Source organism: Pseudomonas rustica, from assembly GCF_018336155.1.
GTDB lineage: Bacteria > Pseudomonadota > Gammaproteobacteria > Pseudomonadales > Pseudomonadaceae > Aquipseudomonas > Aquipseudomonas rustica.
This window is the reverse complement of the sequence record NZ_JAGYHF010000002.1, coordinates 510,560-560,790: the sequence shown is the minus strand read 5'-3', so window position 1 is coordinate 560,790 and position 50,231 is coordinate 510,560. Positions and strand designations below refer to the sequence as shown.

The following is a 50,231-nucleotide window of genomic DNA, read 5'->3' as shown; positions in this document are numbered from 1 at the left end:
TCCTACAGCATTCAACGGCGTCGTCCGGCTGTCACAACCTGCTGACAATGCTAAGGTTCTGCCCTGGCTTTCGCACTTTTCCAAGGAATTCTTTATGCCGGGCGCCCAGTCCCTCAACGCTGCATTCATGGTGGTTCAGAGCAATAGCCTGGACGAACTGCGCAGCCTGGTGATCAGCATAATGCGGCGCTATCCACTGGCACCCTTGGAAAACGAAATTGCCCTCGTACAAAGCAACGGCATCGCCCAGTGGCTCAAATTGGCCTTGGCTGAAGACCCTGAAGAAGACGACCTCGGTGGCTGCGGTATTGCCGCTGCTATCGATGTGCAGCTGCCCGGCAGCTTCATGTGGCAGCTGTACCGGATGGTGTTGGGCCGTGATGAAATCCCACCGAAATCCCTGCTCGATAAAGCCCCGCTGACCTGGCGCCTGATGCGCTTGCTACCTCAAGTGATCGATGGCCCGCATTTCGAGCCGCTGCAACGCTTCCTCACTCACGACACTGACTTGCGTAAGCGTTACCAGTTGTCCGAGCGACTGGCGGATCTCTTTGACCAGTACCAGGTCTATCGGGCCGACTGGCTCGAAGATTGGGCCGAAGGACTGCACCAACTCCGAAATGTCCGAGGTGAAATAAAGCCACTGGCGCCCGCGAGCTGCTGGCAGGCTGAACTGTGGCGTGCGCTGCTGGAGGATGTAGGTGAACAAGGCATGGCGCAAAGTCGCGCCGGTGTTCATCAACGATTTATCGAGCGCATCAACACCCTCAAAGAGGCACCCGCCGGCCTGCCCTCACGAGTGATCGTTTTCGGGATTTCTTCCCTGCCGGCTCAGGTGCTCGATGCTTTGGCCGGGCTCGCACGTTTCAGTCAGGTTCTGCTCTGTGTGCACAATCCATGTCGCCACCATTGGGCCGATATCGTTGCCGATAAGGATCTGCTGCGACACCAGTACAAACGCCAGGCACGCAAGAGCGGTATGCCCGTCGTACTCGATCCGGACGCATTGCACCAACACGCCCATCCGCTGCTAGCTGCATGGGGCAAGCAGGGCCGCGACTACATCAACCTGCTCGACAGCTACGACGATCCCAACAGTTATCGCGCGGCTTTCCGGGATGGTCGCATCGATCTGTTCAGCGACACTCAACCCGAGAACCTGCTCAATCAGCTGCAGAACGACATCCTTGAACTGCGCCCGCTCAACGAGACACGCGAGCTTTGGCCGGCCGTCGATTTGAAACACGACCAATCGATCCGTTTTCACATTGCACACAGCGCCCAGCGTGAAGTGGAAATCCTTCACGACCAACTCCTCGCACGCTTCAGTGCCAATCCCGATCTGCGTCCCCGTGATGTAATCGTGATGGTGCCGGACATCGACAGCTACGCGCCGCACATCCGCGCCGTATTCGGTCAGCTCGATCGCCATGATCCGCGATTCATTCCATTCACCTTGGCGGATCAGGGCCAACGCGGCCGTGACCCCTTGCTGATTGCAGTCGAGCATCTGCTAAAGCTGCCAGACAGCCGCTTCCCCGTCAGCGAAATCCTCGACCTGCTGGACGTTCCTGCACTGCGCGCTCGTTTCGGTGTGGAAGAGCGCGACTTACCAATGCTGCACCGCTGGATCGAAGGCGCTGGTGTGCGTTGGGGCATGAGCGCCGAACAACGTGCCGGCCTCGGTTTGCCGGATGAGCTGGAGCAGAACAGCTGGCACTTCGGCCTGCGCCGGATGCTGCTGGGTTACGCCGTCGGCAGTGCGAATGCCTGTGCCGGTATCGAACCCTATGATGAAATCGGCGGACTGGACGCCGCGTTGATCGGGCCATTGGTGGCACTGCTCGATGCCTTGGAACTCGCTCATCAGGAATTGATGCAACCGGCTCAACCCAAAGAGTGGGGCTACCGGTTGCAGGCGCTGATGCAATTGTTCTTCAAAGCCAGCAACGAGCATGACGACTATTTGCTTACCCAACTCGAAGAGCTGCGCGAAACCTGGCTGGAGACTTGCGAGGCCGTCGGTCTCGACGATGAGTTGCCGCTGACTGTCGTCCGTGAAGCCTGGCTCGCCGGTCTGGATCAGGGGCGTTTATCGCAGCGTTTCCTCGCCGGCGCGGTGAACTTTTGCACGCTGATGCCCATGCGTGCGATCCCGTTCAAACTGGTCTGCCTGCTGGGGATGAACGATGGCGATTATCCGCGTGCTCAACCGCCGCTCGACTTCGATTTGATGGGCAGCGATTACCGTCCCGGCGACCGTTCGCGGCGTGAGGATGACCGTTATCTGTTGCTCGAAGCATTGCTGTCCGCGCGCAATCAGCTCTACATCAGTTGGGTCGGCCGCAGCATTCGCGACAACAGCGAGCGGCCTGCTTCGGTGCTGATCGGCCAGTTACGCGATCACCTCGCCAGTGGCTGGCGATTGCTCGACGAGACCCAGGATATTTTGAGCGCCATGACTGAGGAGCATCCGTTGCAACCGTTCAGTGCGCGCTATTTTCATGAGGGCGATCAGCTCTTCAGCTATGCCAGCGAATGGCAGGTGCTGCACCAGCAGCACGGATCTCAAACCGCTGTGGAACTGCTTGCGCCCTATGTCCAAGAGGAACCATTGACCCTCGCCCTGTTACAGGACTTCCTGCGCAACCCGGTTCGACACTTTTTTACCCAGCGCCTCAAGGTCTATTTCGAAGCCGCCGAGGCGCCGCTCGCGGACGAAGAGCCGTTCGTGCTCGACGCTTTGCAGCGCTACACGCTCAGCGACAGTCTGCTCGAAGCCGCAATGAGGCAGCCGGACAATATCGATCAGGCCCTCGAATCTCAGGCCCGTCGCCTGCAAAACAGTGGTCTGCTGCCAATGGCTGGTTTTGGCGAATGCCTGCAACGCGAGCTGATCGAGCCGCTGCCGGACTTGCTGCAACGCTACCAACAACTGCTGACGTTGTGGCCGACCCCGCTGACCAGCGCAATTCCGATCAGCCTTGAATTGCAGGGCTTGCGCCTTGAAGGCTGGCTCTCGGGTTTGCATGAGCGCGCCGATGGTGGCCTGCTGTCGGTCACAACCATTCCCAACAGTATTGGCTCGATCAAAAGCCGCAAATGGCATCGGCTGACCAAGCCGTGGGTCAACCATCTGGTGGCCTGTGCCAGCGGACTTTCGTTAACCACAGCGCTGGTGGCCAGTGACGATTCACTGCTGTTGGAGCCCATGGAAAAAGACCGCGCGGTTCGCATCCTCAGCGATCTGCTGCTCGCCTGGCAGACCGGCATGCGCCAGCCACTGCCGATTGCAGTAAAAACGGCGTTCGCCTGGCTGTCCCAGACCGACCCACTCAAGGCCGAAGCCGCCGCGCGCAAAGCCTATGAAGGTGACGGCCAGACCAGTGAAGGTGAGCGCCGTGAAAGCCCGGCGTTGTCTCGACAATTTGCCGACTTCGATGCCTTGCTCGCCGATGAAACATTCTCCGGTTGGTGCGACGCGCTCTATCGGCCACTGCTGGAAGCGCCTTGGCGTTCGTTGTCCAGTGAAGGAGCGCGCGCATGAGCAGCAAAACTCCACTGGCACTGGCCTTCCCGCTGCACGGCAGCCAACTGATCGAAGCCAGCGCCGGCACCGGCAAGACGTTCACCATTTCTGCACTCTATCTGCGGCTGATCCTTGGTCACGGCGGCGACGTCAATGGCTTCGGTCGCGACCTGCTGCCACCACAAATTCTCGTGGTGACCTTCACGGACGCAGCGACCAAAGAACTGCGCGAGCGGATCCGCACGCGTCTGGCCGAAGCTGCGCGATTCTTCCGCGACGAGACGCCGGCGCCTGACGCGCTCATCGCCGAACTGCGCGAACAGTTCGAGCCACAACAATGGCCCGGCTGCGCTAATCGTCTCGACATCGCCGCACAGTGGATGGATGAAGCCGCCGTTTCGACGATTCACAGTTGGTGCCAGCGCATGTTGCGCGAGCACGCATTCGACAGTGGCAGCCTGTTTACTCAATCGCTGGAAACCGATCACAGCGATTTGCTCGGTGAAGTGCTGCGCGATTACTGGCGGCTGTTCTGCTACCCGATGCAGGGCGATGCGCTGAACTGGGTTCGCAACAATTGGGGGGGGCCGGCAGCGCTGTTGCCGCGTGTCCGTGGACTGTTCGCCAGCGAGCGCGACAGCAACGAAGGCAAGGCCCCCGCCGAGCTGATCGAGGAATGCTTGCTGGAGCGTCGCGCAGCATTGGTCGAGCTGAAAATGCCTTGGCGGCAGTGGGCCGATGAGTTGCTCGCCATCTGTCATCAAGGCGTTGCCAGCAAAACCGTCGACGGTCGCAAGATGCAGGCGCGCTACTTTGAACCTTGGTTCGAGAAGCTCAAAAGCTGGGCCGAAGATGAATCCATGGAGCAACTGGATATCGGCACCGGCTTCACCCGACTCACCCCCGACGGCATGGCCGAAGCGTGGAAAGGTCAGGCACCGAGTCATCCGGGGCTGGATGCCATGCCCGCACTCAAGTCGAGTCTGGATGGCTTGCCCACGCCAGACGCCGCCGTCCTGCAGCACGCCGCGAAATGGGTGGGCGCGCGCTTCGAAGAAGAGAAACGTCGCCGCGCCGAAATGGGCTTCGACGACATGCTGCTGCGCCTCGATGCCGCGCTGCAATCAGAAGGTGGCGAGCGTCTCGCAACGCTGATTCGCGAGCAGTTCCCGGTAGCGCTGATCGACGAATTCCAGGACACCGATCCAGTGCAGTACCGCATCTTCGAAAGCATCTATCGCATCGAGGAAAACAGTCCTGACACGGGCCTGTTTCTGATCGGCGATCCCAAGCAGGCGATCTACGCCTTCCGTGGTGCGGACATCTATACCTATCTGCGCGCGCGCAAGGCTACGACCGGCCGCTTGCATACCCTGGGCACCAACTTCCGTTCCAGCCACGGCATGGTCAAAGCGGTCAATCACGTATTCGAACGCGCCGAGTCCCGCGAGCTGGGACGCGGCGCGTTTTTGTTCCGCGAGAAAAGTGGCGAGAACCCGGTACCGTTTCAACCCGTCGACTCACAGGGCCGCAAAGAATACCTGCAAATTGCCGGGCAGGAAGTCGCGGCGCTGAACGTCTGGCAGTTGTCCAGCGATCAGCCGTTGTCCGGCGCGGTGTATCGCCAACAACTGGCTGCCGCCTGCGCCAGTGAAATCACCGCGTTGCTCAATGGCGGGCAAACCAGCAATGCTGGATTTGTGCGGGAGGGCAAAGACTTCAAAGGCCTGCGACCTTCCGACATCGCGATTCTGGTTCGCGACGGCAAAGAGGCGCAGGCCGTACGCGGTGAGCTGGCCGCTCGTGGCGTGCGCAGCGTTTATCTGTCCGACAAGGATTCCGTGTTTGCCGCGCAGGAGGCCCGAGACTTGCTGTCCTGGCTCAAGGCCTGCGCCGAGCCTGACGTTGAACGTTCTCTGAAAGCCGCGCTGGCCTGCATCACGCTGAACCTGCCGCTGGCCGAACTGGAGCGTCTGAATCAGGACGAACTGGTGTGGGAATCCCGCGTCATGCAGTTCCGTGGCTATCGCGAGTTGTGGCGCAAACAGGGCGTGCTGCCGATGCTGCGACGTCTGCTGCATGACTTCCATTTGCCGCAGACATTGATTGCCCGCAGTGATGGCGAGCGCGTGCTGACCAACCTGCTGCACTTGTCCGAATTAATGCAGCAAGCCGCTGCTGAACTCGACGGCGAACAAGCGCTGATCCGGCATCTGGCCGAGCTGTTGGCCTTGTCCGGGCAAGCCGGCGAAGAACAGATTCTGCGCCTCGAAAGTGATGAGCAATTGGTCAAAGTGGTGACCATCCACAAGTCGAAAGGCCTGGAATATCCTTTAGTGTTCCTGCCGTTCATCTGCTCGGCCAAACCGGTCGACGGTAGCCGCCTGCCGCTGCATTACCACGACGCCTCGGGCAACGCTCAATTGAGTCTGAAACCGACGCCTGAGCTGATTGCGTTGGCCGATGACGAGCGTCTGGCTGAAGACCTGCGTTTGCTCTACGTAGCGCTGACGCGTGCGCAACATGCCTGCTGGTTGGGCGTGACCGATCTCAAACGCGGCAATAACAACAGTTCGGTGCTGCACCTGTCGGCTTTGGGTTATCTGTTGGGCGGTGGTGCGTCGTTGGGTGAGTCCAGCGGTTTGAATAGCTGGCTGCGAGATTTGCAGCAGGATTGCCCGGCGATCAGCGTCGGTGAAATGCCGCCGGCCAGCGCCGAACATTACGAACCTGCGCGCAACGAAGCGGTTCTCAGCGCCACGCTTGTGCCCAAGCGCAAGGCCAGCGAGAACTGGTGGATCGCCTCGTACAGTGCGCTGCGCATCAGCGACGTTTTGAGCGTCGGCAGCGATGAGGCGCCGGACAGTCCGCAGGCGCAAAAGCTCTTTGACGACGAACGCCTCGATCCGGATGCACCACGCGAAATCATCGCCGGCGGTGCCGATATCCATCGCTTCCCGCGTGGCCCCAACCCCGGGACATTCCTTCACGGTTTGCTGGAGTGGGCAGGGGATGACGGTTTCGCCGTCACGCCCAAAGCCGTGGAAGACGCGATCGGCCGGCGTTGCAACCTGCGCGGCTGGGAAGGCTGGATCACCACGTTGAGCGACTGGTTGCAACACCTCCTCAAATCGCCGCTGCCGATCGGCGCCGGGCAACCGCCGGTGGTGCTTGAGCAGTTAACGCAGTATCGCGTCGAGATGGAATTCTGGTTCGCCAGCCATAAAGTCGATGTGCTCAAACTTGATGAGCTGGTACGTCAGCACACCCACAACGGCGTGGCGCGGGTGGCTGCCGAACCGGTGCAACTCAACGGCATGTTCAAGGGCTTTATCGACCTGACCTTCGAACACGATGGCCGTTACTACGTGGCCGACTACAAATCCAACTGGCTGGGCGTCGATGATTTTGCCTACACCGAGCAAGCCATGGAGCAGTCGATTCTCGACAACCGTTACGACCTGCAATACGTCTTGTACCTGTTGGCCTTGCACCGTCAGCTCAAGGCGCGGTTGCCCGACTATGACTACGACCGGCATGTCGGTGGTGCGCTTTATCTTTTCCTGCGTGGCACCCGCGCAGACAGTCGCGGGGTGTACTTCGCCCGGCCACCCCGTGAATTGATCGAACGTCTGGATCGGCTGTTTCAGGGCAAACCCGAGCCCAAGGCCGAACCCGCGTGGGAACAGGGAGTCTTGCTATGAGCCGCACCTTCGCCGATCTGCTGCCGACGCCTTTGGCCGCCGACAGCCTGTCGAGACTTTCGCCGCTGACCCGCGCCGAAGACTTGTTGCTCTTGCTCACCCGCTGGGTCGAGCGCGGCTGGCTGCGTGCACTGGACAAGGCATTCGTGGCGTTTCTGCATGAGCTCGAACCCGACACCGATCCGCTGGTGTTGCTCGCGGCCGCACTGACCAGCCATCAACTCGGCCATGGTCACGTTTGTCTGGATCTGTTCGAAACCCTCAAGGCGCCGGACTTTGCGCTGTCATTGCCGCCCGAAGGCGATGTGCAGGGTGGCGTCTTGCTGCTGCCTTCGCAATTGCTTGAGGCGCTCGACGGTGCTCATTGGTGCAAGGCTCTGGCGGGCAGTGCTCTGGTCGCCCTGGCTGCCGATACCAGTGAAGAAGCTCAGCAACGCCCGCTGGTGTTGTCCTCGAAGCGTCTGTACTTGCGGCGCTACTGGGCTTACGAGCGGCGTATCGATTCCGCGTTGCGCCAGCGTCTCGCCCAATCCGAAGCGACGCCGGCCGATCTGCCGCAGCGCCTAAATGAGCTGTTCGGTTCAGCCAAGTCCGGCGAGGTCATCGACTGGCAAAAGCTCGCTTGTGCGCTCGCCACGCGCGGTGCCTTCAGCATCGTCACCGGCGGCCCCGGTACCGGTAAAACCACCACGGTCGTGCGTTTGCTGGCGTTGCTGCAGGCGCCGGCGGTGGAGGCCGGTCATCCGTTGCGCATTCGCCTGGCAGCGCCCACCGGTAAAGCCGCCGCACGCTTGACCGAGTCGATCAGCCAGCAAGTGCAATCGCTGAAAGTCAGCGAAGACGTGCGGGCGAAAATTCCCTGTGACGTGACTACTGTGCATCGTTTGCTCGGCAGTCGTCCGGGCACCCGACATTTCCGCCATCACGCCGGTAATCGTCTACCGCTGGATGTGCTGGTGGTCGACGAAGCCTCGATGATCGACCTGGAAATGATGGCCAATCTGCTCGACGCCTTGCCGGCCCATGCGCGACTGGTGTTGCTCGGCGACAAGGATCAGTTGGCGTCCGTGGAGGCAGGTGCGGTGCTGGGTGATCTGTGCCGCGATGCCGAGGGCGGCTGGTACAACCGGCAAACCCGCCAATGGCTGGAGTCGGTCAGCGGTGAGTCGTTGCAGGACAGTGGTCTGCACGAAGATCTCGACGGCTCGCATCCGCTGGCTCAGCAAGTGGTGATGTTGCGTCACTCGCGGCGTTTCGGTGAAGGCAGCGGCATCGGTCAACTGGCGCGGCGGGTCAATCAGCAGCTTCCGGAAGAGGCGCGGCAATTGCTCGCGGCGGGGCACTATGACGATGTGTTTTCGCTGCCGCTCAAGGGCGAGCACGATCACAAACTCGAGCGGCTGCTGCTCGACGGTCATGGCGAGGGCCCGCAGGGGTATCGGCATTACCTGAGCGTGCTGCGCAATCAACGCCCTGCATCTGGCAAACCGCTGGAACATCCGGACTGGATTCTCTGGGCCCGCGACGTCTTGCAGGCGTTCGACACCTTCCAGTTGTTGTGCGCGGTACGCAAAGGCCCGTGGGGCGTTGAAGGTTTGAACCAGCGCATCACCGCCGCGTTGCTCAAGGCCCGGCTGATCGAGCACGACCAGCAATGGTACGAAGGCCGGCCGGTGTTGATGACCCGCAACGACTACGGTCTGGGCTTGATGAACGGCGACATCGGCATCGCCCTCAAACTGCCGGAACGTGAAGGGCCCGACGCCGGCAAACCGGTGCTGCGCGTGGCGTTTCCGCGCAATGACGGTCAGGGCGGCGTGCGTTTCGTCCTGCCGAGTCGGCTAAACGATGTGGAAACCGTGTACGCCATGACCGTACACAAATCCCAGGGCTCGGAATTTGCCCATACCGCGTTGATCTTGCCGGATGCCCTGAATCCGGTGCTGACCAAGGAGTTGATCTACACGGGGATCACCCGAGCCAAGCACTGGTTCACCCTGATCGAACCGCGTGCCGGGGTGTTCGAAGAGGCTGTACAACGCAAGGTCAAACGCCTCAGCGGACTAATGCTGGAACTGGAGGAGGGCGCCCAGTCTCCTGAATGATAACCGCGATGACGGCCAGCGGTTTCTGACCGACCAGTCAGAGGTCGCTGCCTCGCTGGCCATTCGCCGCTGTGCTATCGTTGCGGCATCATTTCGGTAAGATCCAAGAGAATCCCTGCATGAAGGTGTCTGTCTGGGCGGCAGAGCGCGTGGTTGGCTGCAAGCACGCGCTGCTTGTCGGCCTGCTCTGGTTGTTGACGAGCGTGGCCGTCGCACAACCGCAAGCGCCGACGGGCATGGCCGAACAACGCGCCAAATCTGTCACCCAAGTCGTGCTGGGCATCCTCAGTTATGCTCGCTGGCCGGTAGAGCCTGCGCAATTGCGTCTGTGCATCGTCGGCCCCACCGAATACACCGACGACCTGGTCAAAGGCACCACTCAAGCCACCGGCCGACCGGTTGTCGTGCGCCGCTTGCTGGCCGATAACCCGGCCATCGTCAGCGAATGCAATGCCGTGTACATCGGCAAGCTCACCGCCGATGAGCGCAGTCGCCTGTTCGCCGCATTGATCGGACACCCGGTGCTTAGCATCAGCGAAGCCGACGACCAATGCACGGTCGGCAGTCTGTTCTGCCTGCGTGTCGGTGACGAGCAGGTGTCCTTTGAAGTCAATCTCGACTCCGTTGCCCGCAGTGGCGTGCGCATTCACCCGAGCGTGCTGCAGTTGTCGCGCCGTAAATCGGCGGCCCCATGAAATTGTTCAGATCGAATAAGCGTCCCACGTTGGGCTCGGTACTGGGCCGTGGACATTTAACCGTGGCGTTGCTGGCGGTAGCGATGGCCAGTGTCTCGCTGACGCTGCTCGGAGTTCTGGCTTTGCGGGTTTATGCCGACCATAACTTGCATCTGATCGCCCGTTCGATCAGCTACACCGTGGAAGCCGCGGTGGTGTTCAACGACAAAGCGGCGGCGACGGAAGCGCTGGAAATGATCGCTTCGACCGAAGAAGTCGCCGACGCGCAAGTACTGGACGCTCAGGGGAAATTGCTGGCGCGCTGGCATCGCGCGGAAAACGGCCTGTTCTCCGATCTGGAAATGCAGATCACCCGCGCCCTTCTGGAAAAACCGATCAGCCTGCCGATCGTGCATCAAGAGCATGAAATCGGCCGAATCTTGCTCACCGGACACGGCGGCAGCCTGATGCGCTTTCTGCTGAGCGGTCTGGCGGGGATCATTCTTTGCACCGCGATCAGCGCTTTTGTGGCGATCTATCTGGCGCGCCGGCAACTGCGTGAAATCATCGGCCCGCTGCGCAGCCTCGCCACCGTGGCCCACGCCGCACGCAGCGAACGGGCGCTGGATCGCCGCGTGCCACCGGCGCAAATCGCCGAGCTGGACAACCTCGGCAACGACTTCAATGCCCTGCTCGACGAACTTGAATCCTGGCAGAGCAACCTGCAAAGCGAAAACGAAACCCTCGCGCACCAGGCCAGCCACGACAGCCTTACCGGTCTGCCCAACCGCGCCTTTTTTGAAGGCCGCTTGATGCGTGCCCTGCGTAACGCCAGCAAGCTCAACGAGCGCGTGGCGGTGCTGTTTCTCGACAGCGACCGTTTCAAAGGCATCAATGACAATTTCGGCCATGCCGCCGGCGACGCAGTGCTGGTGGCGATTGCCAATCGTGTCCGCGCACAGTTGCGTGAAGAAGATTTGGTCGCGCGATTGGGCGGTGACGAGTTCGCCGTGCTGCTCACGCCGTTGCACAAGATCGAAGATGCCGAACGCATTGCCGACAAGATTCTCGCCAGCATGGACACGCCCATCGCGTTGCCCGGCGACACCAGTGTCGTGACGTCGCTCAGTATCGGCATCGCGGTTTTCCCTGATCATGGCGCCACCCCCGGCGCCCTGCTCAACGCTGCCGACGCGGCGATGTATCAAGCCAAGCGCCTCTCCCGTGGCGCGCAATTCACGGCCGGGTCGGAGCACCCGGTCGATCCCGTTCAAACCAGGAGCTGATTCCCGTGTTCAAACTTCCATTTCGATTGTTCTCCGCCGTGCTGTTGATGGCCTTATTGGCCCTGACCGGTTGCCAGACCGCGCCGCAAAAAGGCCTGACCCCGGCGCAAGTCGCCGTGCTCAAACAACAAGGTTTCGAGCTGACCGATGAGGGCTGGGAATTTGGCCTGTCGGGCAAAGTGCTGTTTGGCAGCGACGTCGAAAGCCTGAACAATCAAAGCACCGAAATCGTCGAGCGCATCGGCAAAGCCTTGCTCGGTGTCGGCATTGAACGCGTGCGAGTCGATGGCCACACCGATGCATCGGGCAAAGAAACCTACAACCAGCAACTGTCGCTGCGCCGCGCGAAAAGTGTGGCCGCCGTGCTCAGTACCGTCGGCATGAAGCAAGAGAACATCCAGCTGCAAGGCCTGGGCAGCAAAGACCCGGTGGCCTCCAACAGCACCGCCGCCGGCCGCACGGAAAACCGCCGGGTGGCGATCGTGGTCAGCGCTGACTAATCGGCGAACTGCATCTCGCGGGTCTCGCCCATCAACAGACCCTGATTCTGTTCAGTCACCTCGCGGATGTAATCCCACAACAAAGTGATCCGCTTCAACTTCCGCAGATCCTCCCGGCAGTACATCCAGAACTGCCGGGTGATGTTGATTTCCTCCGGCAGCACCGGCAGCAAGCGCGGATCCTGCGCGGCGAGGAAGCACGGCAGAATCGCCAGTGAGCGGCCTTGCTGCGCTGCGACGAATTGCGCGATCACGCTGGTGCTGCGCAAATTTGCGTGGGCACCGGGCAGCACGTTGGCCAGGTAGAGCAGCTCCGAGCTGAACGCCAGATCGTCCACATAACTGATGAATTGATGCTTGCCCAAATCTGCCGGGCGGCGGATCGGTGGGTGTTTGTCCAGATAGTCCTGGGTTGCGTAGAGCTGCAAACGGTAGTCGCAGAGTTTGCAGCAGACGTACGGCCCGTGTTCCGGGCGTTCGAGGGCGATGACGATGTCGGCCTCGCGTTTGGACAGGCTGATGAAGTGCGGCAGCGGCAGGATGTCCACTGAGATCGCCGGGTAGGCGTCGACGAAATGGCTCAGTTGCGGGGTGATGAAAAAACTGCCGAAACCTTCGGTGCAGCCCATGCGCACGTGGCCGGACAAGGCGACGCCGGAGCCGGAGACCTGCTCGCAAGCCATGTGCAACGTGCTTTCAATCGACTCGGCATAACCGAGCAAACGCTGGCCTTCAGCGGTCAGGACGAAACCGCTGGTGCGCGACTTTTCAAACAGCAGCGTGCCGAGCGCCGCTTCCAGCGAACTGATCCGTCGCGACACCGTGGTGTAGTCGACGGCCAGGCGTTTGGCGGCGGTGCTGGCCTTGCGGGTGCGGGCGACTTCGAGGAAAAACTTGAGGTCGTCCCAGTTCAGCGAACCTAGAGAGGTGATGTTTTTTTGCATGATGGACGGGCTTTTATGTGCGTTCTTATTAGAAGTTTGCACATCTATACTCCAAAAACAGTCCGACAACCAATTCGTGACACACGCCTCATCTCAAGGCGAACCTTTCGCCTTGGCTCCTACGATAAAAACAAGTTTCGGAGACCAGCATGAACGCATCGCTTACGCCCAACGAAACCACGCTGCAGAAGGTCAAGCTGCTGATCGACGGCGAATGGGTCGAGTCGCAGACCACCGAATGGCAAGACATCATCAACCCGGCCACTCAACAAGTACTGGCCAGAGTCCCGTTCGCCACCGCCGCTGAAGTCGATGCCGCCGTCAGCGCCGCACAGCGTGCCTTTCAGACCTGGAAACTGACTCCGATCGGCGCGCGGATGCGCATCATGCTCAAGCTGCAAGCGCTGATCCGCGAACACTCCAAACGCATCGCCGTGGTGCTCAGCGCCGAGCAGGGCAAAACCATTGCCGACGCCGAGGGCGATATTTTCCGTGGCCTGGAAGTGGTCGAGCACGCCTGCTCCATTGGCACCCTGCAAATGGGCGAATTCGCCGAGAACGTCGCCGGCGGTGTTGATACCTACACCTTGCGCCAGCCAATCGGCGTTTGCGCCGGCATCACGCCGTTCAACTTCCCGGCGATGATTCCGCTGTGGATGTTCCCGATGGCCATCGCTTGCGGCAACACGTTTGTGTTGAAGCCTTCGGAGCAGGATCCGCTGTCGACCATGTTGCTGGTTGAGCTGGCGGTCGAGGCGGGCGTTCCGGCGGGCGTGTTGAATGTGGTTCATGGCGGTAAAGACGTGGTCGATGGCCTGTGCACGCACAAGGACATCAAAGCGGTGTCGTTCGTCGGTTCGACCGCTGTTGGCACTCACGTTTACGATTTGGCCGGTAAGCACGGCAAACGTGTGCAATCGATGATGGGCGCGAAAAACCACGCTGTGGTGCTGGCCGACGCCAATCGCGAGCAAGCGCTGAATGCCTTGGTCGGCGCCGGTTTCGGTGCGGCCGGGCAACGTTGCATGGCCACTTCGGTGGTGGTGCTGGTTGGTGCGGCGAAACAATGGTTGCCGGATCTGAAAGCGCTGGCGCAGAAACTCACCGTCAACGCCGGCAGCGAGCCGGGCACCGACGTTGGCCCGGTGATCTCGAAAAAAGCCAAGGCACGAATTCTCGACCTGATCGAAAGCGGCATCAAGGAAGGCGCCAAGCTGGAACTTGACGGGCGCGACGTCAAGGTGCCGGGTTACGAGCAAGGCAACTTTGTTGGCCCGACCCTGTTCTCGGGCGTGACCACCGACATGCAGATCTACACCCAGGAAATCTTCGGCCCGGTGCTGGTGGTGCTGGAAGTCGACACCCTTGATCAGGCGATTGCCCTGGTCAACGCCAATCCGTTCGGCAACGGCACCGGCCTGTTCACCCAGAGCGGCGCAGCGGCACGTAAATTCCAGACGGAAATCGACGTCGGTCAGGTCGGCATCAACATCCCGATTCCGGTGCCAGTGCCGTTTTTCAGTTTCACCGGTTCGCGCGGTTCGAAACTCGGCGACCTCGGCCCGTACGGCAAGCAAGTGGTGCAGTTCTACACGCAGACCAAAACGGTCACGGCGCGCTGGTTCGACGACGACAGCGTCAACGACGGCGTGAACACCACCATCAACCTGCGCTGAGGATCGGCCATGAAAATCGCATTTATCGGGCTGGGCAACATGGGCGCGCCGATGGCGCGCAACCTGATCAAGGCTGGCCACTCGCTGAACCTGGTCGACCTCAATAAAACCGTGTTGGCGGAACTGGAACAACTCGGCGGCAGCATTCGCGCTTCGGCGCGTGAGGCGGCCGAGGATGCTGAACTGGTGATCACCATGCTGCCGGCCGCTGTGCATGTGCGCAGTGTCTGGTTGGGTGAGGACGGCGTTTTGGCCGGAATTGGCAAAGGCGTGCCGGCAGTGGATTGCAGCACGATTGATCCGCAGACGGCGCGTGATGTGGCTGCCGCTGCCGCCAAACAAGGCGTGGCCATGGCGGATGCGCCGGTGTCTGGCGGTACGGGCGGCGCGACGGCCGGGACGTTGACCTTTATGGTCGGCGCCACGCCAGAACTGTTCGCCACACTGCAACCGGTGCTGGCGCAGATGGGCCGCAACATTGTGCATTGCGGTGAAGTCGGCACCGGGCAGATCGCCAAGATCTGCAACAACTTGCTGCTGGCGATTTCGATGGTTGGCGTCAGTGAAGCGATGGCGCTGGGCGATGCGTTGGGGATTGATACGTCGGTGCTGGCCGGGATCATCAACAGCTCGACCGGACGCTGCTGGAGTTCGGAGATGTACAACCCGTGGCCGGGGATTGTTGAAACGGCGCCGGCCTCGCGGGGGTACACCGGTGGGTTCGGTGCGGAATTGATGCTGAAGGATTTGGGCCTGGCGACGGAAGCAGCGCGTCAGGCGCATCAGCCGGTGGTGCTTGGCGCGGTGGCGCAGCAGTTGTATCAGGCGATGAGTCAGCGTGGGGATGGCGGGAAAGACTTCTCGGCGATTATCAACAGTTACCGGAAACCGCAGTAACAGTTCAAAAGTTTGAGGTGGAAGGGCTTATGTGGTGAGGGGATTTATCCCCGATGGGTCGCGAAGCGGCCCCCTGCATTTTTTCAGGTGAACCGAGAACTGAGGTTTTGCGACTGCTGCGCAGCCGATCGGGGATGAATCCCCTCGCCACAGGGATCTCTATTTCCATAGGGATCATTGGGGTGTGTTTAAAAATTTGCAGTAGGTGTTGCCGGGAAATCACGTCGGGTGATTTCCCGGCTTTTTTGTGCCAAAAAAAGATCGCAGCCTTCGGCAGATCCTACAGGGGATTGTGTTTTCTGTAGGAGCTGCCGAAGGCTGCGATCTTTTGCTTTATCAGGCAAACACGAAATACTTACGCACCGTCTCAACCACTTCCCACGTACCTTTCATCCCCGGCTCAATCACAAAGATGTCGCCAGCACGCAAGTGAATCGGCGCCATGCCGTCCGGGGTGATCACGCAGTAGCCTTCCTGGAAATGGCAGTATTCCCACTTCACGTATTCCACGCGCCACTTGCCCGGCGTGCAGATCCACGTGCCCATGATCTTGCTGCCGTCTTCGCTGGTGTAGGCGTTGAGGTTGACGGTGTGCGGGTCGCCCTCGAGTTTTTCCCATTTGCAGGCATCGAGTACCGGCAGCGGGTGGGTGTCGCGCAGAACGGTGATAGGGGCGGTCGCGGTCATGGGAGCTCCGGGCAGAAGGAATTGAAGTTGCACCGTATAGCGCCCGGGCGCTGCCCAGTTGTCTGGGGTCGACATCGAGCTGCTCAGAAACGCGCGCACGTTCAGAGTTTTTCCAGCGGCTGAATGAGTTTGGATGAAGTCTGCCCCTTAGGGGAGAGTCAAGGCGTGTAGCAGGGCTTTGGCGTAACCCGGCAGGGCGGTGAAGTCCTTGGCGCAGAGCATCAAGGTGCGGCGCGCCCACGGTTCGTTGAGCGCAACGCTTTTGAAGCTGCGTGGCGCCGCACGTTCGATGGCGGCCAGTGGCACGATGGCGAGCCCGGCGCCATGGCTGACCATGCGCATCACGCCGTCGAAACCGTCGGCGCGGATACGCACCTGCATGCGGGCGCCGCTGTGCAGGGCCTGTTCTTCGAGGTAGATCGCCAAAGCGCTGTTGGCGCTGAGTCCTACAAAATCATGGTGTAACGCATCGCTGAAACTGACCTCGTCGGCGTCAGACAACGGGTGATCGAGGGGCAGAATCAGTACCAGTGGATCATCGCGAAAGGGTTGGGTTTGTAGGTCGCGGGTGTCTACGGCGTCGGAAACAATCCCGAGATCGGCTGCGCCTTGGCGTAAGGCGTGGGTGATGCGCGCACTCGGCAATTCCTGCAAATCGATGTCGAGATTGGGGTGATTGCGCAGGAAATCGGCGAGCACTTCCGGCAGGTATTCGGTGATCGCCGTGGTGTTGCACAGCAGTCGCACCTGGCCTTTGACGCCTTGGGCGTAGTCGGCGAGATCCTGCTGCATACGTTCGGCTTGTTGCAGGAGGATGCGCGCGTGGTGGGCGAGGGCTTTGCCGGCGGGGGTCGGGGTGACGCCACGGCGACCGCGTTCGAGGAAGTCGGCGCCGAGCGAAGCTTCCATGGCGCGGATTCTGGCGCTGGCGGCGGCGAGGGATAAATGGCTGCGCGCGGCGCCGGCGGTGATATTGCCGGTGTCGAGGATGTGCAGGTAGAGGCGCAGGTCGGTGAGGTCGAAGTGCATGTCGGCAGCCGGTTTTTGTGGTGTTTAGGCCGGCCCCATCGCGAGCAGGCTCACTCCTACAGGTTTTGTGTTCGCCACCGATCTAATGTAGGAGTGAGCCTGCTCGCGATGAGGCCAGAAGCTTCAAAAAAATTTAAGCCTCTTGCTCTGGAAGAGGCACCCTCAGTATATGGCAGATTTTCAGTCAACCCCGACTGGCGCACAGTACCGCCATGAACACACTCACAGACTTCTACCAACACCTGGGCCTGACCCTGTCATTGCTGGTCGTCGCCACCTTTATCCTCGCCGGCCTGATCAAAGGCATCATCGGCCTCGGCTTGCCCACGGTCGCCATGGGCCTGCTCGGTCTGGCTATGGCGCCATCGCAGGCAGCCGCGTTGTTGATCATCCCGGCTACCCTGACCAACCTCTGGCAACTGGCATTCGGCGGGCATTTAAAAGGCCTGATCAAACGCCTCTGGCCGATGCTGTTGATGATCTTCCTCGGCACCGGCATCGGCACGTTGTGGATCGGCATGGCCGGGGAACATTGGGTGGTACGCGGGCTCGGCGCGGCGTTGCTGTTGTATGCGCTGAGCGGATTGTTCCTGCCGACGCTGAGCGTAAATCCCCGCCACGAACCCTGGCTCGGCCCGGCCTGCGGTTTAATCACCGGCGTCATCACTTCAGCCACTGGCGTGTTCGTGATTCCGGCGGTGCCCTACCTGCAGGCGCTGGGTTTGAACCGCGACGAGTTGGTGCAGGCACTCGGCCTGTCCTTCACCGTTTCGACTCTGGCGCTGGCCGGCGGTTTGCTCTGGCGCGGCGCACTCGGCGGCGGTGAATTGAGCGCCTCGCTGCTGGCGCTGATCCCCGCCGTGCTGGGCATGTTGCTCGGCCAATGGCTGCGGCAACGCATCAGCGCCGTACTATTCAAACGGGTTTTCTTCATCGGTCTGGGCGCGCTCGGCGCCCACTTATTGATCAGCGGTTAGCCGACGCTTCGCTGAGCATGTCGATGGCGCGAATGTCGAAATCGCGTTCCAGATAGTCCATGCGCTCGGCGAAAAACGCCTTCATGTGCGGCAGATTCGAGTGCACATCCAGGTGCGCCTGGCTCTCCCAGATCTCGTAGAAGATAAACAGCGACGGATCTTCCTTGTCGCGCAGCATGTGGTACTCGATGCAACCGGGCTCGGCGCGGCTCGGTGCAACATAAGCGCGGAACAGCGCCTCGAAGGCCTCGGCTTTTTCCGGGCGGGTCTTGGCGTGCAGGATAAAACCCTGGCGTTCACTCATCACAACGACTCCTCAAGTACAGATGGCCGAGCATGCTATTGCAACAATCTGTGTTCGATTCGTGCTTTTTGGTCAAATGTATTTTGCGCAATCACGGCTTATTCCGCGCGAGGCAGATGGTTAATCTGCCGCCATTCCAGTTTCCCTTCTCCACCCAGCCGGAATGGCTGCGCCGAGGCTTTCTCATGAAAAAAGTATTGTTGTTGAATGGCGGTAAAAAATTCGCCCACTCTGACGGTCGTTACAACGCCACTCTGCACGAAGCGGCGCTGAGCGTGCTGGATCGCGGCGGGCTCGACGTCAAAACTACCTTCATCGACGAGGGTTACGACGTCGCTGAAGAAGTGGCGAAATTCCTCTGGGCCGACGTGATCATTTATCAGATGCCGGGCTGGTGGATGGGCGCGCCGTGGACGGTGAAAAAGTACCTCGACGAAGTCTTCACCGAAGGCCACGGCAGCCTCTACGCCAGCGATGGCCGCACCCGCTCCGACGCCTCGCAGAAGTACGGCAGCGGCGGGCTGATTCAGGGCAAGCAATACATGCTGTCGCTGACCTGGAACGCACCGCAACAAGCGTTTGATGACCCGACCGATTTCTTTGAGGCCAAAGGTGTTGATGCGGTGTACTTCCCGTTCCACAAGGCCAATGAGTTTCTGGGCATGACCGCGTTGCCGACGTTCCTGTGTGTGGATGTGATGAAGCGTCCGAACATCGAAGGTGATGTAGCGCGTTATGAGCAGCATCTGACCGAGGTGTTTGGGCTTAAGGCTTGAGATGATTTCCTGTGGCGAGGGGATTTATCCCCGATGGGTCGCGAAGCGGCCCCGCTCTTGATCCTGTAACAGAGCGGGCCTGCTGCGCAGTCCATCGGGGATAAATCCCCTCGCCACAAGTAGATCTCTGTGAACAGAAAATTCCTCACCCGCCCAAGCCATTCTTTCACCACAATACAGGGGTGATGACCATCGTAAGGGACACCCGTGAAAGCCAGATCCGATGAGTTGCAGATTTTCGTCTGCGTGATCGAGTGCGGTTCCATCTCCGCCGCTGCCGAGCAGGTCGGGCAAACGCCTTCGGCCGTCAGCCGCACGCTGTCGAAGCTGGAAGCCAAACTCGACACCACGCTGATCAACCGCACCACGCGGCGCATGGATCTGACCGAAGAGGGCAAGTACTTTTTCGAGCACGCCAAGCTGATTCTCGATCAGATGGATCAACTCGAAGAACGCCTGTCCTCACGCCAGCAAACTCCGTCCGGGCGCTTGCGCATCAACGCGGCGTCGCCGTTCATGCTCCACGCCGTCGTCCCCTACATCGACGAATTCCGCCGGCTCTACCCAGACATTCAGCTCGAACTGAACAGCAATGACCTGATCATTGACCTGCTGGAACAAAGCACCGACATCGCCATCCGCATCGGCACCCTCGCCGATTCGACGCTGCACGCGCGTTCGCTCGGTTGCAGTCCGCTGCTGATCGTCGCCAGTCCTGCGTATCTGGAAAAACACGGCGCGCCGCAGCAAGTCGCTGATCTGAGCGAACACACTTTGCTCGGCTTCACTCAGAACGAAGGCCTCAACCAATGGCCGCTGCGTTACGTGCACGGCGATCGCTGGCCGATCACCCCGGCGATCAGCGCCTCCAGCGGCGAGACTGTGCGGCATCTGGCGCTGGAAGGGCAGGGCATCGCTTGCCTGTCGCACTTCATGACCATTGACGACATCCGCGCCGGCCGTTTGAAAGTCCTGCTCGGTGAATTCAACAGCGGTTATCGCCAGCCGATCAACGCGGTGTACTACCGTAACTCGCAACTGGCGCTGCGCATTCAGTGCTTCCTCGACTTTATCCAGAGCAAACTCGCCGCCTACGCCAGCGCCGATTTCAAGGGCTGATTCGTGACCTCTGCGCAAGAGTGAATTGGGCGGGAGCGGGTTTTTCCCCCGGGCTCACGGGCCGATACTCGTCCCATCACTTACTCACGCAGGGAGTTTCTCCATGAACGTATTCGTCACCGGCGCTGCCGGTTTTATCGGCGGCTCGATCGCTACCGGTCTGGTTCAGGCCGGGCACAACGTCACCGGCCTGGTGCGCAGCGCCGAACAGGCTAATGAGCTGAAAGCACTCGGTATCACCCCGGTTATCGGCACACTCGACGACCAAGCACTGCTCGCCGAACAGGCCCGCGCCGCCGACGCCGTGATCAACGCCGCCAGCAGCGACCATCGCGGCGCGGTGGAAGCGTTGCTCGATGCTTTGCGCGGTACCAACAAAGTGTTCCTGCACACCAGCGGTTCGAGCATCGTTGGCGATGCGTCGGGCGGCAAGTCCAGCGACGTCATCTACTACGAAGACAATCTGCCGGAGCCGACCGTCGATAAAGCCGCACGCGTGGCCATCGACAACTTGATCCTCGCAGCGGCGAAGGACGGCGTGAACTCCGCCGTCATCTGCAACACGCTGATCTACGGGCATAGCCTGGGCGTCAAACGTGACAGCGTGCAACTGCCGCGACTGCTCAAGCAAGCGCGTAAAAGCGGTGTCGTTCGTCACGTCGGTACTGGCCAGAACATCTGGTCCAACGTGCACATCGAAGACGTCGTCGCCCTGTACCTGCTGGCGCTGACCAAAAACGTTCCGGGCACTTTCTACTTTGTTGAAAGCGGCGAAGCGTCGTTTATCGACATGACCACCGCCATGGCCCAAGCGCTGAACCTGGGCCAACCGCAAGACTGGCCATTGAAAGACGCTGAAGCCGAATGGGGCTATGAAATGGCCAACTATGGCCTCGGCTCCAACAGTCGTGTGCGCGGCAAACATGCGCGCGAAATACTGGGCTGGACGCCGAAGCGCACGTCAGTGGTTGAATGGATTCGTAACGAAATGGAGTGAGTTCACGCAACACCGAGTGAAGCCATTCGCGAGCAAGCCCGCTCCCACAGTTTGACCGCATTCTCACTGAAGGAATGCACTCAAAACTGTGGGAGCGAGCTTGCTCGCGAATGCGGTATCCCTGGCAACACAGATATTGAATGTGCAACCGCCATCGCCAGCAGGCTGGCTCCTACAAGTTAACCGCGTTCTGACTGAAGGAATGCACTCAAACTGTAGGAGCAAAGCTTGCTCGCGAAAGCGCTGTGTCAGTCGATAGAAATGTCGAATGTGACACCGTCTTCGCGAGCAAGCTCGGCTCCTACAGATCTTGTGTGGGCATGAAAATTCGCTGGGTGGATTTTCATTAATCACGACAAAACATATCTGTTAGCGACACACCTTACCTCTCCACGAAAATTACTTTCATGTGGTTTGAAATCTCGATCTCGAAATGATTTATGAGTTTCACAACCCATTCGAACGTGACCCTTTCGAGGAGTACCGCATGACGCCTGACTTCGGCTATTGGCTGCTGGTTTATGCAGCCGTTGCCATCATTGCTTTGATCGTGTTGATCGCCCGTTACCGGCTCAATCCGTTCATTGTCATTACCTTGATTTCCATCGGCTTGGCGCTGGTGGCCGGGATGCCGGCCTCCGGGGTTGTCGGGGCGTATGAGGCCGGGGTGGGCAAGACGCTGGGGCATATTGCGCTGGTGGTCGCGCTGGGGACGATGCTTGGCAAGATGATGGCCGAGTCCGGCGGCGCCGAGCAGTTGGCGCGCACGTTGATCGATAAATTCGGCGAGAAGAACGCGCACTGGGCGATGGTCTGCATCGCGTTTCTGGTCGGTTTGCCGCTGTTCTTCGAGGTCGGTTTTGTCTTGCTGGTGCCGATTGCATTCACCGTGGCGCGCCGTGTGGGTGTGTCGATTCTGATGGTCGGTTTGCCGATGGTCGCCGGTCTGTCGGTGGTGCACGCGCTGGTGCCGCCGCACCCGGCGGCGATGCTGGCGGTGCAGGCCTATCAGGCGTCGGTCGGGCAGACCTTGCTCTACGCGATTGCCATCGGCATTCCGACGGCAATCATTGCCGGCCCGCTGTACGCCAAATTCATCGTGCCGCGCATTCATTTGCCGGCGGATAACCCGCTGGAAAGACAATTCCTCGATCGCGAACCGCGCGACAAGCTGCCGGGTTTCGGCATCACCATGGCGACCATTCTGTTGCCGGTGGTGTTGATGCTGATCGGTGGCTGGGCCAACCTGATTTCCACGCCGGGCAGCGGTTTCAACCAGTTCCTGCTGTTCATCGGCAACTCGGTGATCGCGCTGTTGCTGGCGACGTTGCTGAGTTTCTGGACGCTGGGTATCGCTCAGGGTTTCAGCCGTGAATCGATCCTCAAATTCACCAACGAATGCCTGGCGCCTACGGCCAGTATCACTTTGCTGGTCGGCGCTGGCGGCGGTTTGAACCGCATTCTGGTCGACGCGGGCGTCACCGATCAGATCGTCGGCCTCGCTCACGAATTTCACCTGTCGCCGCTGATCATGGGCTGGCTGTTTGCAGCGCTGATGCGCATCGCCACTGGCTCGGCGACCGTGGCTATGACCACCGCATCGGGTGTGGTCGCGCCGGTGGCCATTGGTCTGGGATATCCCCACCCTGAGCTGTTGGTGCTGGCGACCGGCGCCGGGTCGGTTATCTTTTCCCACGTCAACGACGGCGGCTTCTGGTTGATCAAGGAATACTTCAACATGACGGTCGCCCAGACTTTCAAGACCTGGACTGTATTGGAGACCCTGATTTCGGTGGTCGCTTTTGCAATGACCCTCGGTCTTTCTTACCTGCTGTAACCGGAGCCAGCCGTCATGGACATCCTCTATCAGATCCGCGCCCGTCAGGATTCCTTCAGCGCCGGCGAAGGCCGTATCGCCCGGCTGATGCTCGACGACGTCGGTTTCGCCGCGAGTGCCAGCCTCGAAGACCTCGCGCAACGCGCCGAAGTCAGCACCGCCACGCTGTCGCGGTTTGCGCGCACGGTTGGCTGTCGTGACCTGCGTGATCTGCGTCTTCAACTGGCCCAAGCCAGCGGGGTGGGCAGCCGTTTTCTCGACCCTGCCGGTACGCCTGAACAGTCAGCGTTCTACGGACAAATCGTCGGCGATATCGAGACCACCTTGCGTCAGCATCTGGCCGGTTTCGATGAATCACGTTTCGCCGATGCAGTGAGATTGCTCGGCCAGGCGCGGATGATTCACGCGTTCGGCATGGGCGGGTGCTCGACCCTGTGCAGCGATGAATTGCAGGTGCGGCTGGTGCGCCTCGGATATCCGGTGGCGGTGTGTCATGACGCGGTGATGATGCGCGTCACCGCCGCCAGCCTCAACGCCGAACAAGTGGTCATCGTCTGCTCGCTGACCGGCATCACCCCGGAGCTGTTGGAAACGGTGGAACTGGCGCGCAACTACGGCGCGCGCATTCTCGCCATCACCCGCGCCGACTCGCCGCTGGCCGAACTGGCCGACGTCGTGCTGCCGCTGCAGAGTGCGGAAACCTCGTTCATTTTCAAACCGACGGCGGCGCGCTACGGCATGCTTCTCGCCATCGACGTGCTCGCGACCGAGCTGGCGCTGGCCAATCCTGAAGACAATCAAGAACGTCTGCGGCGGATCAAACTGGCGCTCGACGAATACCGTGGCGGCGACGATCACCTGCCGCTGGGAGACTGACATGTTGTACGACACCCTGATTCGCAATGCCCTGATCATCGACGGCAGCAACACGCCCGGCTACCAGGCCGACGTGGCCATCCGCGATGGCCGTATCGAGCGCATCGGCGATATGTCCGATGCCACGGCGACCGAAGAAATCGACGCCGCCGGCCGCGTGCTGGCGCCGGGTTTTATCGACGTGCACACCCATGACGACACGGTGGTGATTCGTCAGCCAGAGATGCTGCCAAAACTCAGCCAAGGCGTGACCACGGTGATTGTCGGCAACTGCGGAATTAGCGCCTCGCCCGTGAGTTTGAAAGGCAATCCACCGGATCCGATGAACTTGCTCGGCACTGCGGCGGCGTTTGTTTATCCACGTTTTAGCGATTACCGCGCGGCGGTTGAAGCTGCGAATACCACGCTGAACGTCGCCGCACTGATTGGCCACACGGCGCTGCGCAGCAATCATCTGGATGACCTGTTGCGCACCGCGACTCCGGAAGAAATCACGGCGATGCGCGAGCAATTGCGTGAAAGCCTTGAGGACGGTGCGTTGGGTTTGTCCACAGGTCTGGCCTACGCCAGCGCCTACAACGCATCCACCGATGAAGTGATGCAACTGACCGAAGAACTCACGGCATTCGGCGCGGTGTACACCACCCATTTGCGCAGCGAATTCGCCCCGGTTCTGGAGGCGATGGATGAGGCGTTTCAGATCGGTCGTCACGCCAAATCGCCGGTGATTATTTCCCACCTCAAGTGTGCAGGGGTGGGTAACTGGGGGCGCAGCCCTGAGCTCCTCGCTTCATTGGAAGAGGCCGCGAAAACCCACCCGGTTGGCTGCGATTGCTATCCGTATGCGGCGAGTTCTTCGACGCTGGATTTGAAGCAAGTCACCGATGCGCATCGCATCACCATCACCTGGTCGACGCCGCACCCGGAAGTCAGCGGTCGCGACTTGATCGACATCGCTGCGGAATGGAATCTGCCGCTGCTTGATGCCGCGAAACGCTTGCAACCGGCGGGGGCTGTTTACTACGGCATGGACGAGGCGGATGTACGAAGAATCCTCGCGCATCCGTTGTCGATGGTCGGTTCTGACGGACTGCCGGAAGACCCGTTCCCGCATCCACGCCTGTGGGGCGCGTTCCCACGGGTGTTGGGCCATTTCAGTCGTGATGTCGGGCTGTTTCCGCTGCACACCGCTGTGCACAAGATGACCGGGTTGTCGGCGGCGCGGTTTGGTTTGAAGGCGCGCGGCGAGATTCGTGAAGGTTTTTGGGCGGATCTGGTGTTGTTCGATCCGGCGACGGTGCGTGATGTCGCGGATTTCAACGATCCGCAAAGAGCGGCGCAGGGCATTGACGGGGTTTGGGTTAATGGCGTGTTGAGTTACCGCGACGGGCAGGCAAATGGGCGCAGGGAAGGGCGGTTTCTGGCGCGCGAAGGTGATTTACGCAAAGGATTTCATCAGTCGAAATCCCCCCTGTAGGAACTGCCGAAGGCTGCGATCTTTTGATCTACGTCTCATAGTGGCAATCTGAGATTAAAGAAAGCCATCAACAAGCCGAATTCCTGACATCCACCCCGTCTACACTGTGGGGCCAACCAGTCAGGGAGCACCCCATGAGCTTCGGCAAAACCACCCCGATCCTGCGGATCTTCGATGAAGCCAAAGCGGTAGAGTTTTACGTCGATTTTCTCGGATTCAAGATCGACTGGCAGCATCGCTTTGAAGCGAACTTCCCGCTGTACCTGCAGGTGTCGCGTGGCGAGTGTGTGCTGCATTTGTCCGAGCACCATGGCGACGCGAGCCCGGGTTCGGCGCTGCGTATCGAGACGGATGAGCTGGAGGCGTTTCAGCAGCAATTGATCGCCAAGGACTACAAGTTCTCGCACCCGCAGATTCAGGCGATGCCGTGGGGGAGTCAGGACATGACGATTGCCGATCCGTTTGGTAATCGGTTGGTGTTTACCAACGCAATCAGCTCGTAAAAAACGCAGGAGCAAAGCTTGCTCGCGAAAGCATGGGTTCAGTCAGCACAGATGCTGAATGCCATGGCGCATTCGCGAGCAAGCTTTGCTCCTACAGGGGGGGCCGTTACTCGATTGGTACTAATTGGTCCAGCACGCGATTGACCGCCATTTCCGCCACCATCACCACTTGCGCAATGCCCTGCAAAGTCTTGCGATGTGTGCCTTCAACCTGCGCGGCATGGTTGTTGAGCATTACGGTGGCCGAGCCAAGGGTTTCGCTGGCGTCGGTCAGCAGGGATTCGGTGTTTGCTGCAGGGTTGGCCATGTATAGCGTGTTAGGCGAATAGGGCGTGGCCATGAGGTCGGCGTTCGTCGGGCCGAGGTAGTGGTCGAGCGCGCGCTCGGCGGCTTCGTGGAATTTTCTGGAGTCGGGGGATTCATAGGGGGATGCCGGGTCGGTGGCCGGCGGGTTTGGCGTTATCTTGAACATAGCTGTGTTCCCTTTGTTGAGCGGCAACCCTTTGGCTACTAAACGAAAGGGTGGCAGCTGTACGCAGGTTAGTAGACCGGGGAACTCAGCTAAGCCGGCGCGCCGAAGCGCCCTGCGTACAGCCACCATCAAGCTCAGGTATGCAAGCACCTGTGATGAATGTACGACCAGCCGAGTTACCACCGGGCTACTAAACCCGATCACTGGAAATCAGTGACGCAATCAAGTTACGCAGCATGCTCAGGGCGCACAAGCCGGCGGATTCTGGCGTAGGCGTAGGTTATGACGCAAGGATTTGTGGGCTGTTTCGCGTAACGCCGGGTGTCCTTAAACAGCTGCGCTGCAGGATGTTTAATGCGCTCAGGTATCGAAGATTTGCTTGTAGGAATTGTGGGCTGCAACTGACGCCATCGCTGGCAAGCCAGCTCCCACAGTGTTTTGTGTCGTGCATAAAATTTGTGATCACCGCTGAACCTGTGGGAGCTGGCTTGCCAGCGATGAGGCCGGAACAATCACCCCCGATGCATCTGCCGAAACTCCCCCGGCGGCATCCCGCGTCGGCTCTTGAACGTGCGGTGAAACGACCTCGGTTCGGTAAACCCCAGATACTGCGCGATGTCCTGAATCGGTAGCGTACTGTTGAGCAAATAATGCTCCGCCAACTCCTGGCGCAAATCATCGAGAATCTGCTGATACGACGTCCCCGCCTGATGCAACTGGCGCTGCAACGTACGCACCGACACCGCCAGATGCTCGGCCACCTGTTCCTTGCGCGGCAAGCCTTCCTTGAGCAACTGCCGCAGAATGTTCTTCACCTGCTGCTCCAGCGACGCATCCTCCAGCGTTGCCATCAACCCCAGCGCATGTTCCTCCAGTGTGCGCAGTAACTGCGCATCGGCCTGACGTAGCGGCAACTGCAAATACGCCAGCGGCACAACCAGCGCCGAATACGCCTGATCAAACACCACCGGGCAATCGAAAAACGCCTCGTACTGCGCAGGCGTCGCCTCGGCCGGGCATGAATGTTCGAGCCAGACTGCGGCCGGCGACATCTGCGTGTCGGCGATCCAGCGTGCATATTGCAGCCATGAACCGAGCACGTTTTCCACCAGATGTCGGCGAATCCGTGGGCGCTGATAACGGCATGTCCAGATCAAATGCACGTGGCCATCCAGCACCTCGGCACGGCTGACACCCATGTCGCCGACCAGTTTTTCGAACGGCATGATCCGGCTCATCGCATCGCCCAACGTCGCGCAGTTCATGGTGATGTAACCGAGCACACTCCACGAATTGGGCAGGACGAAATTCGCCGCGTTGAGCCCGAACAACGGATCCCCCGAGTGTTCGCAGAAATAATCCAGCAGCCGCTCATGCGCCTCACCGGGCAAACGCAGGGTGTTGTCGCTCAACTGCTGCGCCTGCAAACCCGCCGCCGCCAACGCCGGTTCGACGGCCATGCCCAGTTGTTCGGCATGGCGCAGGTATTTGAGCAGGGGCGGAACTGAGGTGAAGCCGAGCGATTGCATGATCCCTTCCTTTGATCGACGGCCGCGTGGGCGGATGAATGCCTGAAAGGTAATTTGAAACCACGACTAAAGTAAATGGCTGACGCTTGCGCGACGTTTGACTCAATTGGCTACACGAACTGGCCGGATGCGACCGTGACACTTTGCGGCCGCTGGCTAGTATGGGGGCCTGAAATATCACTGATCTGACGGCAAAAAAGGACACACGCATGCGACGCTGGAACGGCTGGGGAGATGCAACCACGGTGGTCGAACTGCCGGCCCAGGGCGCGGAGTTTCTTCATGAGCGACTGGGCGAGGGACGCGCGCTGCCCGATGCCACGCTTGAAGCGGCATTGGCGCGTGTGCCGGCCTCGCGGTTGTCGGCGCACACTTTGTACAGTATCGATGCTCATGATCGTTTGTTGCATGCGCGGGGCCAAAGTCTGCCGGACTGGCTGGCGTTGCGCGAAGGTGCGCTGGGCAAATATCCAGATGCAGTGGCGTTTCCCGAGACCGCTGAGCACATTCGCCAATTGCTGGCGCTCGCCCACGAGCAGGACTTGTGCCTGATCCCGTATGGCGGCGGCACCTCGGTGGCCGGGCACATCAATCCGCCGGATTCTGCGCGGCCAGTGGTGACGGTGTCGCTGGCGCGGATGAATCGGCTGATCGATCTCGACGAGCAAAGCCTGCTGGCGACGTTCGGCCCCGGTGCGAGTGGGCCGCAGGTGGAAAGTCAGTTGCGTGCGCGGGGCTACACGCTGGGGCATTTTCCGCAGTCGTGGGAGTTGTCGACGTTGGGCGGTTGGGTTGCCAGTCGTTCCAGTGGTCAGCAGTCGTTGCGCTATGGCCGGATCGAGCAACTGTTTGCGGGCGGAACGCTGGAAACCTTTGCCGGGCCGATGCACATTCCAACCTTTCCGGCTTCGGCTGCCGGGCCAGATTTGCGCGAAGTGGTGTTGGGTTGCGAGGGCCGTTTCGGGATCATTTCCGAGGTCAAGGTGCGGGTCAGCGCGCTGCCTGCCGATGAACGTTTCTACGGCGTTTTTCTCGCCGACTGGCCGCAGGCACTCAGAGCCATTCGCCAATTGGCCCAGGCACGCGTGCCGCTGTCGATGCTGCGTTTATCCAACGCCGTGGAAACCGAAACGCAACTGGCACTGGCCGGTCATCCGCAACAAATCGCCTGGCTGGAAAAGTATCTGAAGCTAAGGGGGGCAGCTGAGGGCAAATGCCTGCTGACCTTCGGCGTCACCGGCAATCGCCGACAAAACGCATTGTCGCTGACACAGGCGCGGCAACATCTGAAGGCGTTCGGCGGCGTGTTCACCGGCACCTTGCTCGGCAAGAAATGGGCGCAGAACCGCTTCCGTTTCCCCTACCTGCGCGAGAACCTGTGGAACGCCGGTTACGTGGTCGACACCCTCGAAACCGCCACCGACTGGAGCAACGTCGACAACCTGCTCAATCTCATCGAAAACAGCCTGCGCAAGGCCTTGGCCGCCGAGGACGAGCGCGTGCATGTCTTCACCCACTTGTCCCACGTCTACGGCGAAGGTTCGAGCATCTACACCACTTACGTGTTTCGCCCGGCGGCGGATTACCCCGCGACGCTGGCACGCTGGAAAGCACTCAAACACGCGGCAAGTCAGACCATCGTCGACAACCACGGCACCATCAGTCACCAACACGGCGTCGGCAAAGATCACGCGCCGTACCTGTTGCGCGAGAAGGGCGCACTGGCGATGGATACCTTGCAGGCGCTGAGCAAACACTTCGATCCGGCCGGGCGCCTCAACCCCGGCACGCTGTTGCCGGAGTGACGGCCATGAGTCAGGACTGGAACGCCGCATGGCGCCAGCAAACTCTGCCAACACTGGCGGATGAAACCTGGGATCTGATCGTCATAGGTGGCGGCATCAGCGGCGCCGGAATCCTGCGTGAAGCGGCACGCCGAGGCTGGCGCTGCCTGTTGCTGGAGCAACGTGATTTTGCCTGGGGCACGTCCAGTCGATCGTCGAAAATGGTTCATGGCGGTTTGCGTTACATCGCCAAGGGCCAGTGGCGCCTGACCCGCGATTCGGTGCGCGAACGTCAGCGCTTGCTCGACGAAGCGCCGGGGCTGGTCGAACCGATGAGTTTCATGATGCCGCACTATCGCGGCGGCTTTCCCGGGCCTCGGGTGCTGGGTGGTTTGTTGAGCGTCTACGATGCTTTGGCCGGACGGCGCAGCCATCGTTTTCATGATGCACAACAGCTGCGTTATCTGGCGCCGGGCGTGAAGGAAAGTGACTTGCTCGGCGGCACCAGTTTTGTCGATGCGCTGACCGACGATGCACGGCTGGTGATGCGCGTGTTGAGCGAGGCGCGAGCGGATGGCGCGGTCGTGGTCAATGGCGTTCGCGTCGAGCATTTGCTGCGAGAAAACGGGCGAGTGTGCGGCGTTCAGATCGAAGACTGCGAGGCCGGCGCGACCCTGCAATTGCGTTGTTGCATGCTTGCTGTGGCCACCGGTGCATGGGCTGAACGCTTGCGGCCGACTGAGGCGCCACGGCAATTACGGCCGTTGCGCGGCAGTCATTTGTTGCTGCCGGGTTGGCGTTTGCCGGTGGCGCAGGCGTTTACGTTTTTGCATGAACGCGACCGCCGTCCGGTGTTCGTTTTTCCGTGGGAAGGCGCGACGGTGGTCGGCACCACGGATCTCGATCATCGCGAAGATCTGGATCACAGCGCGAGCATCAGCGGCGAAGAACTCGACTATCTGCTGGCGGCCTGCACACAACAATTTCCCGGTGCTGAAGTGACGGCGAATGACGTGTTGTCGACATGGTCGGGCGTGCGTCCAGTGGTTGGCAGTGCGGCGGGTAATCTTCAAGACCAACCGTCGAACGAAACCCGTGAACATGTGCTGTGGCAGGAGCCCGGATGCGTGACGCTGGCCGGCGGCAAACTGACCACGTTTCGCCCGCAAGCCATCGAAGTGCTCAAGGCCTGCGCGGACATGCTCGAACGTCCCTTCGTCGATGACGCCGCGCCCGTGTTTGCCGCCGTTCCTGCGCTGGCGATTGCAGAATTGAGCAACCAGCAATGGCGACGACTGGCCGGAAGGCATGGCCGAAACCTGCTGAGGCTGGCGCAACTGATCAAGAATATCGGCCACGAAACGGTCGGCGCCACGTACACCTTGTGGGCGGAACTGGCCTTCGCTTGCGAAGCGGAAATGGTTCTGCACCTCGACGATCTGCTGTTGCGCCGCACGCGTCTCGGCCTTTTGCTGCCTCACGGTGGCGAAGACTATTTCACCGCCATCCGCCAAATCTGCCAGCCACGACTCGGCTGGAGCGACGCATACTGGCAGCAGGAAATTCAGCGTTATCGGGCGTTGTGGCAACGCCATCACGGTCTGCCGGATGCCACGCCTTGATGCCCCTTGAAGAGAGCTCCATGGATAACCACCCGAACAAGCGTTACCTGCTGGCGATCGACAACGGCACCCAGAGCGTGCGCGCGTTGCTCTTCGATTTGCAGGGCAATCTGCTCGGCAAAGGCAAGGTTGAATTGCAGGCGTATTACTCGACGCAACCGGGCTGGGCCGAGCAGGATCCTGAGTATTACTGGGCGAAACTCGGCGAGGCGTGTCAGCAAGTCTGGGCGCAAACCGGCATTGATCGTTCGCAGATTGCTGGCGTTTCCCTGACCACTCAGCGCGGTACGGTGATCAATGTTGATGCCGAGGGCAAACCGCTGCGTCCGGCAATTTTGTGGCTCGATCAGCGCCAGAGTGAAGTCGAGGGCGGGATCAAAGGGCCGTGGGGCTGGTTGTTCAAACTGGTCGGCGCGCAGGGTACGGTGGATTATTTTCGTGCCCAGGCTGAGGCGAACTGGATTGCGCAGCATCAGCCAGAGGTGTGGGCGGCGACGGACAAGTTTTTGTTGCTCTCGGGGTTTCTCACTCATCGACTGTGCGGGCGTTTTGTCGATTCGGTGGGTTGCTGCGTCGGCTATCTGCCGTTTGACTTCAAACGCCTGAAATGGGCCGCGCCGAGTGACTGGAAATGGCAGGCGCTGGCAGTGCGTCCCGAGCAATTGCCGACCCTGCACAAACCCGGTGAAACCCTCGGCTACATCACCGCTGAAGCGGCTCGCCACACCGGCATTCCCGAAGGCTTGCCGCTGATTGCGGCAGGTGCCGACAAGGCGTGTGAAGTGGTCGGTGCCGGCGTGGTCGACGCGGGCACGGTGTGCCTGTCTTACGGCACCACGGCGACGATCACCAGCACCCGTTCGCGCTATCTGGAAATCGTCCCGTTGATTCCGCCGTACCCGTCGGCGGTGCCGGATCAGTTCAACTGCGAGGTGATGATTTATCGCGGTTACTGGATGGTCAGCTGGTTCAAGAACGAGTTCGGCTTGCGCGAGATGCAGCAGGCCAAAGAGCAGGGCATCGAGCCGGAGCAGTTGTTCGATGCGCTGGTCGATGCAGTGCCGCCAGGCTCGATGGGTTTGATGCTGCAACCGTACTGGTCGCCGGGGATTCGTGAGCCGGGCGTGGAAGCGAAGGGCGCGATGATCGGCTTCGGCGATGTGCACACCCGCGCGCATATTTACCGGGCGATTCTTGAGGGGCTGGCGTATGCCTTGCGCCAAGGCATGGAGAACATCGAGCGGCGTTCAAAGGTGTCGATAAAGCGCCTGCGCGTGGCCGGTGGCGGTTCGCAGAGCGATGCGGCGATGCAGCTTACGGCGAATATTTTCGGCCTGCCGGCAGAGCGTCCGCATGTGTACGAAGCATCTGGCTTGGGGGCGGCGATCTGCTGTGCAGTGGGGCTCGGATTGCACGCAGATTTCCCCACGGCCATCGCCGCGATGACCCGCGTCGGCCAGGTCTTCACCCCACAACCCGAAGCGCAGAAAATCTACGAGCAACTGTACAAAGAGGTCTACCTGCGCATGTACCGCCAGCTCAAACCGCTGTACCAGAGCATCCGCAAAATCACCGGCTACCCCGCCTAAAAGCACACCACAATTCCCCCTGTAGGAGCTGCCGAAGGCTGCGATCTTTTGATCTTGTTTTTTAAGATCAACATCAAAAGATCGCAGCCTTCGGCAGCTCCTACAGGGATCGTATCGTCACCTGAAATGGCGTACCGCCAGCTCAAACCGCTCTACCAAAGCATCCGCAAAATCACCGGCTACCCCGCCTGAAAAGCACACCACAATTCCCCCTGTAGGAGCTGCCGAAGGCTGCGATCTTTTGATCTTGTTTTTTAAGATCAACATCAAAAGATCGCAGCCTTCGGCAGCTCCTACAGGGATCGTATCGTCACCTGAAATGGCGTACCGCCAGCTCAAACCGCTGTACCAGAGCATCCGCAAAATCACCGGCTACCCCGCCTGAAAAGCACACCACAATTCCCCCTGTAGGAGCTGCCGAAGGCTGCGATCTTTTGATCTTGTTTTTTAAGATCAACATCAAAAGATCGCAGCCATCGGCAGCTCCTACAGGGATCGTGTTGAGATTTGAATTGGCGCCATCGGAGACTTTTTCTGGTGAGATCGGACAGTGTCAGCGGCGGGGGCGGTTGTTAGGCTCATTCCCCACGGCACCTCCAATAAGAACCCGGCAATGAAGCTGACATTCCTCCTGTTGCTGCTTTGTGCAACGGCCCCAAGTGCTTGGGGCTGGTCGAACCATACGGTGGGCAGCTACCTGGCGTTGCAGGATCTGCCGGGGTTGCGCGATGCGCCACTGGTGGAAGTCGAGCCGCTGGAAAACTTCCTCACGCAGCAATACCAGGCCGTCAGCACATTGCTGGAAGAGCAGGAAACCTTCGCCCGCGAACACTTCGCTCAATACCCGCCACGCCCCGATGCGCTGAAATTACCGGCCAAACCGAGTGACAATCTGCGCCACGACTTTTTCACCGCGCTGCGCATCAACCCGCAGATTCATCTGGCGATGGTCATCCAGCCATTGCCCGGCAAAGACCTGCCCGAGCGCGAGCATCTGCAAGCCAATCAAGTCATGGTCGAACAAACCCTGTCACCGTGGAATCGCCAGCGCTTTATCGTCGTCGCCAACCACGAAAAAGTCGCGCCACTCGCGGTGCTGGCCAGCGCCGCCGACGAGCCGGATTACGGCCACGACATCAACCTGTTCAGCGACAACCCCGGCGACGCTGGCGCGCGCTACGGCTTCGGCCCGCAACCCTTTGGTGACGAGCGTTTCCAGTACAGCTCGCAAGCGCCGTTCCACATGGGCTTCTTCCACGAAAGCCCGGTGGTCTATGCCGCTGCCGGATTCCTCGAACGCAGTTGGCCGGACTGGCGCGCGTATCAATACATGGGCCTGGCGCGACTGGCATTTGCCAGCGGCCATCCGTATTGGGGTTATCGCTTTCTCGGCTGGGGCCTGCACCACGTTCAGGATCTGACTCAGCCGTATCACGCCAAGCCATTGCCGGGTGTCGACCTCGCCAGTCTTTTGCTGCTGGAAGGCAAGGCGCTGGCTGGTTTCGCCGCCGACAAACAAGCCTCCATCGAACGCGTTGCGACCCGGCACATGGAAGTCGAAAAGTATCAATCCACCTGGTTGCGGCGTTTGCTGCGTGCCGGCAATCCGCATCCGATGCTCGACGCTTACACCGATGTCGCCCAAGACAAATCCTATCCGCCGTACTCGGTCGACTACCTGCGCGAAGTGGTCAGCGCTGAGTCGGTCGATGACTCCGCCGCCTTCGACGAAGCGATCGGGCAGTGGCTGGAAACGGCGCCAGCGACCAGCGATTTCAGCAGCGGCAATCAGCTGCAACGCGAAGATTTCGACCATCCGGCACTCAATCAACAGCTGTTCAAACTGCTCGGCCATTTCGGCGCGCACAGCCGGATTTACGTCAGCGCGGGATTGGCGCCCTAGCCACCGCGACAGGACAAAAAACAATAAAAAACAGGGAAGGAGGAACACATGATCAACACTCGATTGCGCCTGACGGGCGCGGCGCTCCCCGGTGTCGGCCTGGCAGGGCTGCTGCAACTGTGCGCAGTCGATGCGGCGCACGCGGTGGAGTTCAGCTTCATGGACAAACAGGTCACCGGTTCGATCGACACGACGTTGTCGTACGGTCGTATGTGGCGGGTGCAGGGCCGCGACAAATCCAACGATGACGTCAACACCAACGACGGCAATCGCAACTTCGACACCGGGCTGGTTTCCGAGGTGTACAAGATCACTTCCGAGCTTGAAGCCAACTATCAGAACTACGGTTTGTTCATGCGCGGCACGGGGTTTTACGACACGCAGCTGATGGACAAGCGCAACAACTACTACGACAACAACAGTCCCTCGCAACCGAGCCAGAGCTACCCGCAGGACGACCGTTTCACCAGCCAGACCCGCGATATTGCCGGCAGCCGCATCGAGATGCTCGACGCGTATGTGCACGGCAGTTGGGACGTCGCGCAGATGCCGGTGACCGCCCGAGTCGGGCGACAAGTGTTCAACTGGGGCGAGGGGATTTTCTATCGCGGCGGGATCAACACCACCAACCCGGTGGACGCGGCCAAGTACCGTTTGCCCGGCGCCGAAGTTAAGGAAGTGCTGGTGCCGGTAGAGGCGCTGAGCTTCAACGTCGGCCTCACCGATTCGCTGACCATGGAGAGTTTCTATCAGACCAACTGGAAAGAAACCCGCATCGATCCGGTCGGCACCTTCTATTCGCAGACCGACCTGTTCGCCGATGGCGGCAACACCGGTTACAACAACTTCAGCGGCACCGCGCTCGACACGCCGGTGCCGGGGTTTGGCAACGTGATCGGCTTGTACAGCGCTCTGGGTAACAACCCGTTGCTGAGTTCAGCCCTGCAAACCACCGGGCTGTACGCCAACGGTGTGACGCCTGCGTACGGCAACACGCTGAAAGTGGCGTCGATCGGCAAGGACTACAACGCGCGCAACGACGGGCAGTTCGGTTTCGCTTTCCGCTACATCGCCGAGCAGCTCAACAGCACCGAGTTCGGGTTGTACATGGTCAACTACCACGCTAAGGAACCGACCATCGCGGCGGATCTGGGCGGGTACAAGGGCATCGACATGGATGCGCTGACCAATCTGTTGTCCGGCGTCGCAGGCGATCAGGCCGGAGCGCTCGCCGGTGGTCTGGCCACGGCCGATGTGATGGGCAACATTCAGGCGCATCGTCGTTACGCCGAAGACATCCGCATGTACGGTTTCAGCTTCAACACCACGCTGGGCGAGGCCTCGGTGTTTGGCGAAATCGCTTATCGGCCGAACCTGCCGATTGGCGTCGCGGCCACTAACGATTTGATCGGCGACCTGGCCAACGGTGCGGCGGTGGCGGTGACGGGCCGGTCGATCAACGTCGGCGGACAGATGGTCAATCTCAACAGCGAGATCAATAACGCCGAGCGCGTCGAAGCGTTCAACACCTCGCTGGGCACCATCTACAACTTTGGCCCGACGGCCTCGTTCGACTCGCTGTTCGGCATCTTCGAACTGGCCTCGGAACATCTGCGCGGCAGCAGTTTGCAATACACCGCTTATGACGGCAGCACGCGTTATTACGCGGGGACTGGTAACTATTCCTATGTGTCCGGTGGTGATCGCGACGATCAGGTCAACCGTGATTCCTACAGCTACACGGCGATGCTCAACGGCACGTGGAACGACGTGTACGTCGGGGTCAACGTCTCGCCTTACATCGTTTACAAAGACGACTTTCAGGGCAACAGCTACCAGGCCGGCAACACCATCGAAGGTCGCAAGGCCTACACGCTGGGGATCAAGGCCAACTACCAGAACAAGCTCGAAGCCGAATTGCAGTACACCGAGTTCTACGGCGGCGGACAAAACAACGGCATCCGCGACCGCGACAACGTCGGGTTCAACCTCAAGTATTTCCTTTAAAGACCACACAGATCCCCTGTGGGAGCGGGCTTGCTCGCGAAGGCGGTGTGTCATTCAAGTAGTTGGCGACTGACACGCCGCTTTCGCGAGCAAGCCCGCTCCCACAGGAGAGACCTCACTCCCATTTCGGAGATTGATCATGTTTCACACTTCACGATTGACCAAAACCACGCTGGCGCTTGTCATGAGCCTGGCCGCCGGCAGCGTTTTCGCCGCCATCACCCCGCAACAAGCCGAACAACTGAAAACCACCTTGACCCCCATGGGCGCCGAGCGGGCCGGCAACGCCGCCGGCACCATCCCGGCCTGGACGGGCGGCATCACCCAAGCCCTGGCCGGCTACAAACCGGGTCAGCATCACCCCGATCCATACGCGGCGGACAAACCGCTGTTCACCATCACCAAAGCCAATCTCGACCAATACAAAGCCCACCTCAGCCCCGGCCAGATCGCGCTGTTCAACAGCTACCCCGACACCTTTCAGATGCCGATCTACCCGTCCCGTCGCTCCGGCTCGGCACCGCAGTGGCTGTACGACAACACCTTGAAAAACGCGACCTCGGCGAAACTGCTCGAAGGCGGCAGCGGCTTCTCCGACGCTTACGGCGGTGTACCGTTTCCAGTGCCGAAGGACGGCGTCGAAGTGCTGTGGAACCACATCACCCGCTATCGCGGCATCTACGTCGTGCGCCGCGCCTCCGAAGCGCCAGTGCAGCGCAACGGCAGCTTCGCGTTGGTGACCTCGCAGCAGGAAGCGCTGTTCAACTACTACCGCCCGAACGGCCAGTTCGCCGATCTGAAAAACATCCTGTTCTACTACCTCGCCTTCGTAAAAAGCCCGGCGCGACTGGCCGGTGGTGCAGCCCTCGTTCACGAAACCCTCGACCAACTCAAAGACCCACGCCAGGCCTGGGTCTACGACGCCGGCCAACGCCGCGTACGCCGCGCGCCCAATCTCGCCTACGACACGCCGATCTCATCTTCCGATGGCCTGCGCACCGCCGACGACACCGACCTGTTCAACGGCTCGCCGGATCGCTACGAGTGGAAGCTCAAGGGCAAACAGGAAATCTACATTCCCTACAACAACTACAAAGTCTCCAGCCCCGACGTGAAGTACGCGCAACTGCTCACCCCGGGCCACCTCAACCCGCAATACACCCGCTACGAGTTGCACCGGGTCTGGGTGGTGGAAGGCAACCTCAAACCAGGTTCGCGACACATCTATTCCAAACGCGTGCTGTTCCTCGATGAAGACAGCTGGGGCGCTGCGCTGGTCGATCAATACGACGGGCGAGGGGAGCTGTGGCGCGTGTCGATGGCCTACCTGAAAAACTTCTACGACCTGCCCACCACGTGGAGCGCGCTGGACGTTTTCCATGATTTGCAGGCCCGTCGTTACTACGTGCAAAACCTCGACAACGAAGAAGCCGAGACCGTGGATTTCGCCCAGCCGGTACCCGAGGATGCGTACTTTATGCCGTCGGCGTTGCGCCAGCGCGGCACGCGATAACCGACTTGGTGAGCCAGGCCATGCCTCGTGCAGGGCATGACCTGGGCCAACTCGATCAAGGCAGAACGCTTAATCAGAACCGCTTGAAGTAGTTCGCGGGGAACATGTTGCCTATGTCATCAGCCAGCCGGGTTTCAATCTCAATCTGGTTGAGATGCCCCACGGGGACTTCAGCGAAATTGAAGAAATTGAAGCCGTCGCTGATGTTGATGTCGGTGGACTGCTGTTGGGAAGTCAGTTGATGCCATATCCAGGTACTTGAAGCCCCGGTTGAATAGGCCTGCACCAACTGGTCGTTAACCAGCGTCGGATTTTGTTGCGGCTGTTGCGCATACAGCGGCGCGAGCGCAGCGACGTCAGCCATGGCAATTTCATACGCAGGATCCTGCGGCATCCGCGGAGTGACGTTGAGGCTTGAAGCTACTTGGGGGTAGCGACTCTCCGAAAGCAAGTGCGGCATCGGATAAATCACCCAAGGATCAATGACCAGCGGATCCAGGCCAGGGTCTCCCAGTAACGTGAATCTGTGTCCGGGAATTTCCGAGAGGTGAACGGGAAGTAGCTGGCTGTTGCGTGCTGAGGATGAGAGCAGGCTGGAACTGACGACAGCGTATTCATCGCAATTGCCGGTCGCAGCGGCCACTGCGTGTTGTGCCCAGGGCTGCACGGCTGATGGTTGCCCGACGTTGGCGCGCAGGGCATTGGTCATTGTCGAGGACAGCTCCAGACTATTGGAAATGGCACCGATCTGATTGCCTGGGCCGTTTGAAAGTAATGAGCGTGTCGTCCAGATCGTGTCATAGGCCAGTCTGTAACGCTCAAGATCGCCAGGTGGTTGCGGTTATTCCACTCCAGCGGCTGGCCCGGTTGCAGGGCGAGCTGGTTGCCATTGGCGTCGAAGCCGTTGTCGAGATCGGGTGGGACATCGCCCTTTTTCCTGCGCAGGGCGCGGTTACTGCCGACGGCGACTTGCAGGGCGCGGGTGTAGTTGTTGCCTTCAGATTGATGCCGCAACGTTATGAGGTTGCCGCGCGCGTCGTAGCTGTATCGCTGAGTGAAATTGACCAAACGACTGAGGTCACCGGACGCAGGGAGCCAGGCAGGGAGCGACGCTTGCACGCGCGCGCCTTTTATCTCCCGTCCTGTCGCCTGGATCAGTTGATAAAGGCTGTCGTACTCATAAGTACTGACGGGGAGGATGCGCTGGTTGGTGTGGTGTTGCTCGGCCTTGCTGCTATCCGTAACGCTCACGATATTGCCGACCCGATCGTAGTCGACGTGCATTGATTGCAGGATTCGACCATCGGCCGTGGCCACCTTGCGTTCCTTCACCCAGCCATTGGCGGGCTGGTAAGACGTCTGCTGGGTGATTTTGCCACCGACATTCTGCGAAGTGATTTGCCCCTGCTCGTTGTAGGTCACCTGGTCGAGAATCAGCGTTTGCCCGCTGTCATCGTGCTTTTGCAACGTGATTTTCTTCAGCTGGCCCGCCACATCGAATTCACGACGCTGGATATGCCCGCTGGCGTCTTTTTGCATTCGCAGCTCACCCGTCACAGCGTACTCCCAGGCTGTCGAGAAGCCGGGATCACTTTCCAGCAGGGTTTCCCGCTCTTCAGGGATTTTTGGCCAGCCCCCCGTGAGCGGCTGTTTCAGCAAACGCCGGGTTTCGCCAATCAGGTTGCCATCCAGATCGTACTCCGCCAACGCTCGACTGCCCGCGCTATCGTCATGACGAACCAGACGGCCGCACAGGTTATAGCGCGCATTGTCGGCCGTGCCGTCGGCGTAGGCCAAGCGCTCCATGGCTTGTTGTGTGCCTGCGTTGTGTTGCTCGAGGATCACTACCGGACGCATCAGGCTATCGTGTTCGAACTGCCAGTGACTGCCGCGCGCATCCCACTTTTCCTCAAGTTGCCCAGCCTCCCCGAACAGGCTGACGCACCAGCCGGCATCAGCGCTTCGGGTCAACAGGATTGCACCGGACAGGCTGGTGATTTCGCTGAAATCTGTGATGGAGGGACTGGCATCGACCGTGGGTGAATGGTGCTCGACGGACTGCCGGTAGATGTCGTGCAGGCTTCTGCTGATGCGTGCCTGCGGACGGCTGAAAGGGTCATTGCACAAGTACCTGACCTGGCGGATTTGAACTCCGCGGCTATCGACGACGTTCAGGGTCGGCGTATGGCGATGAAGAGCGCTCATGATGCGTCTCCCGGCTCAAGCGAAAGCGTGTTCTCGAAAGGCTTGTCGGCGTGGGTATCGTTTTCGTCCTCGCTCAGGGTGTACCAAGGGTGATAGGCATATCGGCGCTCATCACCGCTGGCATTGATGACCCTGATCAATCGCCCTGCGGGATCGTAGAATTGTTGATCGCAAAAGCCCGATGTACGCTTTATCGCGTCGTGGCTGTAGCGGTAATCGTCACTGAACCATGGCCGGTAGAGGCGGATGACTCGACCCTTGTTGTCGTATTCCACCGGTGCACTGACCCGCCAGCGTGCATCGACTTTCTGTTTGTTTTGCAGAGGCCGGCCAAAGCCGTCCTGACTGGCGATCATGATGCCGATCTGTTGCCCGGCAGCGTCCGGGTAGCGATCAGCCTGCAATGCAACACTGTGCACCGGTTCACGCACGGCGTTGCTTGTCTTACGCCGCAAGTAGCGTTGCGCCGGTGTCAGGGTTGCGAGATGCTGCAAGCGTTTGCGGGTGCTGGCGCGAATGAACCCGCCCGGGAGCAATTCGCCGGACGCAATCGCCTGATTGCGCCATTGCGACTCTTGTTCAGTATCGACAGGTGCCACCGTTCCCATCCAGCTCAGAGGGGCATAGAAAAATGCGCTGGCCGCTTGTTGCAAGGACTGCTGAGGCGACTCGATGGCAGCGACAGTTGACGTGTTCAACTGATGAGCGTCGAGCGGTTTGAAACCCTGTTGCTTGTCGACGGTTTTTTTATACTGGCTGAGTACGCGTACGTTTCCAAAGCCATCGTAACGCGCTTCTCGGATGATGCCGTTGGGGTCGATCAGTTGGGTGGCGCTCAGGGTTCGATAGTCAATGGCGCGTGTTTGCGTGGTGCATTGATCCGGCAGCGTGATCGAAGTAATCAGGCAATGGTAACGGTCATAGCCGATCGTAGTCGGCGCCTGTTGTCTGCTGGCGCTGAACGTTTTGGGTCTGAAAAAACCGTCCGCGCCCTGGTAAGTGGTGTAATCGCGTCGCACCGACCAGAGGTCTGCGGCAATCGCCCAAGTGTCTTGCAGTGGCGGCGCGATGGTCATATTCCGGTAGCCGCTGGCTTGTAGTTTTTCGCGGATATCAACAGCACGGGGCGCGGTCTGGAGTGTGGCGAAGGCTTTCAGTGCCAAGTCGTTGATCTCGGCAGTTTCGCGATGATCCATCAGCGCTTCGATACTTGCCTGGCCAACGGCCAATGTTTCATCAGTCTTGCTGTCGCGGTAGCGCAGCACTGACAGAGCGGTCAAGACGCGCAAGGTTTTCCAGCGAGCGGTGGCGCTCAGTTTCAGCATGCTTTCATGGTTGATGCCGGCGGGGTCGAGTCCGTCGGGCAGCGGCGACTTGGGCAATCTCAAGGCATGGGCGCATTGTAGATACGGCAATCCCAGGCGATGGTTCTGTCCTGCATCCAGATGAATGAAGCGTTCTCGGTTTTCCTGCACGTAGTAAAACTGCTGTTGATCGTCATGCGCATCACGCCACCATTGTTGTTGCCACTCATCAGTGAAGGGACTGGCATCAGTGGCCTGTTTACGTCGGGCATAACGGATCTCTATGGAGTGGGTGGTAAACCCGTACTGATCCCATTGCAGATTGAGTGTATGGCGGCATTGCGGATCATCGGCGATCCGCTCGTATTCAAGGCGCACCGTTTCGGCAAGTACGGGGTGCACGATGGAACACGGACTGTGCTTGCCGCGTCCCCGGAGTTCGTTCAGTTGATAACGATACGTCTGCACTGAATAAGGAACCACTGATCGGGCATCGGCATCGCGGGCGTAAGTTTCTTCACGGAGGACGCTGCCCGCCAACGCGATGGCCATCTCACGCTGACGGGATTTCCAGTGGGCTGTCGCCGCCTTGCGTTTGTGGGTGTCGGGAGACCAGCTTTCGCCTATGTTCTGAATGGCGGGTTTCAAGGCGACCGCGTCTTTGTCACGCCAGTCCGAAGCCGGCAACAGTGGATCAATGGTGTCACCGCTGTGGAACCAGGTTTTACTGAGCATTGGCGGGGTATGAGCGCTGTAGGGGCTGGATCCGCTCTCGAGGCTGTCTGTCTGTTCAAGTAATCCGAAACCGCGGAACTCACGCTCTTTGCTGTCGTAGGCTGCGCGTCGGTAAGTGAAATGGCGAGTTAATCGATTGTCGGTAATTTCGTCGTGCACGGTCTGCTCCTTGACCACGGGTAACGGAAACGGCAATCGACAGAGCGTTTTTTTGTTCTTCGCCAGTAACTGTTTTTTCTCATCCAGCCACTCTTGGGCAGAACTGCGATAGCGGATGCTGTGAATGGCGCCCATGTTGTTGTCGGTTGTTCCGAGCAAGTACGGTTTACCGTTGACGAAGTCATAGCGCCAATACCTCGTCGCGCTGCCCGGTATCCCGATCACCAGGCTGGAGCAACCGATACCCTGCAGGTCGGCTGCCCTGACCTGACAGAAACGATCCAGGTGCAGGCCATTGGGCCAAGGCAATTTGATCGGTGCCGCCAGTCCGTTGCCAAAGCAGTTCATGAAAATACGGGCACCATCGGCTTGCAGATAAATCAGGTCGGTGGCGCCACTGCCATCCAGGTCAGCCAGCAAAATGCGCGATGCGTCGAAGGATTCGTAGGCAAAATCAAGTGGGGCAATGACCCGGCCTGTGCCGAATCGGCCTCGTCCAAGATTCGGCCAGCACTTCATTTCGTTGTGACGAATGCGCACCAGATGTTGCTGGCCGCTGCCCAGCACATCGCTGAAGGCCACCAGTTCGCTGGCGGAGTGGTTGTCACTGGGCAAGTCATCGTCATCAGGCATGCGCAGTATGTCGGTTGCCATTTTGAACCCTGCCTTGCCCAGGCTGGCATTCAGCCTCACGCTGCGGGGGCCGATGATGGCCAGATCGCCGAGGCCCGTCCCCATCAGATCGACCAACTGTCCGTTGGCCTGGAAAAACTCTGTGGGGAATGCCTCAAAGGGCGTGAATCCCGACCATTTGCCTAAAGCATCAAGGGTGAAAAAGCCGCTGATGCCCGGTTGGAGCATTAGCCAGTCCGGCCGGTCATTGCCGGTGAAATGGCCAAGGATTTGCCGGACAGATTTGCCGCTGTCAGCGACGGGGATGTGTGGCAGTAATTGCGCAGGCAGATAGTCCACACGATCGCCGCCGTCCTCATGACGTTTGGGGGCACAGTAACGCCATGCTTTTTCAGTCTGCTGAAGAATCCCCGGCAGACCCTCGCCGTACAGGTCGACAAACTGAAACAAGGGCGGATGTTGCAGCGTGTTCAGCACTTCGAAGGGCTGGAACCGGTTTGTCTCGGGTTGCCAGTCAAACGGGGTGTAGGAGAACTCGAGCGGAGGCAGGTAATCGGTATTGCCGTCACTGCCATAGGCCTGATTGAACACGGCGGTCAGCAAACTACAGGACAGGGGCGAGGTCTGGTACTCGAACAAAGCGCGGCGTACCAGTATCGGGCCGCTGGTCATTTTTTCTTCATCGGGGAAATGGTGAAACATCAGCACCTGCCGGCACAGGCGCGTGGTGCGCAACTCGAAACCATAGCGAAAGTCCGAGAACGGATCTGGACGCTCCTCTACGATGGCTCGCCCCGCGACGTCAGGTTTGTCCTCCAGCGTGGCCGCACGTTCGCCGTAGTCGAAACATAACTCGAAATGGCAGCGTCGATCAGTGGCGGATGGATGGGTGAATGCGTAAAGCTGTGGAGCGCCAGTGACGTTGCCATAGCGCACACGGGTCAAGTAACACTGGATGCCTGTAGCGAGGGGCTCGGTGCTGTACTCGTAAAGGATGTGTTCACCGTGGGCATTCATGCTTTCTTCAAGCAACCATTCCGCGACGTGGTCAGGGTGGGCCGGATCAGCGCGGCGTGCCGACGGTGTTTTGCCATAGACGTGCTGGTGGCCATCCGCGCTGCGTACCAGCCAGAACCCGACCGGGTTATCAGCGCTCGCCCAGTGTTCGATGCGATCGAAGCCGCGCTCGACCCGGGGGCGGTAGCGCACCACGCTATGAACGGGGTTTGTCGAATCGTCAGCGTAGTGTTTCCGGGTGGATTCGATCGCACCGCTGTCCTTGTTCCGGTCAGGCATCCAGACCGTGCCTTCGGGGCCGACGAACAAATCCTCATCGTTGTATGCCGGTACGCCCAGGCTGGTGCGCCGGGATATGGTCGGCACTGGCAGGTACCAACCCAGACCGAATACCCCATTGCCGTGGCTGGAGCTGTAGCGTAAGGACAGTGCTGGCGCATAACCGCGACCTGCCGAGATCGGCAAGGCGATTTCGCAGGTGGCCGCGCCGCTGGAACCGACCGTGCCGATGTTCGCTCCGAGCGTTTGAATCGCACCGCCTCCCTTGGGTAGCGACTGCGGGGTTGCTATGAGTTGAGGGTCTTGGGTCATGGCGTGAGCCCTCCGACCCTGGCGGTGTAGCGCAGGTGAACGATGACATCGGTGAGCGATTCGAGCATGGCTCTTTGCGAGCGGTGATTGGGAAAGGACAACTTCCATTTCGAGACCGCACCGGTGTATTCGAATGGCAAGAAGCGCTCATCCTGAAAGCTCAGCATGAACAGGCCGCTGTCATCGACGCCCGTCGACAATGCGATTTGCTGATTCAATCTTGCCTGTTTGAGGACAGTCTTGCCGTCGCCGGGCAAGACCACTTCACTCGCGGTTTGGGTCAGCGTGGCGCGGATATCTTCATAAGGGCCGACGATGGCCGGCAGCGAAACACTGATGCTTTTGATCCGGCGCAGACAGTGCCCGGGATAGGCATGGTCGAAGAGCGATTGGCTCAACTCGAACTCGCAGGATCCATGGTTCACCAGCTCGAATTTGATGCCTTGCATCGCCGGGTTGCCGCCAGCCCCGGGGACGATGTCATCCCAAGACTTGTTGATGGATTTCGCCCCGCCTGGCATATCGTCCTCTTTCTGCTTGAGTCGTCGCAGCGACACGGTCTTGCGAATCTCCAGTTCGCGGTCATGGCACAGCAGGTAGGCATCGTTCATCTTCAGCAACCCAAGCTTCATTCGCTCACCCGGGCCCAGACCCCGATAGGTGGTATTCCACGCCAGATGCTCAAAGAAGGGCGGGGTTGAATCGTCGGCCAACTCATAGCGCCAACACTGTTCCGTCAGTCGGCACAGGGCGAGTGTCGAGTCATACACCTGGTAGTAGAAGCTCGAAAGCTGATTGGTGAACCACTGATAAAGCTGTGAGTTGGTAAAACGCTTGCTGAGAAAGTTGTAGGCGTTGCGGGCTTGGTTCAGTGCCGTCCGGGTTTGTCGTAATAGCAGTTGCGAGGCGGCTTCCTTTTCGGCCTCCAGCGCCAGTTGGGCATCGATCTGGGCAATTTCCAGGGTGACCTGGTCGCGGGCGAATATCCATTCCTGATGGCGGCGACGGTATTGGGCGGCGCGTTCGAGCGCTTCGCCGGTTCCGTGGGCGGCAGTGGCTGCACCCATTGCCGCTGCTGCCACAGCCATAGGGCCGCCTTCCAGACGAAATCCACCGTCGGCCAGGCCGAAAATATTCGGTACGAGCTTCAATCCATGGCCGACGGCCTGTGCCGCATGCGCGCCAGCCTCGGCAATGCGCCCGGTCAGATGGGCAACGGCGGCGCCGACTTCTTCAGGATTGAGGACTTCATCAACCAGCTTGCTGTAGTAGTCCCGGCGTCCCTCCAGGATGGCTCTACCGGCAAGCAATGCCTCGCGGGACTTGCGGTCGATTGTCAGGGAATGCGTCTGCAGTTCGACGGCCATGTTGGCGATGTCCCAGACATGGTGTTGTTGCAGCTCCAGATAGCTGGCCTGCTCGCTACGTTCGATAAAGGACAGCAGCGTCGCGCCGAACTGGATGACACTTTCCACCGCCGTCATGGCTTGGGCGTGCATTGCGCGGAAGCGGTAGGGTGGAATCACCAGACCGGAGCGCTGGACGTTGCCGGGCTCCGCCGCTTTTGGCGGATTGGTGCTCAATGGATCGCCCGAGTCCGGAGTTGAACCGAAGATTGGAGGGTTTAAGGGCCGGCCGACGATATCGAGATTGTGCCGGAGGTTGTGCAAGCGACTTTCCAGTCTGTCCCAGTGCGCGATCAATATCGGATTGAAAGGCAACCGCAGGTGCGGGGTATCGATGGTATGGATCGACGGTGGATGGGCGTAAGGTCGCACGCACACCTCAGGTGCCAGATTTTCCTGTGCCGATATGTCTTTGTTTTCGGTGCTCAGTTTTTTTTCAAAACTGCGCAGATCCGCGTTGATCTCGCTGCTGAAGTCGCCGAGGGTTATCGCGTTCCAGATGTCGGTCTGGCGGATATCCGGGCGCGGCCCGAGCAAATCCGCTGCCCGGACATACCATAGCTTTGCCTGCGATAAACCGTCCGGGGTCAACCGGCGATAGGCGGCATCGGCGCGATTGAGCAAGATGTCGATATGGAGCATGTACAAGGCTTTTCGAAAGTGAACCGGGTGACTCAGTGCGATTTGATGCGGATCCTGCGGGCCCTGAATGGCATGGCTGAGTTGCCCTGGCGCCGGAGTGCTGGAAGTCAGCGGTACTGAGTTCCAGTAATCAGGGCTGCCGCCCGCGATTTTTTTACGACCGGGATTGAACAGGTACTGCAACCAGTTTTCGGCGTGAGCGTATTGCCGCTCCTGATTGAAACGATGGGCCACCAGCCACGGCAAATAGAGAAATAGCTCGAAGAAATAACGACCGTAGGCACCATGGAAATCCATTACCCCGGCATCGCCGCCCGCCTCGAAGGGCGGCTCGGGCAAGTGCTGTGAACTCCAGCTCAGCAAATCATCCATGCTGGCTTCGGCACGTTCGATCAGGTGCCTGGCGAACGTGATGTTCATTCGGATGGGCGAGCGTTTTTGCTTTTCAGTGACTGTGCTGCCGGATTCCGTGAACTCGATCTCGGATCCGGCGAAGTCGATGAACTCAGTGGTTCCTGTCTTCGCATCGAAGTGAGTGTTGATGCTGGGGGCGATGCGCTCGTTCTGAAGCGCTTCATGGAGAAATTGCAGTTGTCGTTGCTCACCCGGCGGAAAGTGCTCGGCAAGATTTCTCAGAGGAACGTCTGTGTCAGCCTCTAGCAGACCGCTTGCACGAATGTCGGATCTGGAGATGGCATCCTTGTCGATCTGCGCCGACATCCAGAGCAAATGTTTCGCAGCCTTTTTGACGTATGGCACGTCAGTGACATACAGCGCGACCAACAGGCACGCATCATTCTGATCGTAGACAGCGATAGTCTGTGTGCCCTTCAGCACTTGCTCCACGCTCAGCGTGTGCATCTCTGTATGTAGCCCATAGGCTTGCACGCAGCTTGTGGGCGTACTCCAGCTTCCATCGTATTTCTTGAAACACATATTCAGACGGAATAAAGGGTTGGTCTTGGGCTTCGCTGGATCGCTGTTGCTTGAGGCCTTGTCTTGAAAGATGCATTCGGCCCAGATCACATACAGGCGCTTGTTGAACATCACGGGACGGACAGTGTGCTCAATGGCGCTTTCGGAAAAGGGCAGATCGAAGCGGTTCCAGTCCGACCAGGCCTGGGGTTCGGGCGCATCGTATTGGCTGGTCAGTGACTCAGGGACGCTAGGTCTTTTCGTCATGTCCAGTGAGCGCCAGTACCAGGTGTTCGCCGTTCTGGATCGGGCAACAAAGTAATAAGTACTGGCGCTGAAAACGCTGCCGTCGATGTAACCGTTGACGGTTTTCAGGTTTGCCACTTCTTCCAGCCTGCTCAGATAAGCCAGTACCGTGGTTTGTACAGACTCAATGCTTAACTGGTTCTGGTTGAGGTCGTTTTCCAGTTTCTTGAAGCTCTCGGTGCTGTTCTGGCGCAACGTTGGATCAAGATAGGCCGCCGGGAAATAGTGCAGGCGTTCGTTAGTTGCCCAGCCTTGGTATTCATGCATCGCCGTGCGCCAGGTTTCAATCTGGTCGGGTGCAACGACTGCCGTGTGATACCCCTGCTCCATGCTATCCAGAATGCTGTTGATGTATTGCTGCAGGCTGGCGATAGCGCAAGCCACCGGGCTGGTCGGCACGTCCTGGCTGACCAGTACGTCCAGCAGCAAGTGGTGGTAGAGGTCATTGGCGGTCTTGAGCTGCGTTTTAATGTCGCCGCTGTTTGAAACGTCCGAATTGATCAAGGACAGATAGAGCCCGAGCAGCGCGTCACGCAGGCTTTCTTCAAGTTGTTTTTCGATCAGTGCTTTCATGTTCGTTCCTTGAGCATGAGATGGGATCAGTTTCCGCTGGCCATTACCGCCTCACCGACGGATTTCCAGTGCTCTTCAGGGCTGTCGTTCTGCAGTCTGGTCGCGTCAAGCAAGGCCGCCGCGCCCAGGCCGGTTTTTGCGCAGGTGTCGTGACAGCGCACAAGCCAGTCAATGTCCTCCATGGTGCTGGCCCGTGAGCGGGGTAATCTGGCGGTCAACAGACTGACTTGCGCCGGCGTCCAGTTCAGCAGTCGCGCCAGATGAAGGTTGCTGGCGTCCGCGGATGAGCCGGGTTCGTTGGCCAGCTCCAGATAATTCAACAGGCTTTCTTCATCATGCTGATGGGTCGTCATGCAATGGACTATCCGGTCGAGCAGGTAGAGGGTCTCGAGTGTCAGCGCCAATGCCGAATTCGAGCGTTGCAGCCAATCAGGATGGTTCTGAAAAACCTGTAACGCCCTGTTGCTCATTTGCAGCTGAACGGCCGCCCGGGCATGGCGCAGGACGGGTTCGAGGGTCGATGCGAGAGCGTTCAAGCGTTCCGAGGACAATGCGGCAAGCAGGATTCGGTGAATCGAGGACTTCGCCCAGGTCACTACGCCCTTTGCACACGTCATGGGAAGCCAGCAGGTTTCCTGAAGAAACGTCTCGATCAGATGTTGCTGTCGATCATGGGCTGGCAGGAGCAGGTCTTTGAGTTTTTGTCGGGCGTTTTTCTTTAGTCTCTGACTTTCCGCGTCGTCGTCGACGTGAATCAACAGCGCGGGTAATTTCTCGAGGGCCGCGTCCATCTTTTCAGAGGCGTCGTCCGTTGCCAGCGGCGCGAAATTTTTCACCAGACCCTTTTCATCGAGCAAGTCGATCGCCAACTCTGCGCGCAAATTCGCACTGTCGGGCAATGACAAGGCTGCCAACTCGGGCGTCGTCACCACGGCTTTTCGTGTTGCAACCTGCAGACTGGTGAAGTGTTGCAGCAACTTCCCCAGCATTTGCTCGCTGCTGCTTGCCGGCTCGAGGAGCTGCTGAAGTCCCGGGATGTCAAAGACGGACTGCTTGATCCAGCGGCTGCTCCAGTCCATTTGCATCAGGACATCAAGCATGTCGAGATCCCGTGGCGGGCTCTCGGCGCTGGTCAGTGTGACCTTTACGTAGGTTTCAAACAGTGCCCGGTTTGCGCCCTGCCTGGTTAGCGTTACGAAAGGGCTTTGCAACTGCAGCAGTTCATCGAGAGTGCCACCGTAGGTGGACACAGTCCCCGCTAAGGGCGTGACGGTATTCGCCGCGACCTCATGAGGCATCTTGAAATAGAGTTCAGGCATCTCCCCGGATAAATTACGGGGATAGCGGACAGTGATCACGTTGTCGATCGAGTCGGAAAAAAAAGCCGTTCCTATCTCGATGCTGGAGCCTGGAAGCAAGTGCCAGTGCT

34 protein-coding genes (1 of these 34 cut by a window edge) are annotated in these 50,231 nt (G+C 59.6%); 22 read left to right on the top strand and 12 right to left on the bottom strand.

Annotated elements, in window-relative coordinates; all coding sequences use genetic code 11:
- The first annotated feature begins 94 nt into the window (after positions 1-94).
- The 6 genes from recC to yfiB all read left to right on the top strand — a co-directional run bounded on the left by recC (position 95) and on the right by yfiB (position 11,798).
- Positions 95-3,547: an exodeoxyribonuclease V subunit gamma gene (gene recC / locus KFS80_RS05610; protein ID WP_212544195.1), complete on the top strand. Its 3,453-nt coding sequence runs from the start codon at positions 95-97 to the stop codon at positions 3,545-3,547.
- The gene (gene recB / locus KFS80_RS05605; RefSeq protein WP_212544194.1) at positions 3,544-7,233 is read left to right on the top strand and encodes an exodeoxyribonuclease V subunit beta; all 3,690 of its coding nucleotides are present in this window, start codon (positions 3,544-3,546) and stop codon (positions 7,231-7,233) included. Before recC ends, recB begins: the two co-directional genes overlap by 4 nt.
- On the top strand, positions 7,230-9,338 hold the full coding sequence (gene recD, locus KFS80_RS05600) for an exodeoxyribonuclease V subunit alpha (RefSeq protein ID WP_212544193.1): 2,109 nt from the start codon (positions 7,230-7,232) through the stop codon (positions 9,336-9,338). The genes recB and recD overlap by 4 nt, the downstream gene beginning before the upstream one ends.
- 119 nt (positions 9,339-9,457) lie before the next feature.
- The gene (gene yfiR, locus KFS80_RS05595; RefSeq protein WP_159812829.1) at positions 9,458-10,033 is read left to right on the top strand and encodes a regulatory sequestration protein YfiR; all 576 of its coding nucleotides are present in this window, start codon (positions 9,458-9,460) and stop codon (positions 10,031-10,033) included.
- Complete coding sequence (gene dgcN / locus KFS80_RS05590) at positions 10,030-11,298, top strand: diguanylate cyclase DgcN/YfiN (RefSeq protein ID WP_053116970.1); 1,269 nt, start codon at positions 10,030-10,032, stop codon at positions 11,296-11,298. Before yfiR ends, dgcN begins: the two co-directional genes overlap by 4 nt.
- A 5-nt stretch (positions 11,299-11,303) precedes the next feature.
- Entirely contained in the window at positions 11,304-11,798 is a 495-nt protein-coding gene (gene yfiB, locus KFS80_RS05585; RefSeq protein WP_476748420.1) for an outer membrane lipoprotein YfiB, read from the top strand.
- Here yfiB and KFS80_RS05580 read toward each other — a convergent pair.
- Positions 11,795-12,742, bottom strand: a complete 948-nt coding sequence (locus KFS80_RS05580) for a LysR family transcriptional regulator (protein ID WP_053116972.1) — start codon at positions 12,740-12,742, stop codon at positions 11,795-11,797. The genes yfiB and KFS80_RS05580 overlap by 4 nt on opposite strands.
- Before the next feature lie 149 nt (positions 12,743-12,891).
- On the opposite strand from KFS80_RS05580, the gene KFS80_RS05575 reads away from it, so the two are divergent.
- Positions 12,892-14,418, top strand: coding sequence for a CoA-acylating methylmalonate-semialdehyde dehydrogenase (locus KFS80_RS05575; protein WP_212544192.1), 1,527 nt, complete (start codon positions 12,892-12,894; stop codon positions 14,416-14,418).
- 9 nt (positions 14,419-14,427) lie between these two features.
- A complete protein-coding gene (gene mmsB / locus KFS80_RS05570; RefSeq protein ID WP_212544191.1) occupies positions 14,428-15,315 on the top strand; it encodes a 3-hydroxyisobutyrate dehydrogenase in 888 nt (295 codons plus the stop codon).
- A 336-nt stretch (positions 15,316-15,651) separates the two neighbouring features.
- Here the strand turns inward: mmsB and KFS80_RS05565 are convergent, their stop codons facing one another.
- The gene (locus tag KFS80_RS05565) at positions 15,652-16,002 is read right to left on the bottom strand and encodes a cupin domain-containing protein (RefSeq protein ID WP_103303269.1); all 351 of its coding nucleotides are present in this window, start codon (positions 16,000-16,002) and stop codon (positions 15,652-15,654) included.
- A gap of 147 nt (positions 16,003-16,149) precedes the next feature.
- The gene (locus tag KFS80_RS05560) at positions 16,150-17,031 is read right to left on the bottom strand and encodes a LysR family transcriptional regulator (protein WP_212544190.1); all 882 of its coding nucleotides are present in this window, start codon (positions 17,029-17,031) and stop codon (positions 16,150-16,152) included.
- A gap of 212 nt (positions 17,032-17,243) precedes the next feature.
- Here KFS80_RS05560 and KFS80_RS05555 point away from each other — a divergent pair, with 212 nt between their 5' ends.
- Positions 17,244-18,008 (top strand): sulfite exporter TauE/SafE family protein, encoded by a 765-nt coding sequence (locus tag KFS80_RS05555; protein ID WP_212544189.1) that lies wholly within the window; start codon positions 17,244-17,246, stop codon positions 18,006-18,008.
- On the opposite strand, the gene KFS80_RS05550 is transcribed toward KFS80_RS05555, so the two are convergent.
- Positions 17,998-18,312, bottom strand: a complete 315-nt coding sequence (locus KFS80_RS05550) for a putative quinol monooxygenase (RefSeq protein WP_212544188.1) — start codon at positions 18,310-18,312, stop codon at positions 17,998-18,000. The genes KFS80_RS05555 and KFS80_RS05550 overlap by 11 nt on opposite strands.
- A gap of 185 nt (positions 18,313-18,497) precedes the next feature.
- Between KFS80_RS05550 and mdaB the strand changes: the two genes are divergently transcribed.
- The 7 genes from mdaB (at position 18,498) to KFS80_RS05515 (ending at position 25,897) form a co-directional block, all read left to right on the top strand.
- Positions 18,498-19,088, top strand: coding sequence for an NADPH:quinone oxidoreductase MdaB (mdaB, locus tag KFS80_RS05545; protein WP_008083391.1), 591 nt, complete (start codon positions 18,498-18,500; stop codon positions 19,086-19,088).
- A 207-nt stretch (positions 19,089-19,295) separates the two neighbouring features.
- The gene (locus KFS80_RS05540; RefSeq protein WP_053116979.1) at positions 19,296-20,207 is read left to right on the top strand and encodes a LysR family transcriptional regulator; all 912 of its coding nucleotides are present in this window, start codon (positions 19,296-19,298) and stop codon (positions 20,205-20,207) included.
- A 103-nt stretch (positions 20,208-20,310) separates the two neighbouring features.
- The gene (locus KFS80_RS05535) at positions 20,311-21,204 is read left to right on the top strand and encodes an NAD-dependent epimerase/dehydratase family protein (protein ID WP_212544187.1); all 894 of its coding nucleotides are present in this window, start codon (positions 20,311-20,313) and stop codon (positions 21,202-21,204) included.
- A gap of 487 nt (positions 21,205-21,691) precedes the next feature.
- Entirely contained in the window at positions 21,692-23,041 is a 1,350-nt protein-coding gene (locus KFS80_RS05530; protein ID WP_159812847.1) for a GntP family permease, read from the top strand.
- Between the two features lie 15 nt (positions 23,042-23,056).
- Positions 23,057-23,917: a MurR/RpiR family transcriptional regulator gene (locus KFS80_RS05525; protein WP_212544186.1), complete on the top strand. Its 861-nt coding sequence runs from the start codon at positions 23,057-23,059 to the stop codon at positions 23,915-23,917.
- Between the two features lies 1 nt (position 23,918).
- Positions 23,919-25,394, top strand: a complete 1,476-nt coding sequence (locus KFS80_RS05520) for an N-acyl-D-amino-acid deacylase family protein (protein ID WP_212544185.1) — start codon at positions 23,919-23,921, stop codon at positions 25,392-25,394.
- Positions 25,395-25,528: 134 nt separating this feature from the next.
- Positions 25,529-25,897 (top strand): glyoxalase superfamily protein, encoded by a 369-nt coding sequence (locus KFS80_RS05515; protein WP_212544184.1) that lies wholly within the window; start codon positions 25,529-25,531, stop codon positions 25,895-25,897.
- 106 nt (positions 25,898-26,003) lie between these two features.
- Here KFS80_RS05515 and KFS80_RS05510 read toward each other — a convergent pair whose 3' ends face one another.
- A complete protein-coding gene (locus KFS80_RS05510) occupies positions 26,004-26,369 on the bottom strand; it encodes a DUF6124 family protein (RefSeq protein WP_212544183.1) in 366 nt (121 codons plus the stop codon).
- 512 nt (positions 26,370-26,881) lie between these two features.
- Entirely contained in the window at positions 26,882-27,898 is a 1,017-nt protein-coding gene (gene gliR / locus KFS80_RS05505) for an AraC family transcriptional regulator GliR (RefSeq protein WP_212544182.1), read from the bottom strand.
- 209 nt (positions 27,899-28,107) lie between these two features.
- Between gliR and KFS80_RS05500 the strand changes: the two genes are divergently transcribed.
- Genes KFS80_RS05500 through KFS80_RS05490 form a run of 3 tightly spaced genes read left to right on the top strand, consistent with a single transcriptional unit; the run spans position 28,108 to position 32,893 of the window.
- Positions 28,108-29,703 (top strand): FAD-binding oxidoreductase, encoded by a 1,596-nt coding sequence (locus tag KFS80_RS05500; RefSeq protein WP_212544181.1) that lies wholly within the window; start codon positions 28,108-28,110, stop codon positions 29,701-29,703.
- Between the two features lie 5 nt (positions 29,704-29,708).
- Positions 29,709-31,304 (top strand): glycerol-3-phosphate dehydrogenase/oxidase, encoded by a 1,596-nt coding sequence (locus KFS80_RS05495; protein WP_212544180.1) that lies wholly within the window; start codon positions 29,709-29,711, stop codon positions 31,302-31,304.
- Between the two features lie 20 nt (positions 31,305-31,324).
- The gene (locus tag KFS80_RS05490; protein ID WP_212544179.1) at positions 31,325-32,893 is read left to right on the top strand and encodes an FGGY-family carbohydrate kinase; all 1,569 of its coding nucleotides are present in this window, start codon (positions 31,325-31,327) and stop codon (positions 32,891-32,893) included.
- A 117-nt stretch (positions 32,894-33,010) separates the two neighbouring features.
- Here KFS80_RS05490 and KFS80_RS05485 read toward each other — a convergent pair whose 3' ends face one another.
- Positions 33,011-33,250, bottom strand: coding sequence for a hypothetical protein (locus KFS80_RS05485; RefSeq protein ID WP_212544178.1), 240 nt, complete (start codon positions 33,248-33,250; stop codon positions 33,011-33,013).
- 256 nt (positions 33,251-33,506) lie between these two features.
- Here KFS80_RS05485 and KFS80_RS05480 point away from each other — a divergent pair, with 256 nt between their 5' ends.
- From KFS80_RS05480 to KFS80_RS05470, 3 genes are all read left to right on the top strand, one after another.
- Positions 33,507-34,796: a phospholipase C/P1 nuclease family protein gene (locus tag KFS80_RS05480; protein ID WP_212544177.1), complete on the top strand. Its 1,290-nt coding sequence runs from the start codon at positions 33,507-33,509 to the stop codon at positions 34,794-34,796.
- A gap of 48 nt (positions 34,797-34,844) precedes the next feature.
- The gene (locus KFS80_RS05475) at positions 34,845-36,803 is read left to right on the top strand and encodes a DUF1302 domain-containing protein (protein ID WP_212544176.1); all 1,959 of its coding nucleotides are present in this window, start codon (positions 34,845-34,847) and stop codon (positions 36,801-36,803) included.
- Between the two features lie 184 nt (positions 36,804-36,987).
- Positions 36,988-38,316 (top strand): DUF1329 domain-containing protein, encoded by a 1,329-nt coding sequence (locus KFS80_RS05470; RefSeq protein ID WP_420851021.1) that lies wholly within the window; start codon positions 36,988-36,990, stop codon positions 38,314-38,316.
- A gap of 73 nt (positions 38,317-38,389) precedes the next feature.
- Here the strand turns inward: KFS80_RS05470 and KFS80_RS05465 are convergent, their stop codons facing one another.
- The 5 genes in view from KFS80_RS05465 to KFS80_RS05445 are tightly spaced (at most 26 nt apart) and all read right to left on the bottom strand, a layout consistent with a single transcriptional unit that may run on beyond the window.
- Positions 38,390-39,025, bottom strand: a complete 636-nt coding sequence (locus KFS80_RS05465; protein WP_212544174.1) for a hypothetical protein — start codon at positions 39,023-39,025, stop codon at positions 38,390-38,392.
- The gene (locus KFS80_RS05460) at positions 39,022-40,521 is read right to left on the bottom strand and encodes an RHS repeat protein (RefSeq protein WP_212544173.1); all 1,500 of its coding nucleotides are present in this window, start codon (positions 40,519-40,521) and stop codon (positions 39,022-39,024) included. The genes KFS80_RS05465 and KFS80_RS05460 overlap by 4 nt, the downstream gene beginning before the upstream one ends.
- Positions 40,518-44,960: a SpvB/TcaC N-terminal domain-containing protein gene (locus tag KFS80_RS05455; protein WP_212544172.1), complete on the bottom strand. Its 4,443-nt coding sequence runs from the start codon at positions 44,958-44,960 to the stop codon at positions 40,518-40,520. Before KFS80_RS05455 ends, KFS80_RS05460 begins: the two co-directional genes overlap by 4 nt.
- The gene (locus KFS80_RS05450; protein ID WP_212544171.1) at positions 44,957-48,802 is read right to left on the bottom strand and encodes a Tc toxin subunit A-related protein; all 3,846 of its coding nucleotides are present in this window, start codon (positions 48,800-48,802) and stop codon (positions 44,957-44,959) included. The genes KFS80_RS05455 and KFS80_RS05450 overlap by 4 nt, the downstream gene beginning before the upstream one ends.
- Before the next feature lie 26 nt (positions 48,803-48,828).
- Positions 48,829-50,231: the final stretch of a Tc toxin subunit A gene (locus KFS80_RS05445; RefSeq protein ID WP_212544170.1), read on the bottom strand. Its footprint extends 1,927 nt past the window's final position; the window shows 1,403 of its 3,330 coding nt (coding positions 1,928-3,330); its start codon lies off the right edge, out of view — the gene reads right to left on this strand; the stop codon is at positions 48,829-48,831.

Excerpts from the sequence above, each read along its gene's own strand:
- mdaB (WP_008083391.1), top strand. The coding sequence starts at position 18,498 with ATGAAAAAAGTATTGTTGTTGAATGGCGGTAAAAAATTCGCCCACTCT.
- KFS80_RS05490 (WP_212544179.1), top strand. The coding sequence starts at position 31,325 with ATGGATAACCACCCGAACAAGCGTTACCTGCTGGCGATCGACAACGGC.
- KFS80_RS05510 (WP_212544183.1), bottom strand. The coding sequence starts at position 26,369 with ATGTTCAAGATAACGCCAAACCCGCCGGCCACCGACCCGGCATCCCCC.
- KFS80_RS05470 (WP_420851021.1), top strand. The coding sequence starts at position 36,988 with ATGAGCCTGGCCGCCGGCAGCGTTTTCGCCGCCATCACCCCGCAACAA.
- KFS80_RS05565 (WP_103303269.1), bottom strand. The coding sequence starts at position 16,002 with ATGACCGCGACCGCCCCTATCACCGTTCTGCGCGACACCCACCCGCTG.
- KFS80_RS05580 (WP_053116972.1), bottom strand. The coding sequence starts at position 12,742 with ATGCAAAAAAACATCACCTCTCTAGGTTCGCTGAACTGGGACGACCTC.
- KFS80_RS05520 (WP_212544185.1), top strand. The coding sequence starts at position 23,919 with ATGTTGTACGACACCCTGATTCGCAATGCCCTGATCATCGACGGCAGC.
- yfiR (WP_159812829.1), top strand. The coding sequence starts at position 9,458 with ATGAAGGTGTCTGTCTGGGCGGCAGAGCGCGTGGTTGGCTGCAAGCAC.
- KFS80_RS05475 (WP_212544176.1), top strand. The coding sequence starts at position 34,845 with ATGATCAACACTCGATTGCGCCTGACGGGCGCGGCGCTCCCCGGTGTC.
- mmsB (WP_212544191.1), top strand. The coding sequence starts at position 14,428 with ATGAAAATCGCATTTATCGGGCTGGGCAACATGGGCGCGCCGATGGCG.
- recB (WP_212544194.1), top strand. The coding sequence starts at position 3,544 with ATGAGCAGCAAAACTCCACTGGCACTGGCCTTCCCGCTGCACGGCAGC.
- KFS80_RS05555 (WP_212544189.1), top strand. The coding sequence starts at position 17,244 with ATGAACACACTCACAGACTTCTACCAACACCTGGGCCTGACCCTGTCA.
- KFS80_RS05530 (WP_159812847.1), top strand. The coding sequence starts at position 21,692 with ATGACGCCTGACTTCGGCTATTGGCTGCTGGTTTATGCAGCCGTTGCC.
- dgcN (WP_053116970.1), top strand. The coding sequence starts at position 10,030 with ATGAAATTGTTCAGATCGAATAAGCGTCCCACGTTGGGCTCGGTACTG.
- KFS80_RS05560 (WP_212544190.1), bottom strand. The coding sequence starts at position 17,031 with ATGCACTTCGACCTCACCGACCTGCGCCTCTACCTGCACATCCTCGAC.
- KFS80_RS05480 (WP_212544177.1), top strand. The coding sequence starts at position 33,507 with ATGAAGCTGACATTCCTCCTGTTGCTGCTTTGTGCAACGGCCCCAAGT.
- KFS80_RS05460 (WP_212544173.1), bottom strand. The coding sequence starts at position 40,521 with ATGAGCGCTCTTCATCGCCATACGCCGACCCTGAACGTCGTCGATAGC.
- KFS80_RS05495 (WP_212544180.1), top strand. The coding sequence starts at position 29,709 with ATGAGTCAGGACTGGAACGCCGCATGGCGCCAGCAAACTCTGCCAACA.
- recD (WP_212544193.1), top strand. The coding sequence starts at position 7,230 with ATGAGCCGCACCTTCGCCGATCTGCTGCCGACGCCTTTGGCCGCCGAC.
- KFS80_RS05500 (WP_212544181.1), top strand. The coding sequence starts at position 28,108 with ATGCGACGCTGGAACGGCTGGGGAGATGCAACCACGGTGGTCGAACTG.
- KFS80_RS05535 (WP_212544187.1), top strand. The coding sequence starts at position 20,311 with ATGAACGTATTCGTCACCGGCGCTGCCGGTTTTATCGGCGGCTCGATC.
- KFS80_RS05485 (WP_212544178.1), bottom strand. The coding sequence starts at position 33,250 with ATGCTCTGGTACAGCGGTTTGAGCTGGCGGTACGCCATTTCAGGTGAC.
- KFS80_RS05455 (WP_212544172.1), bottom strand. The coding sequence starts at position 44,960 with ATGACCCAAGACCCTCAACTCATAGCAACCCCGCAGTCGCTACCCAAG.
- KFS80_RS05450 (WP_212544171.1), bottom strand. The coding sequence starts at position 48,802 with ATGAAAGCACTGATCGAAAAACAACTTGAAGAAAGCCTGCGTGACGCG.
- KFS80_RS05550 (WP_212544188.1), bottom strand. The coding sequence starts at position 18,312 with ATGAGTGAACGCCAGGGTTTTATCCTGCACGCCAAGACCCGCCCGGAA.
- KFS80_RS05465 (WP_212544174.1), bottom strand. The coding sequence starts at position 39,025 with ATGACCAATGCCCTGCGCGCCAACGTCGGGCAACCATCAGCCGTGCAG.
- KFS80_RS05525 (WP_212544186.1), top strand. The coding sequence starts at position 23,057 with ATGGACATCCTCTATCAGATCCGCGCCCGTCAGGATTCCTTCAGCGCC.
- gliR (WP_212544182.1), bottom strand. The coding sequence starts at position 27,898 with ATGCAATCGCTCGGCTTCACCTCAGTTCCGCCCCTGCTCAAATACCTG.
- recC (WP_212544195.1), top strand. The coding sequence starts at position 95 with ATGCCGGGCGCCCAGTCCCTCAACGCTGCATTCATGGTGGTTCAGAGC.
- KFS80_RS05575 (WP_212544192.1), top strand. The coding sequence starts at position 12,892 with ATGAACGCATCGCTTACGCCCAACGAAACCACGCTGCAGAAGGTCAAG.
- KFS80_RS05515 (WP_212544184.1), top strand. The coding sequence starts at position 25,529 with ATGAGCTTCGGCAAAACCACCCCGATCCTGCGGATCTTCGATGAAGCC.